Source organism: Pseudomonas sp. MF6394, from assembly GCF_002018845.1.
GTDB classification, from domain to species: domain Bacteria; phylum Pseudomonadota; class Gammaproteobacteria; order Pseudomonadales; family Pseudomonadaceae; genus Aquipseudomonas; species Aquipseudomonas lactis.
Window position 1 is genome coordinate 57,672 of sequence record NZ_MVOJ01000020.1, and the last position, 57,671, is coordinate 115,342.

Genomic DNA, 57,671 nt, shown 5'->3' on the forward strand with positions numbered 1-57,671 from the left:
TTGCGCGCCTCATCTACCCGGGGCGCCTGGGAGGTGGGGCCGATAAACAGGCCGGAGAACAAATAGGACAACGACGGGTGGTTATGCCAGTAGCTGATCAGGCTGCGCAGCAGGTCCGGCCGGCGCAGGAAGGGTGAGTCCTTGGGCGTCGCGCCGCCCAGCACGAAGTGGTTACCGCCACCGGTGCCGGTATGACGCCCGTCAATCATGAACTTCTCGGTGGTCAGGCGGGTTTGCCTGGCCTCTTCGTAGAGGAATTCGGTGCGCTCCACCAACTCGTCCCAGGTGGCGGACGGCTGTACGTTGACCTCGATGACACCAGGGTCTGGCGTGACCCGGAAATTGCTCAGGCGCGTATCCGCTGGCGGCTCGTAACCCTCCATCAGCACCGGGCAATGCAGCTCTTGGGCGGTGGCCTCGATGGCGGTCACCAGTTCCAGATAGTCCTCGACGCGCTCCAGCGGCGGCATAAAGAGATACAGGCGCCCTTCCCGCGCTTCGGCGCACAGCGCGGTACGGGTCAGCCAGTCGGCGGACTCGTCGACCTTGGGCACACGCTCATCACCCGGCGCGGGCTCGCCATGATTTTGCAACTGGGCGCTGGTGGGCAGATCCGGCTGATCCTGGTTAGGGTCGGTCGGATGCACAAACGGATACTCCGCCGCCGTCACCCAGGGCTGCGAAGCGAGCGGCAGGCGATAGCCCAGCGGCGAATCCCCCGGCACCAGGCGGCAATGGTTGTCGCGCAGGTACCAACGCCCACTCTGCCAGCGGTCATTGGCCGCCGTGCGTGCCAGCGGCAGCACCTGGCCGATGACTTTATCCAGGCCCTGGCTGAACACTTTGCGCAGGCGCTCACGCTCCAGGTCGTCGCTCAGGCGCGGGTCCTGGGCAGTGACGTTCTGGGGCAGCGCCCCTTCGCGCCACAGGTAGTAGAAATTGTCCTCGAACGCCGGGAACACAAAGCGCGCCGGCAGTTTGAGGCGCTCGGCGACGCTGGCCAGGAAACGCCCGGCCATCACCCCATCGGCGCCATAGTCCTCTTGCTCATCGGCGATCAGCGCGCTGTTGTGCCAGATCGGCACGCCATCGCGGCGCCAATAGCAGTTGAGCGACCAACGCGGCAATTGCTCGCCGGGGTACCACTTGCCTTGGCCGAAATGCACCAGGCCCTTGGGCGCATAGTGCTGGCGCAGGCGCTGGAACAGCTCGGCCGACAGGCGACGCTTGTCCGGGCCCAGGGCTGCGGTGTTCCACTCGGCACCGTCGGGGTCGTCGATAGAGACGAAGGTTGGCTCGCCGCCCATGGTCAGGCGTACGTCGTCCTTGAGCAGGTCGCCATCGATCTGCCGGCCCAGAGCCTGGATCGCCAGCCATTGTTCTTCGGTATAGGGCTTGGTCACCCGTGGCGCTTCCCAAATGCGCTCCACCGACATCTCGTGGGTGAATTCGCACTCGCACGGCTCCACCAACCCACTGATCGGCGCGGCGGACGATGGATCGGGACTGCAGGCCAAAGGGATATGCCCTTCACCGGCAAACAACCCGGACGTGGCATCCAGGCCAATCCAGCCAGCGCCGGGCAAATACACTTCACACCAGGCGTGCAGGTCGGTGAAGTCCACCTCGGTACCGGACGGGCCATCGAGGGCTTTGACGTCGGCGGTGAGCTGAATCAGATAGCCAGAGACAAATCGCGCCGCCAACCCGAGGTTGCGCAGCAATTGCACCAGTAACCAGGCCGAGTCGCGGCAGGAGCCGGACGCATTTTCCAGCGTGAATTCCGGGGTTTGCACGCCCGGTTCCATGCGAATCAGGTAACCGATATCGGCGGCCAGGCGCTGGTTGAGGCCGACCAGGAAATCCACGGCCGGTAGCGGCGTGCGGTCGATACCCGCCAGGTACGCAGCCAACCTTGGCGTCAGCGGCAAGGTTTCCAGGTACGGCGCCAGCTCGCGCTGCTCATCGGCGGCGTAGCTGAACGGGATATTTTCGGCGTAGGGCTCCAGGAAAAAATCGAACGGATTGAACACCGCCATCTCGGCGACCAGGTCGACTTCGATGCGCAACTCGTCAGTCTTTTCCGGGAACACCAGGCGCGCCAGGTAATTGCCCTGGGGGTCTTGCTGCCAGTTGATGAAATGCTGCTCGGGCAGCACTTTCAGCGCGTAGGACAGTATCCGCGTACGGCTATGCGCCGCCGGGCGTAGCCGCACGATCTGCGGGCCAAGTTCGACAGCACGGTCGTAGCGGTAATGCGTAACGTGGTGCAACGCGACATGAATCGACACGGCGGCCTCCTGCGAGCCAGGGCATAAGCACAACGCGCGCAAGACTTATGCCACAGCAGCAGTCATTGCACTAAAACGTCGGGCTCGGTGCAGTACAGCACCAAAACGGCGCCAACGTTGTGGCTATGGTGCAGGCGCTGCACACATTTGTAGCGCCGGGCTGAGTGCAGGTGGTGAATCTACCCAATCAATGGTGTTTGTGTTGGGCAATCATGGCCTGGCGCAGGCAGCGGACTTCGACCAGTTTCTGGCGCATTTCACGGTGACGTTTGCTGTTGAACAGCAATAGCCCAAGTAATGGAAACACCAGGCTCAAGGCATATACCACCCCGTTCGGTTGATCATTGAGTGTTGGCAATACACTCAGAAAGCATCCCCCCAACAGCAACACTAGCGGCCACATCCATTGGGGACGCCCGCGTGCGATCATGAAATTGCAGTGCACAATGACTAGCGTGAGTGCGATACCCACCAGGAAGGAGTACTTGGCGTTATCTGCCATGGACAGGCTTGGCATATAGCTATCGAAGAACACCGGAACCGCAAACACGAGGGTGAAAATGCAGACAAATATCGCCCCCATAAAGACGGGGAAATACGTCGATAGAAAACTGCGAATGCTAGGCAGCTCGTTCATTGCTCGGCCTCCTCATACAGCCCTATGGCAATTGTGCGCACGTTCCCTGAAACCGCACTACCGGTAAAACCGATGGCTGCGCCCAACGCGTCCTTGATCTGCGTGACCGTTGCATGCTTGACCTCGGTGGGAGTGAACCGCTTAGGTAACTCGCCCGACAACTGCTTTAACTTGATCATCTTGGACGTCAAGCGTGGGTCGTTGATGCTCAGCAGCTCTTTGGTCAACTTGGCGCGCTCCTGTCGATTCAGGCCCCTGAGCACCTCTCTCACACTTTTCCCGGTAGAGGCCTTATTCAGCCGCACCAGCTTGACCGTTGCCAATGCCGATGAACAAGGAGCTGCCCATAAGTGTTCTTCCTTGAAATTGAGAGTGCCCCCGACCGGCCCCATCGCAGCATAGGTATCTACACAACTTTGTGGGTTGTAACAGCAGACGGTAACCACGATGCGAAGCGAGTCGCTCTTGATCTTGATCTGCTTTTGATCTTAGGCGCCCCGTCAAACCACGCTGGCCGGAATTCGACAGGGATTTGGGGGGTAAACCGGCAGGGATGCCGGTTTAGCCGCCCCGCGCCATGGATGGCGCGTGGCGGCGGCCCCCCAAATCACTGGCGGATTACGGGCACACCGAGCCTAAGCGAGGTGCCGAGTGGTGGGGCAAGAGCGTTTTGCTTACTTTTGCGCTGTTCAAAAGTGAGCCGCTGTCAGAGCGGAACCCTAGGTGGCCGTTACCGCAGGAATGGATATGTACTCGGTATGACTGTGTAGACTGTCAGGCCGTCTTCGCAGGCAAGCCAGCTCCCACACTTGAAATGCATTCCCCTGTGGGAGCTGGCTTGCCTGCGATAGCAATCTGATGGGCGCCACCCTAACAAACAGGCCACCTACCGCCAATAAACCTACCTAATCAACGGGCCTTGCGTTGCGCAATCGCCGCCCGACGCAGGTGACGTATTTCGAGTAATCGCTGGCGCATTTCACGATGGCGCTTGCTGTTGAGCAGCAACAAACCCAGCAGCGGAAACAACACCGCCGAGCCGTACACCAGGGTATTGAGGCCGTATTGAATCATCGGCAAGACGAACAGCAGGCAACACACCAGGTAGCCCGCCACCAGCCGGGTCGCCCAGGGGTACCCGCGTGCAATCATCACATTGCCAAACACCAGCACCGCTACAAACATCAGGATTGCAGCCCCGGAATAGTTGGCCTTGAGCGCCGGTTCAACCCCGCGCAAATAGGTCACGCCCGCCGTGGAGACCGCCACTGAGCCGGAAAAAATCGCCATGAAGATGGTGCCCATGAACACCGGAAAATAACGCGCAAGGAAACTGCGCCTATCGGGAAACCCCTTCATTCCGTCAGTTCCTCATACAGGCCAATGGCAAGCGTCGACGCCGAGCCGACGTGACCGGTTCGATAGCTGCCCCAAATACCCAACATGCCGCCCAAGGCGTCCTTGAGCTGGGTGAGCGTGGCATGGCGGATTTCCGTGGAGCTGTAGCGCTTGGGCAACGTGCCGGCGCGCTGCTGCAACTTGAGCAACTTGGGGGTCAGGCTCGGGTCTTTGAGGCTGAGCAATTCCTGGGTCAACTTCTTGCGCTCCTGGCGATTCAAGCCCTTGAGCAGCTCATACCAGCTCTTGCCCAAGGCGGCGGCCTTTTTAGCCTTGAGCAGCCTTAATGTGGTGAAGGCGCCCGTTCCGATACCGACCAACGATGCGGCATCGAGAATCGGTGACACCGCGCCGTACCACTGCGCGTCGTCCATGCGGTCGTTGGCCTCCGGGTCAAGGATCTCGTTATAGGTACGGGCCACGCCAAACCCGCACTGAGCGCTGCTGGCCAGCGCGGCCGTGACGCCAATACCCACCACAAAAGCACTGGCGCCGGCGGTGAAGGGGACGGCGACGCTGCCACTGAACACCACAATCCAGCCGATCACCGCTGCGCCACAGGAAAGGCCCATGTCAAAAGCCTCCTTCTGGAGGCGCCCTTCACGGGGGTCGGTCTTCACCTGCTCGACAAACTGCGCCGGCGAGATGTACTTCTGCGCCTCGCGCAAAATGATGCGCTTGGGCTTGATACTGCAGATGGGCTTGAATTCGCGCAGGGTGATTACGTTGAAGTCGGCGTCGATGTACACCACGCCAGCACCGACGATGCTGGGGTCGGCGTCGATGACGGCGAACAGCCGTGGCAGGTTGATCTGGCTTTCAATGCGCTGGCGCGCCATGAATTGTGAGCGGTTGGAGTCCATGCCGATGTTGAGCAAGGGGTTGCCCATAAGTGTTCTTCCTTGAAATTGAGAGTGCCCAGACCAGCCTCATCGCAGGCAAGCCAGCTCCCACACTTGAAATGCATTCCCCTGTGGGAGCTGGCTTGCCTGCGATAGCAATCTAATGGGCGCCACCTTACCAAACAGACTCACCACCGACCAGAAAGCAAAACGCCAGCACGAGGCTGGCGTTTTGCATTTCAGGCGTCGATCAACGCGGCACTACCGGCTTGCGCGTAGGCTTGCCGCCCTTGCCCTTGGCCGCATCACTGCGCTCTTTGGCCGCCTGCTTGTTGCGCGCCTGGGCCGCAGCCTTGGCTTGTTCGCGCTTGTCCCACGGGTTGCTGCCGTCGCTGCCACGGGGTGGCAGGCCGGTGTGCTGGGTGAGGATCTTGGTGGTGGTTTCCTTGGCGACCTTATGGCTGCCGGCCGGCGTCGAGTTCTTGCGCCGGGCACTCTGGTAGCTGTCAGTGGACGGCTGGTGCAGCGGGATCAACTGGTCCTTGCCCGACCCGATCAGGTCGGCACGGCCCATGCGGGTCAATGCTTCACGCAGCATCGGCCAGCCCTTCGGGTCGTGGTAACGCAGGAACGCCTTGTGCAGGCGGCGCTGCTCCTCGCTCTTGACGATGGTCACCGCGTCGCTCTTGTAGGTGACCTTGCGCAGCGGGTTCTTGCCCGAGTGGTACATCGCCGTGGCGGTGGCCATCGGCGACGGGTAGAACGCCTGCACCTGGTCGGCGCGAAAGCCATTGCCCTTGAGCCACAGGGCCAGGTTCATCATGTCTTCATCGGTGGTGCCGGGGTGGGCAGCGATGAAGTACGGGATCAGGTACTGCTCCTTGCCCGCTTCCTTGGTGTACTTCTCGAACATGCGCTTGAACTTGTCATAGCTGCCAATGCCCGGCTTCATCATCTGGTTGAGCGGACCTTCCTCGGTATGTTCCGGGGCGATCTTGAGGTAGCCACCGACGTGGTGGGTGACCAGCTCTTTGACGTATTCCGGCGACTCGACGGCCAGGTCGTAGCGCAAGCCAGAAGCGATCAGGATCTTCTTCACACCCGGCAACGCACGAGCACTGCGGTACAGCTGGATCAACGACGAGTGGTCGGTGTTCAGATTCGGGCAGATGCCAGGGAACACGCATGATGGCTTACGGCAAGCGGATTCGATCTCCGGGCTCTTGCAGGCAATGCGGTACATGTTGGCGGTCGGGCCGCCGAGGTCGGAGATCACGCCGGTGAAGCCCGGCACTTTGTCGCGGATCTCTTCGATTTCGCGAATGATCGACTCTTCGGACCGGTTCTGGATGATGCGGCCTTCGTGCTCGGTAATCGAGCAGAAGGTGCAGCCGCCGAAGCAGCCACGCATGATGTTCACCGAGAAACGGATCATGTCGTAGGCCGGGATCTTCTCCTTGCCATACGCCGGGTGCGGTACGCGGGCGTAGGGCATGCCGAACACGTAGTCCATTTCTTCGGTGGTCATGGGAATGGGCGGCGGGTTGAACCACACGTCCACTTCACCGTGCTTCTGCACCAGGGCGCGGGCGTTGCCTGGGTTGGTTTCCAGGTGCAACACGCGGTTGGCGTGGGCATAGAGCACCGCGTCGCCGCGGACTTTTTCCACCGAGGGCAGGCGGATCACGGTTTTGTCACGGGTCATGCGCGGGCTGGCCAGGATCTGCACAACCTTGGCTTCTTCCGGGTCATCCACCGGGCCTTTCTCTTGCTCGATGGCGCAGGCCTGGGTGTCCTGGGTATTCACGTACGGGTTGATGATCTTGTCGATCTTGCCCGGACGGTCGATACGCGTGGAGTCCACTTCGTACCAGCCGGCTGGCGTATCACGGCGGATGAACGCGGTACCGCGCACATCGGTGATGTCTTCGATCTTGTGGCCCCACGACAGGCGCTGGGCAACCTCGACGATGGCCCGCTCAGCGTTGCCGTACAGCAGGATATCGGCGGTGGCGTCGATCAGGATCGAGTTGCGCACGCGGTCTTGCCAGTAGTCGTAGTGAGCAATCCGACGCAGGGAAGCTTCGATACCGCCGAGTACGATCGGCACGTTCTTATAGGCTTCCTTGCAACGCTGGCTGTACACCAGGCTCGCACGGTCCGGGCGTTTGCCGGCCATACCGCCAGGGGTGTAGGCGTCGTCGGAGCGGATTTTCTTGTCGGCGGTGTAGCGGTTGATCATCGAGTCCATGTTGCCGGCCGCGACGCCGAAGAACAGGTTCGGCTCGCCGAGCTTCATGAAGTCGTCTTTGGACTGCCAGTTCGGTTGCGCGATGATCCCGACGCGAAAGCCCTGGGACTCCAGCAGCCGGCCGATGATCGCCATGCCGAACGAGGGGTGGTCAACATAGGCATCACCGGTGACGATGATGATGTCGCACGAATCCCAGCCAAGCTGATCCATCTCCTCCCTGCTCATCGGCAGGAATGGCGCAGGACCGAAACATTCGGCCCAGTACTTGGGATAGTCAAATAACGGCTTGGCTGTTTGCATGACGGTGACCGGTGTGAAGATGAAAAATCGCGGGCGCGGAATATAGCACAAAATTTGACCAATTCCGACGGCAGTAGTCGGAATTGTGGTGACCCCATCGCAGGCAAGCCAGCTCCCACAGGGGAATGCATTCCAAAGGTGGGAGCTGGCTTGCCTGCGATGAGGCCCTTACAGGTGCTTGAAACTACTCGTCGTCGTCGAAGTTGTAGCTGCCCGGCGCCAGGTTCTCGAAACGCGTGTACTTGCCGATGAACGCCAACCGGATAAACCCGATCGGGCCGTTCCGCTGCTTGCCGATGATGATTTCGGCAATGCCTTTGTGCTCCGTCTCGGGGTGGTACACCTCGTCGCGGTACACGAACATGATCACGTCGGCGTCCTGCTCGATCGCTCCGGATTCCCGCAAGTCGGAGTTCACCGGGCGCTTGTTGGGACGTTGTTCCAGGGAACGGTTGAGCTGGGACAGCGCCACCACCGGGCAGTTGAATTCCTTGGCCAGGGCTTTCAAGGAGCGGGAGATTTCAGAAATCTCGTTGGTACGGTTGTCGCCGCTGGAACCGGGAATCTGCATCAACTGCAGGTAGTCGATCATGATCAGGGCGATGTCGCCATGCTCACGCACCAGGCGCCGGGTGCGTGCGCGCATTTCGGAAGGGCTGATACCGGCGGTGTCATCGATGAACAGCTTGCGGTCGTTGAGCAGGTTGACCGCCGAGGTCAGGCGCGGCCAGTCGTCGTCTTCCAACTGACCGGAACGCACCTTGGTCTGGTCGATACGGCCCAGGGACGAAAGCATACGCATGATCAGCGATTCCCCTGGCATCTCGAGGGAGTACACCAGCACCGCCTTGTCGCTGCGCAACACGGCGTTTTCCACCAGGTTCATCGCGAAGGTGGTCTTACCCATGGACGGACGGCCGGCGACGATGATCAAGTCGGACGGCTGCAGGCCGCTGGTCTTTTCGTCGAGGTCGGTGTAACCGGTGGAAATCCCGGTAATCGCGGCATCGGTGTTGAACAAGGTGTCGATGCGGTCGATGGCCTTGGTCAGCAGGTCGTTGACGCTGACCGGCCCGCCGGTTTTCGGCCGGGCCTCGGCGATCTGGAAGATCTGGCGCTCGGCTTCGTCAAGGATCTCGGCGGCAGTGCGGCCTTCGGGGTTGAAGGCGCTGTCGGCGATTTCGGTGCTGATGCCGATCAACTGGCGCAACGTGGCGCGCTCGCGGACGATCTGGGCGTAGGCCTTGATGTTGGCGACGGACGGCGTATTTTTTGCCAGCTCACCGAGGTAGCCCAGGCCGCCGACTTGGGAGGTCTGGCCTTCCTTGTCCAACTGCTCGGCCAGGGTGACCACGTCGATCGGCGAGTTCTGGTCGGCCAGCTTGGCGATGGCGCGGAAGATCAAGCGGTGGTCATGGCGATAGAAATCACCGTCCGAGACTTGATCCAGCACGCGTTCCCAGGCGTTGTTGTCCAGCATCAAACCACCGAGCACGGCCTGTTCGGCCTCGATGGAATGCGGCGGCACCTTCAGGGCAGCGGTTTGCAGATCGTATTGCTCAGGAGCGGAGATTTCGTTCATGGCCACTTGGAATTTGGGGTGTGTAGAAAAACAAAAGGCACGACCTGTAAACAGGATCGTGCCCGATGTTAACCGGCTGACACGCGAGGTGCCAGTCAGTTAGGTGCGACTTAAGCTGCTACCACGACAACGCGTACGGTGGCTTCAACTTCAGCGTGCAGGTGCACGGCTACGTCGAATTCGCCTACGTTGCGGATGGTGCCGTTCGGCAGACGAACTTCGCTCTTCTGCACTTCAACGCCGGAGGCGGTCAGTGCATCAGCGATGTCGTGGGTGCCGATCGAACCGAACAGCTTGCCTTCGTCACCAGCGGTGGCAGTGATAGTCACTTCCAGCTCAGCCAGTTGGGCAGCGCGAGTTTCGGCCGACGCTTTTTTGTCTGCTGCGGCTTTTTCCAGCTCAGCACGACGCTCTTCAAACGCAGCCAGGTTGGCAGCGGTTGCAGCGGTGGCTTTGCCGTATGGCAGCAGGTAGTTACGACCGTAGCCGGCCTTAACGTTCACTTTGTCGCCCAGGTTGCCCAGGTTGGCGACTTTTTCCAGAAGGATCAGTTGCATGTGAAAATCCTCTAACTTTTAACCTTCACCGTTCGCGTTATCGGCGTCTTTCGACGCCAGACGACCGCGAAAATCAATCAGGCTGTCAACAATGGCCAAGACCACGAGTAACGGATAGATCAGCTGCATGAACAGCAACAGCGTGACGTACAACCCCACCAGCCAAAACTTGGCCAGTCGCTTTTGCGCAGCAAGCCCATGAATCAGGGCCAGCCCGGCAAACACCAGCGGTACGCTGCAAATCGGCGCCAGCAAGGCCATCTGTGGGCCGAAGTTCGGCCCGACAACCATGCACGCCAGCAGCAACATCGCCGGCCCCGCTGGGATTCTGATACTGCGAAACTCGCGACCAAAACCACCCGGGTTGTACAACAACGCCTGCCAATAACGCCCAAGAATCAGGCTCAGCACGCTGACGACCTGCAACAAAGCCGCAATCAGGCCGGTCAGGACCGGAGCAATCAGTGACGCAAACCGCGCTCGCTCATCTACCGACAACTGCTGGTAGAGATCCCCGAGGGCCAACGGCAGGATCTTGACGATCTCCTGCGCCAGCGCCTCGATTTGCGGGCGGAAAGCCGCGCCAAGCATCACTGAGTACACCAACCCCAATGCCACGCTGACCAGCAGCGTACGGACCCAGGACTCACTTGCGCGCAAAACCAACGCAAGGCTCGATGACCCCAGCAGTACCAGAAGTACCCGTGGATCACCCATTTGCAGCCACCAGATCAAGGCCGGCAACAAACCCAGGGCAAGAACGCCAAGGGCGTCCTTCAAACCGCGCCGCAGCAGCACAAGGCAACCTGCGGCAGCACCCAACCAATAAAGCAACGGCAATGCCGCACATCCAGCCACTACCAGAGTGGCCTGCACGCGACCGCGCATGATGAACTCAGCTAAGGCGCGCATGCATTCAATCCCTTACTACTTGTCGACTGCCCGGTCTCAGCGGCCGTGGCTGTCGGTGTAGGCCAGCAGGGCCAGGAAGCGGGCGCGCTTGATAGCGGTGGCCAGCTGACGCTGATAACGTGCTTTGGTACCGGTGATACGGCTTGGAACGATTTTGCCGGTCTCGGATACGTAAGCTTTCAGAGTGTTGAGATCTTTGTAATCGATCTCTTTCACGTCTTCAGCGGTGAAACGGCAGAATTTACGACGACGGAAGAAACGTGCCATTTGATAGGCTCCTTAATAAGGTCCGTGGATTACTCGTCAGCGTTATCGCTGTTGTCGCTGTCTTCAACGCTATCATCAGCGCCTTCTTCAGGACGGTCGCGACGCTCACGGCGCTCACTGCGGTTTTCTTCAGCCTTGAGCATCTCGGATTGGCCGGTAACGGCTTCTTCGCGACGGATGACCAGGTTACGGATCACTGCATCGTTGTAACGGAAGTTGTCTTCCAGCTCGGCCAGGGCCTTGCCAGTGCACTCAACGTTCAGCATCACGTAGTGAGCCTTGTGAACATTGTTGATTGCGTAGGCCAGTTGACGACGGCCCCAATCTTCCAGACGGTGGATTTTGCCGCCGTCTTCTTCGATCAGCTTGGTGTAACGCTCAACCATGCCGCCGACTTGCTCGCTTTGATCCGGGTGGACCAAAAAGATGATTTCGTAATGACGCATGAATGCTCCTTACGGGTTGTAGCCTGCCGCTCAAAAACGGTCAGACAAGGAGTGAATGACACTTATGGATCTTGCCGTAGGGGAGGCACATCGGTGCCTGCCAGGAAGGCAAGGGGCGCAATTGTAGAGAAGGGGGAGAAGCGGCGCAAGGCAATTGGTGATTATTTGAACAACCCCAAGCACCACAAACAAAAAATGTAGGAGCGAGCTTGCTCGCGAAAAACTCACAGACACCGCGTTCATTCAGGAAGCGCGCGTTATCGTTGACGTTTTTCGCGAGCAAGCTCGCTCCTACATCAGGATTGGGACAAGCCCCACATTGCAATTACTTCTTGGGCTTGGCCTTAGCCTTGGCACCACGCTGACGCTGGGCCTCGAACAGGCAAACACCCGTCGCCACCGACACGTTCAGGCTGCTGACGCTACCGGCCATCGGCAGGTGCACCAGGTAATCGCAATGTTCACGGGTCAGGCGACGCATGCCTTTGCCTTCGGCACCCATGATCAGGATGGTAGGGCCGGTGAGGTCCTGGTCATAGATACTGACCTCGGCCTCCCCCGCCGTGCCCACGACCCACAGGCCGCGTTGCTGGAGCTTCTCCAGGGTACGCGCCAGGTTGGTCACGGCCACCAGCGGAATCACTTCCGCCGCGCCGCAGGCGACCTTACGCACCACCGGCGTCAGGGTCGCGGACTTGTCCTTGGGCACGATCACCGCCAGCGCACCGGCAGCATCCGCCGAACGCAGGCAAGCGCCGAGGTTGTGCGGGTCGGTCACGCCGTCCAGCACCAAGAGCAACGGTGCGCCTTCGGTACGGTCGAGCAGCTCGTCGAGCATCGCCTCGCCCCACACCTGGCTCGGGCTGACGTCGGCCACCACGCCCTGGTGAACGCCTTCGACCCACACGTCCATTTCACGACGTTCGGCCTGGCCGATGGCAACCTTGTTTTGCGTAGCCAACTCGACCAGCGCCTGTACGCGCGGCTCGCTGCGACCTTCGGCCAACCACACCTGCTTGACGCGCTTGGGATGGTGACGCAGCAATGCTTCTACGGCGTGTACGCCGTAGATTTTTTCCAGACTCATGACTTGGCCTTAGGTTTGCGCGACCCGCCGCTTTTTGCGGGAGCCGAACCCGCTTTTGGCGGGCCTTTACGGTGTTTACTTGGCTTGCTCGACGGTTTTTCCGCCCCTTGGGACTTTCCCCCAGACGCCGCTTTACCACCGCTTTTGGCTTCGTTGAGCAACTGCTGCTTCAACTCGCGGCTCTTGCGCAGCTCGGCGTTTTTCGCCGCGGCGTCGCTTGGGCGGTAGGCTTCAGGGGCCTTGTCCTTGGCGGAAGAACGACGACCGGCCTTGGCAGGTGCAGGCTCGGCCGTGGTTTTCGCCGCGGCCGTTTTGCCTTTGGACGCAGGCGCTGTGGTTTCACCACGCTTTTTGCGACCCGCAGGCTCAGCCGGTTTGTCAGGCATGCCGAAGTCGATCTTGCGCTCGTCCAGATCAACGCGCATGACCTGCACTTCAACGGTATCGCCCAGGCGGAAGCTGCGACCGGTGCGCTCGCCCGCCAGGCGGTGGTGCACAGGATCGAAGTGGTAATAGTCACCCGGCAAGGCGGTGACGTGCACCAAGCCCTCGACATAGATGTCGGTCAGCTCGACGAACAGGCCAAAACCAGTCACGGCGGTGATCACACCCGGGAACGACTCGCCCACACGATCCTTCATGAACTCGCACTTAAGCCAGTTCACCACGTCGCGGGTGGCTTCGTCGGCGCGGCGCTCGCTCATGGAGCACTGCTCGCCCAGTTGTTCCAGGGCCGCTTCGTCGTACGGATAGATCCGTGCTTTCGGAATGGTCATGGCACCGGCGCGCTTGACGTGCGGGGTGTTCTGCTTGGAATGGATCACGCTGCGGATCGCCCGGTGCGTGAGCAAGTCCGGGTAACGGCGAATCGGCGATGTGAAGTGGGTGTACGCCTCATAATTCAGGCCGAAGTGGCCCTGGTTATCGGCGCTGTACACCGCCTGGCTCAGCGAGCGCAGCATCACGGTCTGGATCACGTGGTAATCCGGGCGGTCCTTGATGCTGGCCAGCAGGGCCTGGTAATCCTTCGGCGTCGGGCCGTCCTTGCCTTTGTGCAGGGACAGGCCGAGTTCGCCGAGGAAGGCACGCAGTTTTTCCAGGCGCTCCGGCGGCGGGCCGTCGTGCACACGGTACAACGCAGGAATCTCGTGCTTCTTGAGGAACTCGGCAGTGGCCACGTTGGCCGCCAGCATGCATTCCTCGATCAGCTTGTGCGCGTCGTTACGGGTGGTCGGGGTGATCGCCGCAATCTTGCGCTCGGAGCCGAAGACAATCCGGGTTTCCTGGGTTTCAAAATCGATCGCGCCACGGGTATGGCGAGCGCCCAGCAACACCTTGTACAGCGAGTAAAGCTGCTTGAGGTGCGGTACCACGCCAGCGTATTCGGTACGCAGGGCCTTGGCTTCGCTGGTCTTCGGTGTTTCCAGGATGGTGCTGACCTTGTTGTAGGTCAGGCGCGCCTGGGAGTGGATCACCGCCTCAAAGAACTGGTAGTCGGTCATTTCGCCGGTTTTGGAGATGGTCATCTCGCACACCATGGCCAAACGGTCGACTTTCGGGTTCAGGGAGCACAGGCCGTTGGACAACTGCTCAGGCAGCATCGGGATCACGCGCTCAGGGAAGTACACGGAGTTGCCGCGCACCTGGGCTTCGTTATCCAGGGCCGAACCGATCTTCACGTAGCTGGAGACGTCGGCAATCGCCACGTACAACTTCCAACCGCCAGAGAACAGGCGCAGCTTGCCTGGCTTGGCTTCGCAGTAGACCGCATCGTCGAAGTCGCGGGCATCTTCGCCGTCAATAGTGACGAACGGCAGATGGCGTAGGTCGATGCGTTTTTCTTTGTCTTTCTCTTCGACTTCCGGCTTGAGCTTGGCGGCTTCTTTGAGCACAGCCTCAGGCCAGACGTGAGGAATATCGTAGGTGCGCAAGGCAACGTCGATTTCCATGCCCGGCGCCATGTAGTTGCCGACCACTTCAACGATATCGCCCTGGGGCTGGAAGCGCGCAGTAGGCCAGTGGGTGATTTTCACCTCGACGAACTGGCCGACCTTGGCTGCGCCATTGCGGCCCGGGGTGATCAGCACTTCCTGCTGGACCTTCGGGTTATCCGGCACTACGAAGCCGATGCCGCCTTCTTCGAAGTAACGGCCGACGATGGACTCGTGGGCACGGGACACCACTTCGACGATCACGCCTTCGCGGCGGCCACGGCGATCCAGGCCAGAAACCCGCGCCAGGGCACGGTCGCCATCGAACACCAGGCGCATTTGCGCCGGGCTCATGAACAGGTCGTCGCTGCCGTCGTCCGGGATCAGGAAGCCGAAGCCATCACGGTGGCCGGCAATGCGACCCAGGATCAGGTCCAGCTTGTCGACCGGCGCATAAGTGCCACGACGGGTGTAGATCAACTGAGCATCGCGCTCCATCGCACGCAAACGGCGGCGCAGGGCTTCGAGCTGGTCTTCGGTGGTCAGACCGAATTCTTCAACCAGCTGCTCGCGGCTAGCAGGCGAACCACGATCGGCGAGGTGCGCCAGGATCAGTTCGCGGCTAGGAATAGGGTTTTCATATTTTTCCGCTTCACGAGCGGCCTCGGGATCGAGGGACTGCCAATCGGCCATTAGAGAGTTTTCACCTTGTCTATATGCGGGTTAGTTTGGCATACGCGTATTGAAACGGGAAATTTCAGGTATCAACAAGCGTTTAAAAGCTCTTTGCGACCCCCGGCGCGCACCTTGCACGACCACTGGCGAAATTTTCCAGGCTTTTTTCATGGCAGGGGTTTACAGCTCAAATATCGCTCCGTATAGTGCGCGCCATCGACGACGGCAACGTTGTTGATGCTGCCCAGGTGGTGAAATTGGTAGACACGCCAGCTTCAGGTGCTGGTGATCGCAAGGTCGTGGAAGTTCGAGTCTTCTCCTGGGCACCAAATTCAGATCAAACCCGCGAAAGCGGGTTTTTTCGTTTAAGGCCTTTGATTTTTAACGGAAAAATTGATTTATATTTTTCGAATCAGGGGTTTACAGATCAAAAGCCCCGCCGTATAGTTCGCCCCATCAACAGCGGCAACGTTGTTAGATAATGCCCAGGTGGTGAAATTGGTAGACACGCCAGCTTCAGGTGCTGGTGATCGCAAGGTCGTGGAAGTTCGAGTCTTCTCCTGGGCACCAAATTCAGATCAAACCCGCGAAAGCGGGTTTTTTCGTTTCCGGGGTTTGAAAACTTCCCCAGTGATTCCCCCCCTCATCCGCACTTGAGAAGATTTATCGTTTATCCTTGCAATGATTTGTTGCATATAAGCGAGGAACCCTTCGGATGATGATCCGTGACAACCGACTCAAGACATCCCTTCTGCGCGGCCTGACCCTCACCCTACTCAGCCTGACCCTGCTCTCGCCCGCCGCCCATTCTGCCGACAAGGTCTCCCTGACCTTATACAACGGCCAACACAAAGAAGTCGGCGATGAACTCGCCAAGGCCTTCGAAGCCAAGACCGGCATTCATGTCAACGTGCGCAAAGGCAGCAGCAACCAGTTGGCCAGCCAGGTCGTCGAAGAAGGTGAGCGCTCCCCTGCCGACGTCATCTACACCGAAGAATCACCACCCCTGAACAAGCTCGGCGAACAAGGCCTGTTGGCAAAAATCGATGCCAGCACCCTCGATGTGCTGCCCAAGGATTACGTGGGCAAAAACGGCGACTGGATGGGCGTGACTGCACGCACCCGCGTCGTAGCCTTCAACCCGAAACTGATTGCTGAAAAAGACTTGCCCAAATCGGTGCTGGATTTCGCTGGCCCCGAGTGGCAAGGCAAGGTTGGCTTCGTGCCCACCAGCGGCGCGTTCCAGGAACAAGCCGTGGCGATCATCAAGCTGCACGGTCGCGAAGCCGCCGAAGAGTGGCTGACCGGCCTGCGCGCCTTCGGCAAGGTGTACAGCAACAACATGGTCGCCCTCAAGGCCGTGGAAAACGGCGAAGTGGCCACCGTGTTGGTGAACAACTACTACTGGTTTGCCCTTAAAAAGGAAAAAACCAACCTGGACTCCCAACTGCATTACTTCACCGATGGCGATGCCGGCGGCCTGATCACCGTGTCCTCCGCCGCCGCACTCAAATCCAGCAAGCATCCCAAAGAAGCTCAGCAATTGCTGGCATTCATGGCCAGCGAAGAAGGCCAGCGCGTGATCACCAACACGTCGGCTGAGTACCCGCTGCGCAAGGGCATGGAATCGAACCGGGGCCTCAAGCCATTTAGCGAGTTGCAGCCGCCGAAAGTGACCCCCGCAGACCTGGGTAACGCCGAAGAAGCCCTGGAACTGGAACGTGACGTTGGCCTGAACTGATGAACCCATCGCTTTCCGTCGCGGGGTTCACCCCCCTTCGCAAACGCCCGTCGATCTGGCTGCTGCTGCCCGTGCTGTTGCTGGTTGGCCTGAGCCTGTTGCCGCTCGTCTATGTCGGGCTCAAAACCTGGCAGGCGGGCTGGACGGAGGCGGTGCATCTACTGTGGCGGCCTTATGTGTTCGGGCTGCTGCGCAACACCCTGGCGCTGATGGTCGGCGTGACGCTGGCCTGCGGCGTGATCGGCCTGTCCCTGGCCTGGCTGCTGGAACGCAGCAACCTGCCAGGCCGGCGCCTCTGGGGCGTGATTCTTTGTCTGCCGTTTGCGGTGCCGGCGTTCGTCAGCAGTTTTACCTGGGTGTCGTTGAGCGCCCAGTTCGAGGGGCTCGGCGGCGCGATCCTGGTGATGAGCCTGTCCAAATACCCGCTGGTGTTTCTACCGGTGGCGGCAACGCTGCGCAATCTTGACCCTTCCCTGGAAGAGTCGGCCCGCACGCTGGGGCTCAACCGCTGGGGTGTGTTCTTTCGCATCACCTTGCCGCTGCTGTGGCCATCGCTGCTGGCTGGCTCACTATTGATCGCACTGCACATGCTGGTTGAATTCGGCGCGCTGTCGATCATCGGTTTGCAGACCTTCACCACTGCGATCTATCAGCAGTTCGAACTGGAATTCAGCAATGCCAATGCGGCGATGCTCTCGGCAGTGCTGCTGCTGATGTGCCTGACGCTGCTGTGGCTGGAGCTGCGCGTACGCGGCAAAGGCCGGCATGTGCGCATCGGCCAGGGCGCGGCGCGACACGCCGAGCAGGTTCGGCTGGGCAAGTGGGCGCCATTGGGCCAGGTGTATTGCCTGGCGCTGGCGATCATCGGCAGTGGTATCCCATTGGGCATGCTCGGGTATTGGCTGGCAGTCGGTTCGTCGGCAGCGTTTCCGATGGCCGAGATCGGTGAGGCGCTGCTGTCTTCTCTGGCGCTCTCGCTGGGCGGCGCCGCACTGTGCCTGGTACTGGCCGTGCCGGTGGGGTTGCTGGTGGTGCGCTACAAAGGGCAACTGGCGATCTGGGCTGAACGTTTGCCGTACTTACTGCATGCCCTGCCCGGCCTGGTGATTGCGTTGACCCTGGTGTATTTCGCTCTGCATTACGTGCCAGCGCTGTACCAGACCTCGGCGTTATTGCTGATTGCTTATGCGCTGCTGTTTTTGCCGTTGGCACAGGCGCCGATTCGTACAGCGCTGAACAAGGCGGCACCACAGCTGGAAGAGGCTGCGCGCACATTAGGCGCATCGTCGCTCAGTGCGTTTTGCAGAGTCACCCTGCCGATCATATTCCCGGCATTGGGTGCGGCGTTTGCGTTGGTGTTCCTGGATGCGATGAAGGAACTGACGGCCACGCTGCTGCTGAGCCCGACCGGGTTGAATACCTTGGCGACGGCCGTCTGGGCGCATACCTCGAATGTGGAATTTGCAGCGGCGGCGCCGTATGCAGCGTTGTTGATTCTGGTGTCGGGGTTGCCGGTGTATCTGCTTACGACGCGGATGTATTTGAGCCGCTGAAACCGCTTTCGCGAGCAAGCCCGCTCCCACATTTGGAATGCATTTCAAACTGTGGGAGCGGGCTTGCTCGCGAAGGGGCCCTCCCTGGCAACCTCAAGCCCTGAACTGCCCCAAACTCGCCTTCAACTGCGCCGCCAACCCATCCAGCACCTTGCCACTGGCCGTCGTCTCCACCACCGCCTGCGCCGCACGCTCGGCCTGGGCATGGATCACCTCCACGCGCCCACGCACCGCATGCGCGCCCTGGGCCTGATGCTCAGCCGCGCGCGTCGCCAGGCCAATCGCCGCATGCACCTGCTCCACCGAAGCCTGTACCGTCTGCTGCAAGCGCACGCTGTCGCGCAGCACCAGCAGCCCCTCATTGGCCTGACGCCCGGCCTTGCCGATGGTCTCCACCGCCTCACGCGCGCCCTGTTGCAACGCGACGATATGCGCCTGAATATCGCCCGTGGAGCTTTGAGTCTTGCTGGCCAGCGCCCTCACTTCGTCCGCCACCACCGCAAAGCCACGCCCAGTCTCGCCAGCCCGTGCCGCTTCGATGGCCGCGTTGAGGGCGAGCAGGTTGGTTTGCTCGGCGATGCCGTGAATCACGGTCAACACCACTTCAATCTGTTCGCTTTGCTGCGCCAGCCGTTCGATCACCTGGGAACCGGCCTGCACTTGCCCCGCCAACGCCTCGATCAAGCTGCCGACTTCGGCCGAGGTCCGTGAGTTTTCATCCGCGGCCTGGCGAATATCCACCACCTGCTGCAAAGCCGCCTGCATGGCGTGGCTTTCGGCTTGGGCCTCGTCGGCCATTTGCGACAAGGCGCGCAAACTCTCGGCCACTTCATCACGCTGCAAGCCCGCCGCCGCATCGGCGCCGGCATTGCGCAACGTCATGGCGCCGATTTCCACGCCGGTACGCTGGGCCACGTCGCCCGCCTCCCGCACGATGGGCTGCAACTTATCGACAAAGCGATTGACCGCCGAGGCCATATCGCCGATTTCGTCCTTGCTGTTGATCTGCACGCGCTTGGTGAGGTCGCCCTCGCCGGCCGCCAAGTCATCCATCGCGGCAATCAGCAGCTTCAGGCGATTGACCACGCGCCGGCCCAGCACGATAGCGATCAGCAGCAACACCCCAAGCCCCACCAGTGCCAGGCCCATGCCGATGCGCCAGCGCAGGGTGCCCGCCGCGTCTTGCACGGCGCTGGCGGTGTTGGCCGTCATTTGCGTGGCAGTGGCTTGCGCCGATTGCAGCCGGGCGCCCATGGCGCTGGCGCTGTCAGCTGCGGCGCCCTTGAGGCTGTCGCCCACCAGTTGGTCACCGCTGGCGATCAGCGCGGCAAAGCGCTTATCCAAGGCTTGCAGGTCGGCCTCAACCGCTGCGGTCGACACACCCATGCGCACCTTGCCGATTTCCACACCGTTGGGGCTGATAGAGGCTTCGACGTAATACACGGACGGGTCTGTCTTGGCCGCGTCCAGCACCTTATCCAGGGCGCGCTCCCCTGCGCCCTTTGCCAGCAGGGCCTGGTTGATCGGGTTTTCGCGGTTCAGGTATCGGGTCAGGTGCTCGCCTGCGGCGTCGTCGTACACCACGAACAGCACATTGGGGTTGCGCTGGGCCCGGCGGGCAAACTCTGAAAGGGTCGGTACGTCACTGTCCCACATGGCACGGGGCGCGACCGACGCTAGCAGTTGCGCCATGTCATTGGCGGAGTCCTGCAGGTCTTTTTCCAACGTCGCACGCAATTGCTTTTGCTCTTCCTGCAAGCGCGTGGAAAGCCCTGCTGTCAGTCGCTGGCGCGTGCTGGCGGACAGGCTGTCCAGACTGGAGGTGACTTCCTTTCCAGCCTGAGCCAGTTCGCCAGACAACTTCTGGCTATCAATGCCCAAGCGATTGCCCAAATCGGCTTCCAGCGCCGTCACCGTGCTCCGCGTCAGCGCGACGGCCACCAACACTTGCACCAAAAGAGCGATACCAAGGGTAACGAACACCGGCCGCAATAGACGGCTTTGTAACAACGAGAGAACGGCAGACACTGGAAATCCCTCCACCACGGGTGCCACTAATTTGATAGCACCTCGAAAGAGGGAAACACAGCAAGGGTCGTGCCGCTTGCCGGGCAGAAACGACAAAGGGCTCCCTAAGGAGCCCTTTGCCTGTTACATCAACAGCTTATTACGCGAACGGGTGACGCAGAACGATGGTCTCGTTGCGGTCCGGGCCCGTCGAAATAATGTCGATCGGTGCGCCAATCAGCGCTTCGACGCGCTTGATGTAAGCACGAGCGTTGGCTGGCAGCTCTTCCAGGGTCTTGGCGCCCACGGTCGATTCAGTCCAGCCCGGCACTTCTTCGTACACAGGCTGCAGGCCCACGTAGCTGTCAGCGTCGGTCGGAGCAACGTCGTTACCTTCAGCATCTTTGTAGCCGGTGCAGATGTTGATGGTTTCCAGGCCGTCGAGTACGTCCAGCTTGGTCAGGCAGATGCCCGAGATGCTGTTCACATCGATAGCGCGACGCAGGATTACGGCATCGAACCAGCCGCAACGACGAGCACGGCCAGTGGTGGCGCCGAATTCGTGGCCTTGCTTGGCCAGGTGCGCACCGACGTCGTCGAACAGCTCAGTCGGGAACGGGCCCGAACCTACGCGAGTGGTGTAGGCCTTGGTGATACCCAGGATGTAGTCCAGGAACATCGGACCAACGCCAGAACCGGTCGCAACGCCGCCAGCGGTGGTGTTGGAGCTGGTCACGTACGGGTAAGTACCGTGGTCGATGTCCAGCAACGAACCCTGGGCGCCTTCGAACATGATGTCCTTGCCAGCGCGACGCAGGTCGTGCAGCTCGGCCGTCACGTCCAGCATCAGCGGCTTGAGCAGCTCAGCGTATTCCTTGCACTCGGCCAGGGTCTTTTCAAACTCGATGGCTGGCTCTTTGTAGTAACCCACCAGCATGAAGTTGTGGTAATCCACCAGTTCACGCAGTTTGTCTTCAAAGCGCGGCATGTTGAGCAGGTCGCCCACACGCAGGCCACGACGTGCAACCTTGTCTTCGTAGGCCGGGCCGATGCCGCGACCGGTGGTGCCGATCTTCAGCTCGCCACGCGCCTTTTCACGGGCCTGGTCCAGCGCAACGTGGAAGGACAGGATCAGCGGGCAGGACGGGCTGATACGCAGGCGCTCGCGCACCGGTACGCCTTTCTCTTCCAGCTTGGTGATCTCGCGCAGCAGGGCGTCAGGTGCGACCACCACGCCGTTGCCGATCAGGCACTGCACGCCTTCGCGCAGGACACCCGACGGGATCAGGTGCAAGACGGTTTTTTCGCCATCGATGACCAGGGTGTGACCAGCGTTGTGGCCACCTTGGTAGCGCACTACGGCGGCAGCATGTTCGGTCAGCAGATCAACGATCTTGCCTTTGCCCTCATCACCCCATTGGGTGCCCAGGACTACGACATTCTTACCCATAACACTTGTCCTCATTCGCGCAAACTTGGTGCCGGCGATGGCCGGCAGGAAAACTCAAGAAGCCAGTGGCGATACTTGCCAAAGCCCGTTCTGCTGAATCAATTGCCGGTCGCAGTCCGCTTCACGGGCGGCGGCCAATGGCTGCCCAGGCAAGGCCTGGACTACACGCTGACCCTCACGGCGTAACTGGCAAACCTGCTGCCAGAGCGCTGCGTCCGTACTGTCGGGCATCCAGATGCCACCAGACGGCAGCTCGACCTCAGCACGCCCCAGGGTCACCAGGGTTTTCAAATCGGTGGAAAAACCAGTGGCCGGACGCGCACGACCGAAGTCGGCGCCGATATCGTCATAGCGACCACCTTGGGCGATGGCCTGGCCAACACCCGGAACGAACACCGCGAACACCACACCGGTGTGGTAGTGGTAGCCGCGCAATTCACCCAGATCAAAATACAGCGGCAGCTCCGGGAACCGTGCCGACAAGCGCTCGGCAATCGCCAGCACGTCATCCAGTGCCGCCAAGACCGGCGCCGGCGCATTGGCCAGGCGTTCACGCGCAGCCGCCAGCACTTCACGCCCGCCGCACAGGTCTACCAGCGCCCGCAGCATGCCAGCCAGCTCAGCAGGCACACCCTCGGTGAGGGCGATCACTTCATCGATCGCCTTGCGCTGCAGGGCATCGAACAACTGTTGCTCCACTTCACCGGACAACCCGGCAGCGCGCGCCAGGCCACGGTAGATACCAACGTGGCCCAGGTCCATGTGCACATCCGGCACATCTGCCAGTTGCAGCATGGCCAGCATCAGGCTGATCACTTCAACATCGCTGCTCGGGCTGGCATCGCCGTACAACTCGGCGCCCAACTGGATCGGGCTACGGGAAGACGACAACGCACGTGGCTGGGCATGCAGTACGCTGCCGGCATAGCACAGGCGGCTCGGGCCTTCGCGACGCAGGGTGTGCGCATCGATGCGCGCCACTTGCGGCGTGATGTCGGCACGGAACCCCATTTGCCGGCCCGATTGCGGGTCGATGACCTTGAAGGTGCGCAGATCCAGGTCCTGGCCCGCGCCGGTCAGCAGGGATTCCAAGTACTCGATATGGGGAGTCACGACAAACTCGTAACCCCAGCTCTGGAACAGATCCAACACCTGGCGACGCGCTACTTCAATGCGCGCAGCTTCTGGTGGCAGTACTTCTTCGATGCCATCTGGCAGCAGCCAGCGGTCTACCGTTGCCATTACGCCATTCCCCTTTGATCCGGGCGGCCAGCCCTCGGCCGAGCCTTGAGTGAAGCAGAAAATACCCGCCCCTTGCATAAACCACGCGCAAGAGCGACGTGACGAACGGCCTGCAAACGGCCTCGTCGGGCACTTTCCTCGAAAAACCTGTCACGCCTGCCGAATCAAACATGCAGACGCAAAAAAGCCGGGAATTTCCCGGCTGCCGCATCATACACCCGTTTTCTGAAAGGATCACCCCGCCAGGCATTTTAGCCGCCCGACGGAGTGCGCCTTACAGAATCACGGGCTGGTTACTTGGACTTTTCCAGGTAGCGGAAGAAGTCGCTGCTTGGGTCCAGCACCAGTACGTCGGTTTTGTTCGCGAAGCTTTCACGGTAGGCGCGCAGGCTACGGTAGAACGCGTAGAACTCCTGGTCCTGGCCGTAGGCCTTGGCGTAGATCGCCGCGGCTTGAGCATCGCCATCACCACGCGCCTCTTCAGACTCACGGTAGGCTTCTGCCAGCAGTACACGACGCTGACGGTCGGCATCGGCACGGATACCTTCAGCCAACTCGTTACCCTTGGCGCGGTGCTCACGAGCCTCACGCTCACGCTCGGTGCTCATACGCTCGAACACGCTGCGGTTCACTTCCTTGGGCAGGTCAATGGCCTTGACGCGGACGTCGACCACTTCGATACCCAATTCTTTTTCCGCCATGGTGTTCAGCGAACGGGTGATGTCAGCCATCAGCGCATCACGTTCACCGGATACCACCTCATGCAGGGTGCGCTTACCAAACTGGTCACGCAGGCCCGATTCCAGACGACGGGACAAACGCTCGTCGGCAATCTGCTTGAGGCCGGAAGTCGCCGTGTAGAAGCGCTCGGCATCCTTGACGCGCCACTTGGCGTAGGCGTCGACCATCACGGCTTTCTTTTCCAGGGTCAGGAAGCGCTGTGTCGGTGCATCCAGGGTCATCAGGCGGGCGTCGAACTTGCGCACCTGGTTGACGTAGGGGACTTTCACATGCAGGCCCGGCTGGACATCTGCCTGGACCACGCGACCGAATTGCAGCAGCACCGCACGCTCGGTCTGAGCGACGATGTAGAAGCAGTTCCAGGCAGCGATGACCACGACGACGCCCACAATCAGGGCGGTCAGCGATTTATTGCTCATCAACGGCTCTCCCTGGTACGTGTTTGCTGTTGCAGCAAGTCAGCGGCCGCACGGGCGCTCGCTTCGTTGGCAGCGGCATTCGAACCGGTGGACGGTGCACTGGCGCCGCTACGACCACCTTCGATCATCTTGTCCAGCGGCAGGTACAGCAGGTTGTTCTGCCCACCTTTGCTGCCGGTCACGAGAACCTTGCTGGTGTTGCTGAAGACTTCCTGCATGGTGTCCAGGTACAGACGCTCGCGGGTCACTTCAGGTGCCTTGCGGTATTCGGCAACCAGCTTGGTGAAACGATCTGCCTCACCCTTGGCGCGGGAGACCACTTCGTCGCGGTAACCGTTGGCATCTTCAAGGATGCGCTGGGCCTGACCACGGGCTTCCGGCACAACGCCGTTGGCATAGGTTTCAGCCTGGTTGCGCGAACGCTGCTCGTCTTCACGGGCACGGATCACGTCATCAAAGGCTTCCTGCACTTCACGCGGTGCCGCTGCGCTCTGTACGTTCACTTGGGTAACGGTGATACCGGTACGGTAAGTGTCGAGGAAGCGTTGCAGACGCTCCTTGATTTCGCTGGCCATCAACTCACGACCTTCGGTGAGCACCTGGTCCATGGCGGTGGAACCCACCACGTGGCGCAGGGCACTTTCGGTTGCGTGTTGCAGGCTGATTTCCGGCTGATCAACGTTCAGCACGAAGTCTTGCAGGTTGCTGATCTTGTACTGCACGGTCAGCGGCACTTCGACGATGTTCTCGTCTTCGGTCAGCATCTGGCCCTGCTTGGTGTACGCACGCTCACGCGTCACGTTCTCCATGTACTTCTTGTCGATCGGCGGGAAATAGATATTCAGGCCCGGACCGACAGTCTCGTAGTACTTGCCGAAGCGCAGCACCACGGCTTGCTCCTGCTCGTCCACCACGTACACGGCGCTGTAGAGCCATACGGCCGCCAGCACGACAAGCCCCAGGCCCAGCAGGCCATAGCCACCGCCCTTGCTTGTGCGACCGCCGTCGTCACCACCACGTTTTTTCCCACCACCGAACAACCCATTCAGGCTTTCCTGCAGCTTTCGGAAGGCCTCGTCGAGATCCGGTGGCCCCTTGCGGTCGCCATTATTGCGGCGCTTACCACCCCAAGGATCCTGATTATTCGAGTTGCCACCCGGCTCATTCCAAGCCATAGCGCTCTCCATCTGATAAAGCAAAGACGCACCCACGGCGCGCCGACCAATGCTACAGAATGCCTGCTACTGCGGCACAACCGCTTTCTCAGGCTTTTATTGCAAAGTGTGTTGTTCGATGAACTCTGCCGGTACAACACCCTCTCGGCTGACCAGCCGATTGAGTTCCGAGCGTGGCAATCGAACGGCCAGCAAGCTGACACCTTCTTCGTCGTGTTCTTCTTTCTGTACCGCGCCCAACTCGAAAAACTGTGCACGCAGTCGAGCAAAACGCTGCGGCAAGCGCAAGGTGCCGACGAACAAATCGCTGCCGAGCAATTCGGCAATGGCTTGTTCCAACAGCTCCAGACCGCTGCCATCTCGCGCCGACAGCCAGACCCGCTGGGGCTTGCCATTCTCGTCGCGCTGGATCTGTGGCTCAACGCCTTCAAGCAAATCGAGTTTGTTATAGACCTCGAGGATCGGCAAGTCCTGGGCACCAATCTCGCCCAGTACCACCATCACCTGTTCAATCTGCAACATGCGATCCGGTTCGGCCGCATCGATCACGTGCAAGAGCAGGTCGGAATTGCTCGACTCTTCGAGCGTAGACCGAAATGCCTCCACCAGCTTGTGGGGCAGGTGACGAATGAAACCCACGGTGTCGGCCAGCACAATCGGCCCCAGGTCGTCGATGTCCAGACGGCGCAGGGTCGGGTCGAGGGTGGCGAACAGTTGGTCGGCCGCGTACACATCCGACTTGGTCACGTTATTGAACAGCGTGGATTTACCGGCGTTGGTGTAGCCCACCAACGACACCGTAGGGATATCCGCACGGGAACGGCCACGTCGCGACTGCTCGCGCTGGCTGCGTACTTTTTCCAGGCGGCCCTTGATCTGGCGCAGGCGAACCCGCAGCAGACGCCGGTCGGTTTCCAACTGGGTTTCACCCGGGCCACGCATGCCGATACCGCCACCCTGACGCTCAAGGTGAGTCCAGCCGCGAACCAGGCGCGTGCTCATGTGGTCAAGCTGGGCCAGTTCAACCTGGAGCTTGCCTTCATGGGTGCGGGCGCGTTGGGCGAAAATATCGAGAATCAGACCGGTACGGTCGATCACGCGACACTCGAAAACACGTTCGAGGTTACGTTCCTGACTGGGCGTGAGGGTGTGATTGAAGATCACCAGATCGGCTTCTTCGGCATGAACCAGGTCGCGCAGTTCCTCGACCTTGCCGCTGCCAATCAGGTATTTGGCGGTTGGCCGATGACGCGGCACGTTAAAAAACGCAACGGTCTCGGCGCCGGCCGAATTTGCCAACTCCTGAAACTCCTGCGGATCTTCGCGCGCCTCAGGGTCCTGTCCATCCAAGTGAACGAGGATTACTCGCTCACCACCACCGTGGCGCTCAAAGAACAAAGGAGACTCCTATCAGGCGTTACCTGGCTCAGCGTCACCCTGTTCATCACCTGCTGCGCTAGGCAGACGGATTGGACGAACTGGAACGACTGTCGAGATAGCGTGCTTGTAAACCATCTGGCTGACGGTGTTTTTCAGCAGGATAACGAATTGGTCGAACGACTCGATCGTACCTTGCAGTTTGATGCCGTTGACCAGATAGATGGAAACCCCAACTTTCTCTTTACGTAAAGTATTCAAGTAAGGGTCTTGTAGCGAATGCCCTTTTGACATGTGCCGCACTCCTTTAAGGATCAATAATAAAAAATCGGAAAATAGATAGCTTATGGCCGTCACACCCCCAAGGATAGACGGCAATTGCAAGGACTCAGCTCAATATGGAGACCGTTCCCAAGTATTTCAAGGCGCGTGACAGATTGTCGCTGTCCAGGCTGTCCAACCAGTGCAACTCGCTCCAGCTGCGCAGCCAGGTGAACTGGCGCTTCGCCAATTGGCGCGTGGCGATGATGCCGCGCTCCTGCATTTCGGCTGACGTCAGCTTGCCATCCAGATGATCCCAGACTTGGCGGTAGCCTACAGCACGTATCGAAGGCAGCCCTGCATGCAGGTCACCTCTTGAACGCAATGCTACGACCTCGTCCACAAACCCCTGTTCCAACATTAGTGTGAATCTTTGTGCAATTCGTTCATGCAACACCTGGCGGTTTGCCGGAGCGATGGCCAGATTCGCCACAGTATAGGGCAATTGTGACTGTCCAGATGCGCCTGCGTCAGCACTTTGCGCACTTTGTTTCAGCCGATGTTCAGTCATGGTCTGGCCGCTGACACGCCAGACTTCCAGAGCGCGGGTGAGCCGCTGGGGGTCATTGGGGTGAATACGTGCCGCAGACACCGGATCTACCGCCGCCAACTGGTCGTGCAGGGCCTGCCAGCCAAGGCGCGCAGCCTCTTCTTCGAGTTCGGCGCGCACCTGGGCATCGGCAGGCGGCATATCGGCCAGGCCTTCCTGCAACGCCTTGTAGTAGAGCATGGTGCCGCCCACCAGCAGCGGGATATTGCCGCGCGCGGTGATCTCGGCCATGGCTGCCAGGGCGTCGGTGCGAAAATCCGCCGCCGAATAGCTCTGCGCCGGGTCAATGATGTCGATCAACTGGTGCGGATATTGGGCCAATAGCGCTTTCGACGGTTTGGCGGTGCCGATATCCATGTCCCGGTAAACCAGGGCAGAGTCGACACTGATCAGCTCGCAGGGCAGCACCTTGGTCAGCTCGATGGCCAGGTCGGTCTTACCGGCGGCCGTGGGGCCCATCAGGAAGATGGCGGGGGGCAAGGCGCTCATCAGCGGCCGCGCAAGAACAGTTTGTCCAGATCGTCCAGGCCCATCTGGGTCCAGGTCGGTCGGCCATGGTTGCATTGACCGCTGCGCTCGGTGTTTTCCATGTCGCGCAGCAGGCCGTTCATTTCCGGCAGGGCCAGGCGGCGGTTGGCGCGGATAGCGCCGTGGCAGGCCATGGTGCCAAGCAATTCGTTGATATGCGCCTGGATACGGTCACTGGTGCCGTACTCCATCAGGTCTGCCAGTACGTCGGCCACCAGGCGGTTGGCCTCGGCCTGCTTGAGCAGCGCGGGAATCTGGCGGATCGCCAGGGTTTCCGGGCCCAGGCGTTGCAGTTCGAAGCCCAGCTTCTGGAACACACTGTGATGTTCTTCTGCGCAGTCGGCTTCACGCTGGCTCACCGCCAAGGATTCAGGCACCAGCAGCGGCTGGCCGCTGAGGCCTTCGCTGGCCATGGCGATCTTCAGGCGCTCGTACATGATCCGCTCATGGGCGGCGTGCATGTCCACCAGCACCAGGCCATGGGCGTTTTCGGCGAGGATATAAATGCCTTTGAGCTGCGCCAGGGCATAGCCCAGCGGCGGAATATCACCACCGCCTTCGGGCAACGCCACAGCAGCACCCGGTTCGGCACCCGGCAGCGGCGCGAAAAACTCACGGTACGCCGCCTGGGCCTCGGCCACCGGCACCGTCGATTGCGGACGCGGGGTGTATTGATACTGATAACCCGCACCGGCACCCGAGTTTGGCGCGGTGTAGGCTGGCTGCGCCTGCGGCGATTGCAGCAGGTTGGCCGCCAGGCTCATCTCACCCTGGGGACCGAACTCGCCGGCTTCCGGACCGCTCGGGCGTACCACCGCTGTGACAATCGGCGCGGACAGTTGATCATCCGGACGCACGTCGCCCAAGGCGCGGTGCAGCGTGCCATAGAGGAAGTCATGCACCATGCGCCCGTCACGGAAGCGCACTTCGTGCTTGGTCGGGTGCACATTGACGTCGACCACCGAAGGGTCAACCTCAAAGAACAGCACAAAGGTGGGATGGCGCCCATTGAACAGCACATCGCGATAAGCCTGGCGTACCGCGTGGGCCACCAGCTTGTCGCGTACCGCCCGGCCGTTTACAAAGAAATACTGCAAGTCGGCCTGGCTGCGGGAGAACGTCGGCAACCCGACCCAGCCCCACAGCCTCAAGCCATTACGCTCGATCTCAATCGGCAGCGCCTGTTCCAGGAACCCGCTGCCACACACCGCCGCCACCCGCCGAGCACGCGCGGCGTCGTCGTTGGCTTCGTGCAGGCTGAGGATGGTCTTGCCATTGTGGCGCAAGTGAAAGGCCACATCGAAACGTGCCAAGGCCCGGCGTTTGATGACTTCTTGCAGGTGATCGAATTCGGTTTTCTCGGCCTTGAGGAACTTGCGCCGCGCCGGGGTATTGAAGAACAGGTCGCGCACTTCCACCGAGGTGCCCACCGGATGCGCCGCAGGCTGGACCCGAGGCGCCATGTCGCGGCCTTCGGTTTCCACTTGCCAGGCTTGCTCGGCGCTGCGGGTGCGGGAGGTCAGGGTCAGGCGGGCCACGGAGCTGATGGAGGCCAGGGCCTCACCGCGAAAGCCCAGGCTCATGACCCGTTCCAAGTCTTCCAGGTCGCGGATCTTGCTGGTGGCGTGACGGGCCAGGGCCAGGGGCAGGTCATCCGAAGAGATGCCGCTGCCATCGTCACGAACCCGCAGCAGCTTGACGCCGCCCTGCTCCACATCGACATCGATGCGTTTGGCACCGGAGTCGATGCTGTTTTCCAGCAATTCCTTGATCACCGACGCCGGGCGCTCAACCACCTCACCCGCGGCGATCTGGTTGGCAAGGCGCGGGCTGAGCAATTCAATGCGCGAGCCGCTGTTCAAGGTGGATTCGCTCATTACTGCGCCGCCAATGAAGTGCCGGGGATGGTCAACACCTGGCCGATCTTCAACTCATCGGTTTTCAGGTTATTGGCGCTGCGCAACGCTGCAGGCGTGACCTGGAAACGCACGGCCAGCATGGCAACGGTATCACCGGGTTGCACACGATGGTCACGCGGGCCCTGGGCGATTTTGCCGGAGTCGCGCAGCCAGGCGATATAAGTGCCCGGCGGCGGGTTCTGCTGGAAGAACTGGCGCACGCCGGCGCTGATCGAGCGCGCCAACGCTTGCTGGTGGCTGGCGCTGGCCAGTTTCGACGCTTCGTTGGCGTTGGAGATAAACCCGGTTTCCACCAGGATCGACGGAATATCCGGCGACTTCAACACCATGAACCCGGCTTGTTCCACCCGCTGTTTATGCAGCGACGTCACGCGGCCGATATTGCTCAGCACTTTCTGCCCGACGTTCAGGCTGGAGGTCAGCGAGGCGGTCATCGACAGGTCGAGCAGCACACCGGCAAGCATCTTGTCCTTGTCATCGAGGGAGACGTTGCCGGCCCCGCCGATCAAGTCGGAACGGTTTTCACTGTCGGCCAGCCAGCGGGCGGTTTCGGACGTGGCGCCGCGATCCGACAGGGCAAATACCGAGGCGCCAAACGCAGCGGTTGAAGGCGCGGCGTCGGCGTGAATGGACACGAACAGGTCCGCGCCCTTCTTACGGGCAATTTCGGTACGGCCACGCAACGGAATGAAGTAGTCACCGGTGCGGGTCAGTTCGGCGCGGTAGCCTTTCATGCCATTGACCTGGCGCTGCAGCTCGCGAGCGATGGCGAGCACCACGTCTTTCTCATGCTGGCCGCGTGAGCCGGAAGCCCCCGGGTCTTCGCCACCGTGGCCGGCATCGATCACCACGATGATGTCGCGCTTGCCGGCCGGTGCGGGCGGTGGCGGTGGCAGCTTGACCTGGGGTTGCGAAGGGTTGACCGGCACCGCAGGCACCGTCGCCACGCTCGGCGTTGGCGCAGGCGGCGGTGCGGCGTCGGCGGGGTTGTCGAACAGGTCAACCACCAGGCGGTTGCCGTACTGGGCGTTGGGGGCCAGGGAGAAGCTTTTGGGGGTCACGGCCTTTTTCAGGTCGATGACCACACGCAGGTCGGTCGGCGTACGTTGAGCCGAGCGCATGGCAGTAATGGGTGTGTTGGCGGTGGAGACTTTCAGCGGCGCGGCCAGGCTGGCACCGTTGATGTCGATCACCAGGCGATCAGGCGCCGTCAAGGTAAAGACGCTGTGCTGGACCGGGCCAGACAGGTCGAACACCAGTCGCGTGTTATCCGGCGCTCGCCACAGGCGAACACTTTTCACCTGTGAAGCAGCCAGAGCATTGACAGTCATTGCCGCAAGCAACACCCCCACGACAGCAACCAACGCGCGAAAGCGCATACCTAACCCCACCAATTATTTGAATTCCAATGCCAGAGCAGCACACCACGACTCAGCGCGTGGGCTCTGGGGCAACAACTTCAGCTGACGTCCGTGCTCATGCGGCGTAATGGTAATGGTCAGGTCCGGCTTTGGCAAAAAGCCTGTGCCTTTATTTGGCCACTCGATCAGGCATAACGCATCCTCGTCGAAGTAATCACGGATGCCCATGAACTCCAGCTCTTCCGGATCGACCAGGCGATAGAGGTCGAAGTGGAAGGCGCGCACATCCCCGATCTCGTAGGGCTCGACCAACGTGAACGTCGGGCTTTTTACCGCGCCGGTATGGCCCAGGCCGCGAATAATTCCCCGGGACAGGGTGGTTTTACCTGCGCCCAGGTCGCCCTCGAGAAAGATCAACCCGGCCCCTTGCGTGACCTGCGAAATACGCTGACCCAACGCGACCATGGCCTCTTCATCTGCCAGGAAAAGAATTACTTCAGGCACGGCGACTGCTCCTCCAGCAATTGACGAATGGCGGGGATCAGGTCGCTGGCAGCCAAGCCGCGACCAAAACTGCCCTGGCGGTCTCCGGCGGTCGCGTGCAACCACACGGCCAGGCAGCTCGCTTCGTACGCGGGCATACCCTGAGCCAATAGTGCGCCGACCAGGCCGGCCAGCACATCGCCGAGCCCCGCCGTAGCCATCGCCGGGTGGCCTTGATCACACCGCGACACACGCCCATCAGGGCTGGCAATCAAACTGCCAGCACCCTTGAGGATAGCCACTGCATTGAATTTCTGACTCAACGCGCGCGCCACCTTAAGGCGATCTGCCTGAACCTCGGCTGTCGATAACCCCAACAAGCGCGCAGCTTCGCCCGGATGAGGGGTAATCACACAGTGGGCCGGCAGCTCGACGCTGCCAGTGGCCAGTTGGTTGAGCGCGTCGGCATCCCACACCTGCGGCTGGCTGGCATTGGCCGCGACCGACAACAGGCTCTTGCCCCAGGCGGCATCGCCCAGGCCTGGGCCAATGACGATCACCGAGATTTTTTCCAGCAGGCCCATCAACTGGTTGGCCGAGCTCATGCCGACGGCCATGACCTCCGGCAGCCGAGCCAGAGCGGCCGGCACATGCTCCGGCCGCGTCGCCAGCGAGACCATGCCGGCTCCGCTGCGCAGGGCACTTTCGCTGCTCAGCAGCGCCGCGCCGCCAAAGCCACGGTCACCACCGATGACCAGCAGGTGGCCGAACTGGCCCTTATGGGCGTCCGGGGAACGCGCAGCCAGTTGCGGCAAATGGCCGGGCAACAACAGCTGAACGTCGGTAATTGGGTGTTTTGTCTGAGGCATGCGTCTTCAAGCTCCGATGTCTGGCAGAATTATACGCATCTAACCTGTGGTTTCCCGTGTCTCATGCCTGCTATTACCTCCGATCTGCCCGCCCTCGCCCAATCGATCAAAGACTGGGGACGCGAGCTGGGCTTTCAACAAGTGGGCATCAGCGGCCTCGACCTGGCTGAGCATGAACAGCACCTGCAACGCTGGCTCGACGCGGGTTACCACGGCGAAATGGAATACATGGGCGCCCACGGCAGCAAACGCTCGCACCCGGACGAGCTGGTGCCCGGCACCTTGCGCGTGGTGTCACTGCGCATGGACTACCTGCCCGGCGACACCCAGATGGCGCAATTGCTGGCCCAACCAGAAAAAGCCTACATCTCGCGCTACGCCCTGGGCCGCGATTACCACAAGCTGATCCGCAAGCGCGTGCAGCAACTGGCCGACCGTATCCAGGCGCAGATCGGGCCGTTCGGCTTTCGCGCCTTCGTCGACAGCGCGCCCGTCCTGGAAAAAGCCATCGCCGAACAAGCGGGCCTGGGCTGGATCGGTAAAAACACCTTGGTTCTCAACCGCAAGGCCGGCAGTTATTTCTTCCTGAGCGAACTGTTTGTCGATTTACCGTTGCCGGTCGACCCACCCCACGCCACCGAACACTGCGGCCGCTGCACGGCGTGCCTGGACGTCTGCCCCACCAACGCCTTCGTCGGCCCTTACGTGCTGGACGCGCGACGCTGCATTTCGTACCTGACCATCGAACTCAAGAGCGCCATCCCCGAAGACCTGCGTCCACTGATCGGCAACCGCGTGTTTGGCTGCGATGACTGTCAGATCGTTTGCCCGTGGAATCGTTTCGCCCGACCCACCGCCGAAAGCGATTTCAAGCCACGGCACAATCTGGATAACGCGGAACTGGCCGAATTGTTTATGTGGGACGAGGATAAATTTCTCAGCAGCACCGAAGGCTCAGCCTTGCGCCGCGCCGGTTACGAACGCTGGTTACGCAACCTGGCGGTGGGCCTGGGCAATGCACCCTCCAGCATTCCGGTGCTGGAAGCGCTCAAGGCGCGGCGGGACTACCCGTCGGAGTTGGTGCGCGAACACGTGGAATGGGCGCTGGAGCAACACGCTGCGCGTTAGTGAACGTCGTCGTTGTAGACGAACTTGGGCATTTCCCAGTGAAAACGGATCGCCAGCAGGCGTAACAGGAAGCCACTGAACAGCGTCAGCAGAATCGCTTGCTCGCTGGGCAGCTCCAGGTACAGGCACAGCAGGTAGAACCACGCGGCCAGGAAAGACACGCTGGCATATAGCTCGCGGCGGAAGATCAGCGGGATGTCGTTACAGAAGATATCCCGCAGGATGCCGCCGAATACCCCGGTGATGACCCCGCTGACCGACGCCACCAACATGCCGTGGCCCATCTCCAAGGCGGTCATGCAGCCGATCAGAGTGAACGCCACCAACCCCACCGCATCCAGCGCCAGGAACAGCGAGCGCAGGTGGCGCATCAAGGGTGCGATAAAGATCGTCACCAATGCCGCAACGGAGGTCAGCACCAAATATTCCGGGTGTTTAACCCAGGTCAGCGGGTAGTGGCCGAGCAACACATCGCGCACCGAACCGCCGCCCAAGGCGGTCACGCAAGCGATCAGCACCACGCCAAACCAGTCCATGCCACGCCGACCCGCGGACAGGGCGCCAGTCATGGCTTCGGCGGTGATGGCGACGAGGTAGAGCATCAGCAACATGATGGCGATCCTGACAGAGAGGCCGGCAGTCTAATCATTTGCCGAGGGCACCAAAAGGGGGCACTTAGCGATAAACCGCGTCGCCTGCATCGCAGGCAAGCCAGCTCCCACACTTTGGATTTGCGAATGCAGTCAAATGTGGGAGCTGGCTTGCCTGCGATGGCGCCTCCAATGCCGCCGCAGAATCAAGCCTTGATGAAATGCTTGCGGTAATGCTGCAACTCGGCAATCGACTCGCGAATATCATCCAGCGCCAAGTGCGTGCTGCCTTTATGGAAGCTGTCTTTGACTTCAGGCGCCCAGCGCGCAGCCAGTTCCTTCAAGGTCGACACGTCGAGGTTGCGGTAGTGGAAGTAACTTTCCAGCCCCTTCATGTGCGTATAAAGGAAGCGACGGTCCTGGCAGATGCTGTTGCCGCAGATCGGCGATTTGCCCTTGGGCACCCACTGTTCCAGAAAGGCGATGGTTTGGGCTTCGGCTTCGGCCATGCTGATGTGGCTGTCGCGCACGCGCTGGGTCAGCCCGGAGTTACCGTGGGTGCGGGTGTTCCACTCGTCCATGGTGGCGAGTACGGCGTCGCTGTGGTGGATGGCGATCACCGGGCCTTCGGCCAAGGTATTGAGGTTGCTGTCGGTGACAATGGTCGCCATCTCGATGATGACGTCGGTGTCGGGGTTCAGACCGGTCATTTCCAGATCGATCCAAATCAGGTTCTGTGGGTTTTGCATGGCTTGATTCTCTTGGCACCTTGGCGTAGCCGGGCAGTTTAGCAGGCGGGGGCGTGCTAGACTCGCGACCGTTTTACCCAACTTTTGCATTATCGACACGGAACACCAATGGCCAAACGCCAGCTCAACCGTCGCCAAAACTGGCGCATCGAAAAGATTCAAGGTGAACGCGCCGCCCGCGCCGCCAAACGTGAATCCTCCGCCGTGGAAGCGCTCGAGGGCGGCGACCTGGGCCCCGAACAAACGGGCCTGGTGATCGCGCACTTTGGTGTGCAGGTCGAAGTCGAGGCGCTCGAAGGCGAACTCGCAGGCCAGGTATTCCGTTGTCACTTGCGCGCCAACCTGCCTGCGCTGGTCACCGGCGACAAGGTGGTGTGGCGTGCCGGCAACCAGGGCATCGGCGTCATCGTCGCCCAGTGGCCGCGCAGCACCGAACTGCGCCGCCCCGACAGCCGTGGCCAGCTCAAGCCGGTGGCGGCCAACGTCGACATGATCGTGATCGTGTTCGCGCCAATGCCCGAGCCCCATGCCAACCTGATCGACCGTTACCTGGTCGCGGCTGAGCATGCTGGTATCCGCCCGTTGCTGCTGCTGAACAAATTCGACCTGATCGACGAGCAGAACGCCCCGGCGCTCAATGCGTTGCTGGCGGTCTACCGCACCCTGGGCTACCCGGTGCTGGAAGTGTCGGCTCACCACGGCAACGGCATGGAACAGCTGCAGCAGCAGCTGGACGGGCGGATCAGCGTGTTCGTCGGCCAGTCAGGCGTGGGCAAGTCGTCGCTGGTCAACAGTCTGTTGCCGGAAGTCGAAACCCGCGTGGGCCCCCTGTCGGAACTGTCCGGCCAGGGCACCCACACCACCACCACCGCGCGGTTGTTCCACTTCCCGGGCGGCGGCGAGTTGATCGACTCACCGGGTATTCGTGAATTTGGCTTGGGCCACGTCAGCCGCAGCGATGTGGAAGCGGGCTTCATCGAGTTCAACGACCTGATCGGCACCTGCCGCTTCCGTGACTGCAAACACGACCGCGAGCCGGGTTGTGCGTTGCTCAAGGCACTGGAAGATGGGCGCGTGCAGCAGCAGCGGATGAACAGCTATCGGTCGATTATTGCGAGCTTGCCTGAGAGCAGTTATTGACGGTCTATTTCTTGATACACATAAACCGGGGGGCTGAAAGCCCTAGCCCATTGATTTAACAGGAGCAGGCATCAAGAATTCGAGCCAACTGGGTGGCTGATACGCACAAGCCAGCTTGTATTCGGATTTCCTGATGCTCATAATTGCTCCGTCACCAGCGAAAGCTGGCAGGAGTCTGGATCCTTTTCGGAGTTGATCCAGCGGCGCAGAAGGGGCGAAGCAAGCTCCGCTGCGTGTCGAATGAAGCCGCCTTCGGGCGGCTTTGCTTTTTGTGGGGAATTAACATTTGGCTCTCTACTATCACCCCAAACAAGGCGACGTTTTGCTGTGTGACTTCACCCGAGGCTTTGTCGCCCCGGAAATGCTGAAGATCCGCAAAGTCGTCGTGATATCTCCTACCTCGACCCACAGTCGCAAGCTCTGCACCGTGGTGCCAATCTCCTCTACTGCACCAGCGACCCAATACGACTGGCACCATTTGCTACGCACCAATCCACTTCAGTCCGATGGTTATAAAGAGCTATGGGTGAAGTGCGACATGATTTATACCGTCAGCTTTGAGCGCCTCGACAAGTTGCATAGAAAGACTCGCACCAAAGGTCGGGAGTACTTCGTCCCGCGCCTGTGCGCCGACGACATGCGAGGCGTAGTCAGTGGTGTCAAAGCATACCTCCCACTTTGAACACACATGAAAACGCCCCGAATGATCGGGGCGTTTACGTTTCCAGCGCATAGATCAATTATGACCCCGGTGCAGGCGCCGTAGGATCCTTGACGCCCCCATCATCAAACAGGTTCAGCTTCTGGCGCAGCTCATGGGCTGGCAACGGTTCCTGCTCCGGCGGTAGCGCGTTCGGGTCGGCCGGCACTTCGCCTGGCGCACCGTCGCCCTGGGTCGGTGCCGGTGGCGGTGGTTGATCGCCCTCAATCGCACGCTGGGCTTTTTTGGTCAGCACCACGATGTCGATACGGCGGTTGACCGGGTTGAACGGGTCTTTGGGATCAAACAGCTGCGAGGAGGCAAAGCCCACCACGCGCGCCACTTGCGGGTCCGGGTAGCTGCCGGCTATCAGCGCACGCCGGGCGGCATTGGCGCGGTTGGCCGAGAGTTCCCAGTTGCCGAAATCGCCCTGGCCCGCGTAGGGCTTGGCGTCGGTATGCCCGCTGATGCTGATCTTGTTCGGCACCGCCTTGATGGTGTCAGCCATGGCCAGCAGGATGTCTTCAAAGTACGGCTTCAAGCGCGCACTGCCAGAGTCGAACATCGGCCGGTTGGCCGCATCGGTAATCTGGATGCGCAGCCCCTCGGGGGTGATCTCGAAGGAAATCTGGTCCTTGAACTTCAGCAACTGTGGGTTTTCTTCAACCTTGTTCTGCAATTCCTGCAGCAACAGTTCCAGGCGCTCCTGTTCGACCTGCTCAGCCATGGACTCGACAGTGTCGCGCTCAATCGGAATTTTTTCCTGGGGCGACTCCGTTTGCACTTCGGGGTTGATGGTGCGCTCTGGCGCCAGTTCCGGCGAGCCGCCCAGGTCAATGACAAACGGCGTGCCGCTTTCCGAAAAGCCAATCGGGTCTTTGAAGTAGCCGGCGATGGCGATCTTCTGTTCTGGCGTAGCGGTGGACATCAGCCACAGCACCAGGAAGAACGCCATCATCGCCGTGGCAAAGTCGGCGAAGGCGATTTTCCAGGCGCCGCCATGGTGCCCCGCAGCGAAGCGCTTGACGCGCTTGATGATGATCGGCTGGTTGTTTTCCATGGCTTAGCGACCGCGAACCGCTTGTTCCAGCTCGGAGAAACTCGGGCGATGTTTCGGGTACAGCACCTTGCGCCCAAACTCCACGGCCAGCGACGGCGGCATGCCCGAGGCCGATGCCACCAGGCACGCCTTGATCGCTTCGTAGAGGTTGATCTCTTCCTTGGCATCGTGGGCCAGGGAAGTGGCGAGCGGGCCGAAGAAACCATAGGCGGCGAGAATACCGAAGAAGGTCCCCACCAGCGCCGCACCTACGTGCATGCCGATGGCCGCCTGATCGCCCTCGCCCAGGGACGCCATGGTCACCACGATACCCAGTACCGCCGCGACAATACCGAAACCGGGCATCCCGTCGGCGATGCCGGTCACGGCGTGGGAAGGATGCTCCAGCTCTTCCTTGAGGCTGAACAGTTCCATGTCGAACAGGCCTTCCAGTTCGTGGGGTGCCATGTTGCCGGAGGACATGATGCGCAGGTAATCACAGATATACGCGGTCATGCGCTCGTCTTTGAGCACGGCCGGGTACTTGGCAAAAATCGGGCTGGCTGCGGCGTCTTCGATATCACCCTCGATCGCCATCATGCCTTCGCGGCGGCTCTTGTTGAGGATCTCGTAGATCAGCCCCAGCACTTCCAGATAAAACGTGTGGGAGAAGCGCGAGCTGAACATGCCCAGGGACTTCTTGACCACGTGCATGGTCATATAGCCTGGGTTGGCCTGCAAAAATGCGCCGAACGCGGCACCGCCAATAATCAGCACTTCGAAAGGCTGGATCAGTGCGGCGATTTTACCGTGGGAGAGGACGTACCCTCCGAGCACACTTGCGATGACGACAATGATGCCGATAATTTTAGCCATAGGAGAGGGGTACTTGCGCCGTCGGGTTCATGGACATAGGGGGTGTTGCACAAAACTCTTGTTCTACTTATCGGCAAAACTGCGCCAGACTATAGCCCGTTAAGGCGAAAAGCCAATTCGGCCCGTTCCGGGCGTGTAGAACGCAAGTGATGATCGCGCCCCAATCATGGCAATTGAAACGACAGTCCCAACGAACCGCCCCACCACCCTCGCCGCTTGGATCAAGTGCCTGGACGACGTGCTGCTGCCCGTGCCCCAGGCCAGTCATGAGCGCGTATGCAAAGCCATTCGCGATAGCCGCAGTTCATTGCGAGATATTGCGGAGCTGATGCACAACAGCCCGGCCCTGGTGTTGAGTGTGATGCGCGAAGCCAACAGCCAAGCCCACGGCAGCCTGGCCGAACCTGCGGAAAACCTTGAAGTCGCGCTTAACCGCCTGGGCCTCAAACGTGCCGAGGAGTTGTTGGCGCGCCTGCCTTCGGTACCCGTCCGGGAAATTCCCGTGGCCTTGCGTCAACTGTTGCTGATCAGCCAGCACGCATCCCAGCAAGCCAACGGTTTGTTCGGCAGTCGCCTGGCGCGACTGTGGCAGGACATCCACTGGGGCAGCCTGCTGTTTCTGTCGCCGCTGTGGCCGATGGCCGTCGCCTACCCCAAGCTTTTGGAAGAATGGGAATTGCGGGTGATCCATAAAGGCCAATCGGCGCGCCAGGTCGAGCAACAGCTGTTCGGCGTGCGCTTGCTCGACCTGTGCCTGGGCCTGACCGAAGCCTGGCACCTGCCGATCTGGGTTTCACAGGGCTACAAGTTGCTGCTGGCCGAGCAACGCCTGCTGGTCAAGGCGCTGCACATTGCCCGTCAAGACGATGCCCTGCGCCACCAGCAATTGCTCGATGCCGAGCCCAACCTGCGGCGCTGGCTGAACCAGCCGGCCAACACCGTGTTGCTGGCCAATGGCCTGGCGATGTCGGCCCAGGAATCCTGGACCTGCCCGCACACCGAGCGCTGGCAATACCTGACGGCGCTGTACCTGCAAACGCCATTGAGCGATGTGCAACAGCAAGCCCACCAGCAAGCGGTGACCAGCGCGCGCACCACCTTGATGCCCGACCTCTGGCACCCCGCGCTGTCGCTGATCTGGCCGTGGCATGTGCAGAAGGTCCATCGCGGCTTGTTGCCTGCACCGCCTCCGACTGCCGAAGCCTTGGCCGTGTGGCGCACGCGTTGCACCGAGTTGCTGGTGGAACCGAGCCGCTTTGCCAACGCCATGCACCTGACCACTTGCGCCAAGGAAGCCCTGGTGGCCAGTGGCATGCAGCGGGTACTGATATTCATGGCCGATCGCGCCTTGAGCACCTTGCGTGTGCACCAGGCCGACGGCCTGCCCAAGGACGCGGCTCACCTGAGCCTGGATGTGGTCAACAGCACGTTGCTGCAACGCCTGCTGGAAAAGTCCGCCCAGGTACGCCTGAACCCCGACAACCATGCGCAGTTTTCCGCCTTGCTGCCACCGATCCTGCGTCGCCTGTTTGTCGGCGAGCACCTGCTGTTGCGCTCACTGAGCTGCAACGGCCGGGTGGTCATGCTGATCGTGGCGGACCAGGGCGGCGGGCCGTTCTCGGAAACCACCGTGCAAGCGTTCGGCAAAACCGCCCAATGCATCGAGAAAGCCCTGCACAGCTTTACCAACCGCAGCGCCTGATGCTTGCGCTACAATCACCGGCCTTTATCGCCAACATTTGTGCCCAGGAGACCTCGCATGCCTGACTTCTCTGGCTTGCCGCTGGTGATCGAATCCGCCGACCTGTCGAGTCGCCTCGATTCCAAGCACTTGATACTGGTGGACCTCACCAGTGCTGCCCGCTACGCCGAAGGGCATATCCCCGGCGCGCATTTCGTTGACCCCAAGCGCACCCAACTGGGCCAGCCGCCCGCACCCGGCCTGCTGCCGAGCAAGGCCGACCTGGAAAAACTGTTCGGTGAACTGGGCCACACCCCGGACGCCACCTATGTGGTCTATGACGACGAAGGCGGCGGTTGGGCCGGGCGCTTTATCTGGATGCTCGACGTGATCGGCCACCAGAAATATCACTACCTCGACGGTGGCCTGCTGGTATGGCTGGATGAAGGTCACGCGCTTTCCACCGATGTGCCCCCAGCAGCCGGCGGCCCGGTCAGCCTTACGCTGCACGACGGCCCTACCGCCACCCGTGAATACCTGCAAAGCCGTCTCGGCGCGGCCGACCTGGGGATCTGGGACGCTCGTGGCCCGCTGGAGTATTCCGGCGAGAAAGTGCTCGCAGCCAAGGGCGGCCACATTCCCGGCGCGGTGAACTTCGAATGGACCGCCGGCATGGACAAGGCACGCAACCTGCGTATCCGCCGTGACATGCCGCAGATCCTCGAAGACCTCGGGCTGACCAAAGACAAAGAAATCATCACCCACTGCCAGACTCACCACCGCTCTGGCTTCACCTACCTGGTGGCCAAGGCGCTCGGTTATCCGCGAGTCAAAGGTTATGCCGGTTCCTGGGGCGAATGGGGCAACCACCCCGACACCCCCGTTGAGATTTAAGGTTTAAGGACAGTTATGAAAAAGCAGTTGTTTATCCTCAGCCAGTACTTGCTGCCGCATCACTTGCTGTCGCGCCTGGCCGGCTGTATCGCCGAGTGCCGCGTGCGCTGGTTCAAAAACGCCTTCACTGCCTGGTTCGCCAAGCGCTACCAGGTGGACATGTCCCAGGCCCTGGTGGAAGACCTGAGCGCCTACGAGCACTTCAACGCCTTCTTCACCCGCGCGTTGAAAGACGGCGCCCGCCCGTTGGAACCAACCCCAGGCGCAGTCCTGAGCCCTGCCGATGGCGCGGTCAGCCAACTGGGCCCGATCGAACATGGCCGCATCTTCCAGGCCAAAGGCCACAGCTTCAGCGTGCTGGAACTGCTCGGTGGCGATGCGGCAATGGCTGCGCCGTTCATGGGCGGCGAGTTCGCAACTATTTACCTGTCGCCCAAGGACTACCACCGGGTGCACATGCCATTGGCCGGTACCCTGCGCGAGATGGTGTATGTGCCAGGGCGAATTTTCTCGGTCAACCAGACCACCGCCGAAAACGTGCCGGAGTTGTTCGCCCGTAACGAGCGCGCTGTCTGCTTGTTCGACACCGAACGCGGCCCGATGGCCGTGGTGTTGGTGGGTGCGATGATCGTCGCGTCGATTGAAACCGTGTGGGCCGGCTTGGTGACGCCGCCCAAGCGCGAGCTGAAAACCTTCCGCTACGACGAAGCGGCTCGCGCGCCGATTCATCTGGAAAAAGGTGCGGAACTGGGTCGTTTCAAACTGGGATCGACCGCCATCGTGCTGTTCGGGCCGGACCAGGTGAAGTGGGCTGAAGAACTGGCAGCGGGTACGCCGGTGCAGATGGGCCAGGGTATCGCCTTGCCTAAAGCCTGATCGACACAACCCCTGTAGGAGCGAGCTTGCTCGCGAAGCACTCAAGAGCACCGCGGGCATCCAGAATGCCTGGGTAATCGTTGACGATTTTCGCGAGCAAGCTCGCTCCTACAGGGGGTTGAGTGGCGCCCTAGAGCTGACCGTCGCGGTCACGCAAGCCCAGCAGGTACAGCACGCCATCCAACCCCAAGGTCGAAATCGCCTGCTTGGCCGATTGCTTGACCAACGGCTTGGCACGGAACGCCACGCCCAACCCGGCAATCGCCAGCATCGGCAAGTCATTGGCGCCGTCGCCGACCGCAATGGTCTGCTCCAGACGTAAGCCTTCCTTGTGCGCCAATTCCTTGAGCAGGTCGGCCTTGCGTTGCGCGTCGACAATCGGCTCCACCGCCACGCCAGTCACTTTGCCATCCACCACTTCCAGCTCGTTGGCGAATACATAGTCAATGCCCAGCTTGGCCTGCAACTGCTTGGCGAAATAAGTGAAGCCGCCGGACAGGATGGCGGTCTTGTAGCCCAGGCGCTTGAGTTCGGCGAACAGGGTTTCGGCGCCTTCAGTCAGGCGCAGCGACGCGCCGATCGAATCCAGCACGCCCACGTCCAGGCCCTTGAGCAACGCCAGACGTTCCTTGAAGCTGGCACGAAAATCCAGCTCGCCGGCCATCGCCCGCTCAGTAATCTCAGACACTTGCTCGCCCACACCGGCCGCCTTGGCCAGCTCGTCGATGACCTCGGCTTCGATCAAGGTGGAGTCCATGTCGAACACCGCCAGGCGGCGGTTGCGACGGAACAGGGAGTCTTCCTGGAAGGCGATATCGACATTCAGTTCCTGGGCCACGCTCAGGAAGTCGGCGCGCAGCGCTTGCGCGTCAGCCGGTTCGCCGCGTACGGAGAACTCGATGCAGCCCTTGCCCTTGTCGGCCGGAGTGTCTAATGGCATGCGACCCGACAGACGGTCGATATGGTCGATATTCAATCCGTACTGCGCGGTAATGGAGCTGACGCGCTGCAACTGTTCAGCCGTTACCTTGCGGGTCAACAGGGTGACGATATGGCGCTTTTTGCCCTGGCCTTCGACCCAGTGTTGGTAATCGGCTTCGGACACCGGGGTGAAACGTACCTGTTGATCGAGCTTATACGCCGTAAACAGGATGTCCTTGAGTACCGAGGAGGCCTGTTCGGTGCTGGGGATTTCCACCAGGATGCCGAACGACAAGGTGTCGTGGATCACCGCCTGGCCGATGTCGAGAATGTTCACACCACCCTGGGCCAGGACGCCGGTAATGGCTGCGGTGAGACCCGGTCGGTCTTCACCCGTGATGTTGATCAGGACAATTTCGCGCAAAGCGCACCCCCAGGCTGGAAAAAAACCGCATTCTACCCACTTTCAGTGACCATCGGGCACAGCCAGCGCTTTGCCGGCCATGGGCCTGTCGCTATACTGCGCGTCAACTTCACGGACCAAGAGCCGAGCGCAAGTGAACCGGCCCACGCCAGTAAAAACCGATAACTTCTTCCTGCTGATCTTCCGGGCACTGCGCCATCGCCGTGTACCGATTGCATTGCGCATCGCCAGCCATAACGTGATCCTGGTCGCTCTGGCCCTGGTGATCTACGCCTGCGTGATGGGTTTGCAGTTCAAGCAGGCCATGCACGAGCAGGCTGATGCCCTGGGCGCGAGCCTGACAACCCAGACCGCCACTTCGGCGACTGAGTTGCTGGTGTCCAACGACATCCTCAGCCTCAACGTGCTGCTCAACAACCTGACCAAGAACCCGCTGGTGGCCCACGCCGCTATCTATAGCGTGGACAACCGGATCATGGCCGAGGCCGGACAGCGCCCGAAAAACGGCCTGCTCGGTGAGGCCGAAGGCCTGTACCAGAGCAATATTACGTTCCAGGACGTGAAGGCCGGCCAACTGCGTATCAGCCTTGATATGCAACAGTTCCAGCAGCCGATGACCATCAGCCTGCAGAGCATGGGCATCCTGAGCGCGATCCTGCTGGCTTTGGCCCTGGCCTTGAGCCTGCGCCTGGGCCGGCATATCTCCACGCCGTTGATGCAACTGCGCATCTGGCTGCGGGATATCGACGAACACACCCCGGCTACCGATCGCCAGGACGAAATCGGCGACCTCGCGCGCCAGCTCCACGCCAGCTTTGCCCCGGAGCCCAAAGCGCCTGAAGTCGAGCCCGAGCCTGAGTACGACGACGCCGAGGACTACACCGACGAGCCTGAGTTTGAAGTGCGCGACCTGCGCGACCCAGGCTTCGACGACAGCGCCCCGGTGGCCGGCCTCAAGCCTGCACCGCGCCATGTGATCAAGGCCGAGGAAGACGAGCTGGACGACGAAGACCCGTTCGCCGACCTGCGCGACACCTCGGCAGCCGCCCCGGTCGCCGCACCGAAACCGGTTGTGGTCAAGAACGCCGAGCCGCAGCACAGCGCCGTACTCGCCGTGCAACTGGGTGCCCAGGAGCAACTGCGCCGCCTGCCCCGTGCCCGTCTGACCGAACTGCTCGAACGCTACCGCGACTGCCTCGACCAGGCTGCTTCGCTCTATCAGAGCGAACTGCATACCCTGAACGATGGCAGCACGCTGATGCTGTTCCACAGCGAAGACAGCGGCGAAGACTACCTGACCAACGCCATCTGCTGCGGCGAGCTGTTGCGCGCGCTGGGCCACGCCCTGCAGATCGAAGTGGCCGACAGCGGCATTACCCTGCAACTGCAGTTGGGCCTAACCGTGGGTGACGACCTGTTTGGCATGAGCCAGATCGACCTGCTGCTCACTGAAATCGCCCAGGATGCCCTGGCCCTGTCCCAGCACAGCCGCAACCTGTTGCTGGTGGAGCGCAAGATCAGCGAAGACACACTGATCCGCCAACGCGCACGTATCCGCCCGATTGCCAGCCCTGAGGGGGCCAGCTGTGTGGAGCGGTTGATGGAGCCGTATCCGTCGATGCTGGAACGGCAGTTGGCGCGGATGCATGAGACCCGTAAGCCCTGAGGCATAGCGTTATACCTACTGTGGAGCTGGGCTTATGTGGGAGCGGGCTTGCTCGCGAAAGCGGCGTGTCAGTCAGCTGATGTGCCCCTGACACACCTCATTCGCGAGCAAGCCCGCTCCTACACAAGCTCGCTCCTACATTTGGTTTGTGGTATTCGCAGCCCAATAAAAAGGCCCGCTTATTCAGCGGGCCTTTTGTTTGTGCGCGATTCAGATCAGAACCTGAACACTTCCAAGTCCGTGCGAATCGGCGTGGCCATCGGCATCTTCGGTTTTTCCGGGGCCGCAGGCTTGGCCTGGGCCGGGGCTTGCTTACGCGGCTGCGCTTCGGCAATCGGCGGCTGGTTGGCCAATGGCTTGAGCGCCACCGACAACTGCTGAGCCAAATGCTGCAACAGCACACCCTGGGCCTGGACCTGGGACGCGGTGGTGCCTGCATGTTCTTCCTGCAGGTGCACAATGCGGTTGTCCCGCACTTGCCCGCGACGGTCGATCAGGCGCCACTGTGCATCCAGGATCGCCGGTTGCGACTTGCCGGAGTCCAGCCGCGTGATGGTCAGCAATACCTGTACATCCGGGGTGAACCCGGAGGGTCCCGGTGCCAAGACCACACGCTGGCTGTCCAGCTGGCCGGCGACCTGACGCAACATCAACTGATTGATATCCGACGACAGGCTACCGGCCCAACGACCATCTGTGGAACCTTGCAGGCTGCCGTCGTTCTGACGTTGAAGCAGGGTTTCGCGTTGCAGGTAGTCGGCAACGACTACCGGCCCCAGCAATACTGCCATGCCAGCGGTTTGAGCTGGCTGAGCCGGACTTCCGCTGTCCAGCTGGTACAGCGACACCGGTTGGTGTGTGCTGCAACCCGCCAACCCCAAAAGGCCAGCGAGCATCAAAAATAGAGGAAGGCGTGGAGCAGTCATCATCCCATCCAAGTGGCTGCCACAAGGCGAACCACAATGTAATACTAAAAATAACCTGAACACGCTCGGCCACGCCGGCGCTGGAAAGGCCATATCATCCGTGAATATGCGCCATGACTCCAGCGCGAAAGCATCGATCTACGCGTTAAATCGTAGATCGAGGCCTCTAGTACCGCTTAAACCGGCGTTTCGACCAGCAAGGCATCCACTCGCTGGAAGCCTCGTGGCAGTTTGTTACCTCGCCGGCCACGCTCACCCTTGTAGTGTTCAAGGTCGTCAGGGCGCAATGACAACGTGCGCTTGCCGGCCTGGAGTACCAGGGTAGAGCCTTCCGGGACCACGGCGATATCAGTCACATACTCCTCGCGACTGGCCACCCGGTCACCGGGAATCCCGATAATCTTGTTGCCCTTGCCCTTGCCCAACTGCGGCAAGTCGCTGATCTTGAACACCAGCAGACGCCCTTCAGTGGTCACCGACGCCAGCCAGTTGCTTTCACGATCTTCCACCGGCCTTGGCAGAATCACCTTGGCGTTGTTCGGCAAGCTCAACAGCGCCTTGCCTGCCTTGTTCTTGGCCTGCAGGTCTTCACCCTTGACCACGAAACCGTAACCGGCATCGGAAGCGATGACATACAGCGAATCATCGTCCGGCAGCAGTACGCACTCGAAATTCGCCCCCGGTGGCGGCGTGAGGCGCCCGGTCAACGGCTCGCCCTGCCCCCGTGCAGATGGCAGGGTATGGGCCGGCACCGAATAACTGCGCCCGGTCGAGTCGATAAACACCGCGAACTGATTGGAACGCCCGGCGGCAGCGGTCTTGAAACCATCACCGGCTTTGTACGAAAGGCCGGTGGCGTCAATATCATGCCCTTTGGCGGAGCGAACCCAACCCTTTTCCGACAGAACGACGGTAATTTTCTCGTTGGGCAACAGCTCGGTTTCGGTCAGAGCTTTCGCTTCAGCGCGCTCGACGATAGGCGAGCGACGGTCATCGCCATAGGTTTCGGCATCTTTGATCAGTTCGCTGCGCACCAGCTTCTTGAGCTTGGCTTCGCTGCCCAGCAAGGCTTGCAGCTTGGCTTGTTCCTTGAGCAGCGCATCCTGCTCGTCGCGCAGCTTCATTTCTTCCAAGCGTGCCAACTGGCGCAAGCGGGTGTCGAGGATGTAGTCCGCCTGGATTTCGCTCAGCTCGAAACGCGCGATCAGCTCGGCCTTCGGGTGCTCGGCGGTACGGATGATATGGATCACTTCATCCAGGTTGAGGTAGGCGATCAGCAAGCCGTCCAACAGGTGCAAGCGGCGCTCAACCTTGTCGAGGCGGAATTGCAGGCGGCGGCGCACGGTCTGTACGCGGAACTCCAGCCATTCCACCAGCAGATTGCGCAGGTTCTTGAGCTGCGGCTTACCGTCCAGGCCGATGATGTTGACGTTGACCCGGTAGCTGGACTCCAGGTCGGTGCTGGCAAACAAGTGCTGCATCAGCACTTCATGATCCACCCGGCTGTTGGTCGGGATGATCACGATGCGGCACGGGTTCTCGTGGTCGGACTCGTCACGCAGGTCGGCCACTTGCGGCAATTTCGACGGCTTGGCCTGCATCAACGCGGCGATCTGCTCCAGCACCTTGGCACCTGATACCTGGTGCGGCAGCGCGGTCACAATAATGTCGCCGTCTTCGATGTGGTACACGGCGCGCATACGCACCGAGCCCTTGCCGGTTTCGTACATCTTCAGCAGGTCGGCGCGCGGCGTGATGATTTCTGCTTCGGTCGGGTAATCCGGGCCCTGGATATGCTCGCAGAGCTGCTCGACCGTAGCCTTGGGCTCATCGAGCAAGCGCACGCAGGCGGTGGCGACTTCGCGCAGGTTGTGCGGCGGCACGTCGGTGGCCATGCCGACTGCAATACCGGTGGTGCCATTGAGCAGGATGTTCGGCAAACGCGCCGGCAACACCAGGGGTTCGTCGAGGGTGCCGTCAAAGTTCGGCCCCCAGTCGGCCGTGCCCTGGCCCAGCTCGCTGAGCAGCACTTCGGAATAACGCGACAGCCGCGCCTCGGTGTAACGCATGGCGGCAAAGGATTTGGGGTCATCCGGTGCACCCCAGTTACCCTGGCCGTCCACCAGGGTATAGCGGTAGCTGAACGGCTGGGCCATCAACACCATGGCTTCATAGCACGCCGAATCGCCGTGGGGGTGAAATTTACCCAGCACGTCACCGACGGTACGCGCCGACTTCTTGTGCTTGGAATCGGCGTCCAGGCCCAACTCACTCATGGCGTAGATGATGCGCCGTTGCACGGGCTTCAGGCCGTCGCCGATATGCGGCAAGGCACGGTCCATGATCACGTACATGGAGTAGTTGAGGTAGGCATTTTCGGTGAATTCAGCCAGCGACCGGCGTTCTACGCCATCTAAACTGTCTGCGAGGATGTCACTCATGCGGGCCTCATCATGGGGTAAGGCGCAGTGGAACTGCCGCTGCGCTGATTCAATTCAAAAAAATCTCGATTCATGGCTGGGCACTCCAGCCGCCGTCCGGGGCGGCGAAACGATAGACCATCGGACGCTTTTCACCATCGGCACGCGGGCCGAAATTGTTATCGATGCCGACCCAGGCACCGTCGGCATCCACCAACAGGGCTTCAGCCAGGCCATACGACTGTGGGTAACGTCGCTGCGGTGTCAGGGCTTCGTCGGCAAACGACCAGCACAGCTCAACCTTGGCCGTGAGCGGGTCGCGTCGGCAGATCTGGAACGCATTGCGCTCCAGGGTAAACAGCTTGCCGTTGAACAGCGACAAGTCGGCAAAGTCCTTGGACACGGCCTTGGCGTTGGGGAACTGCGCCGGCTGCACTTCCTGGCCGGCCTCGCTCAACAATACACAACGGCCATCGCAATCCCATACGCTCTGCCCACGCTTGATCGAGACCAGGCCACGACGTTCGCGCTCGGCAGCCAGCCAGATCTGATTGCCTTCCGGGTTTACCGCCAGGCCTTCGAACAAAGCATTAAAGTGCAGCAACATGCCACTGGCTCTGGCTTCGCGCACCATCCCCGGCGCGATTTTCAACCATTCGGGCGCGCCCGCCGCCGGCACCTGCAGCACCGCGGCATGGGCTTCGCTGACAATGTAGCGATTGCCTGCGGCATCACAGCTGATGCCTTCAAAGTCCAGGTCACCGCCGCGTATGAACGAAGCGGCCTTGGTACGCGAACGCAAGCCCCAAGGCAGGCCGGACTCAGGCACGGGCGGCACGTCGATCTTTATTGCCTCGGCGCTCCAGGTCGGCGCACGGGTATCCAGGCGGTAGATCTGGTCGTCATCGCGGTCCGAAACCGTCCACAGCTCGTTGCCACACAACGCCAGGCCCGACAGGTTCCCACCGCGCATGCCGTCCACCGGATGTTCCGAGACCAGCTTGAGCTCTGCCACGCTGGCGGCAGCCACCTGGGCGACCGCCAACCCACTCAACATCAGGATCGCCAGGGCGACGCCTGTGCGCATCAGCCCAGCACCTCGGCCAGGTTGCCTTTGGATTCCAGCCAGGTCTTGCGGTCGCCGGCGCGTTTCTTCGCCAGCAGCATGTCCATCATTTCCGAGGTGGCGGCGAAGTCTTCCAGGGTCAACTGCACCAGGCGCCGGGTGTTCGGGTCCATGGTGGTTTCGCGCAGTTGCGGCGGGTTCATTTCACCCAGGCCCTTGAATCGCGTGACCTGTGGCTTGCCGCGTTTCTTCTCGGCCACCAGGCGGTCGAGGATGCCATCGCGCTCGGCTTCGTCCAGGGCGTAGAAAATTTCCTTGCCCAGGTCGATGCGGTACAGCGGCGGCATGGCGACGTAGACGTGACCGGCATCCACCAACGGGCGGAAATGCTGGACGAACAACGCGCACAGCAAGGTAGCAATGTGCAGGCCGTCGGAGTCGGCGTCGGCGAGGATACAGATCTTGCCGTAGCGCAACTGGCTCATGTCCGCCGCGCCTGGGTCTACCCCGATGGCCACGGCAATGTTGTGTACTTCCTGACTGGCGAGCACTTCGCTGCCATCGACTTCCCAGGTGTTGAGGATCTTGCCGCGCAACGGCAGGATCGCCTGGAATTCCTTGTCCCGCGCTTGTTTGGCGGAACCGCCGGCGGAGTCACCCTCCACCAGGAACAGCTCGGAACGCATCGGGTCTTGCCCGGCGCAATCGGCCAGTTTGCCGGGCAATGCCGGGCCCTGGGTGATGCGCTTGCGCTCGACCTTCTTGCTGGCTTTCAAGCGACGGCCGGCGTTGTTGATCGCCAGCTCCGCCAGGGCCAGGCCCAGCTCTGGATGCTCGTTGAGCCACAGGCTGAAGGCGTCCTTGACCACACCCGAGACAAACGCCGCCGCCTCGCGGGACGACAGGCGCTCTTTGGTCTGGCCGGAAAATTGCGGTTCCTGCATCTTCATCGACAGCACGAACGCGATGCGCTCCCACACGTCTTCCGGCGCCAGCTTCACGCCGCGCGGCAACAGGCTGCGGTATTCGCAGAATTCACGCATGGCATCCAGCAAGCCTTGGCGCAAACCGTTGACATGGGTGCCGCCCTGGGCCGTGGGGATCAGGTTGACGTAGCTTTCCTGCACGCTGTCGCCACCTTCGGGCAACCACAGCAGCGCCCAGTCCACCGCTTCTTTATTACCCGACAGGCTGCCGCAGAACGGCTCGTTGGGCAGGCGTTCGAAGTCGCTGACCGAATCTTCCAGGTAAGAGCGCAGGCCGTCTTCGTAGTGCCACTCGACCTTCTCGCCGGTGCCTTTGTCTTCAAAGCTGACCAGCAGCCCCGGGCACAACACAGCCTTGGCCTTGAGCACGTGCTTGAGGCGACTGATGGAGAATTTGGGCGAATCGAAATACTTGGGGTCCGGCGCAAAGTACACGCTGGTGCCGGTGTTGCGCTTGCCCACGGTGCCGATCACTTCCAGGTCGGTGGCTTTGTAGCCATCGGCGAAGGTCATCTGGTACTCGTTGCCGTCGCGCTTGACCTTGACCCGCACCAGGGTCGACAGCGCGTTGACCACAGAAATACCCACGCCGTGCAAACCGCCGGAGAACTGGTAGTTCTTGTTGGAGAACTTGCCGCCGGCATGCAGCTTGGTAAGGATCAGCTCGACGCCCGGCACACCCTCTTCGGGGTGAATGTCCACCGGCATCCCACGACCGTCGTCGGACACTTCCAGGGAATGGTCGGCGTGAAGGATGACTTGCACCGACTTGGCGTGCCCGGCCAAGGCTTCGTCGACGCTGTTGTCGATGACTTCCTGGGCAAGGTGGTTCGGCCGACTGGTGTCGGTGTACATGCCGGGGCGTTTGCGCACCGGGTCGAGGCCCGAGAGGACTTCGATGGCGTCGGCGTTATAAGAGCTAGCGCTGGGAGTGGCCATGGGGTCTCGTCGTGAGTCGTTCGATTAAAAAGTGACCTGCGATTTTCTACAGTGACGAAAAATCGAAGGATTGAAACTGATCTGCGCCAATACCGGCAAAGCACAACAGTGCCGGCAATTGCTGGGCGAACCCCTGGTAACCATGGTCGCCACCGGCCTGGATGCGCAAGGCACAGGCCCGGTAATACTGTTGGGCCAGGCGATAATCCAGCGTTTCGTCCCCGGTCTGCAACCACACCTGATAACGCCCGGCATCCTGGGGCGCCGGTACTTCCAGCTCGGCCAGCGCCGTGACGTGGTCCTGTGTCAATTCCCAGGTCTCATCGGTGTAGAGGTTCTTCTGGGTGCCCAGGTAACCGTCAAACATCCGATGGGGGCTGACCGCCGGGTTGACCAGCAGCGCCTTGAGGCCATGGCGTTCGGCAAGATGGGTTGCATAGTAGCCGCCGAGTGAGCTGCCGACCAGCAGTGGCCGGTCCAGTTGCGCAATCGCTTGCTCCAATTGAAGAATTGCCTGACGAGGGTGGTGATGCAGCGCCGGCACACGCAACTGGTCGGACAGGCCAAGGGCATCCATCACAGTGGTCAACTGGCTGGCCTTGTTGGAAGCCGGCGCACTGTTGAAACCGTGGATATACAGGATCGAAGCGGACATGCCGGGCTCTCCGTGCTGGGGCCAAAGAGGCGCAGTTTACAGGGAATGCAGGCAGAAGCGGACCCATTGTGGGAGCTGGCTTGCCTGCGATCACCATAGGTATCTACATAACTTTGTGGGCTGTAGCCGCAGACGGTAACCACGATGCGAAGCGAGCCGCTTTTGCTCTTGATCTGCTTTTGATCTTGATCTTAGGCGCCCCGTCAAACCACGCTGGCCGGAATTCGACAGTGATTTGGGGGGTAAACCGGCAGGGATGCCGGTTTAGCCGCCCCGCGCCATGGATGGCGCGTGGCGGCGGCCCCCCAAATCACTGGCGGATTACGGGCACACCGAGCCTAAGCGAGGTGCCGAGTGGTGGGGCAAGAGCCCTTTTGGTTACTTTTGGGGCTCTTTTCCAAAAGTGACCCGCTGTCAGAGCGGAACCCTAAGCGGCCGTTACCGCAGCAATGGATATGTACACCATCCAACTGTGTTGCCTGCCAGGCCGCCTTCGCGAGCAAGCCCGCTCCCACATTTGGAGTGCGGGGTGTCAGGTAGATAGGCGTCGGCTGTCAGGCTGCCATCGCAGGCAAGCCAGCTCCCACATTTTGATCAGTGTTAACAGGTCCTAATAGCCGTTGCTGCCGTAATCGATGGTGAATGCAAAGCCAACCAAACGCTCCACCCCCGTCTCCAACCGTCCGTCGCCATGCAAACGCAACCAGCGATACCCCGGCGCCTGCTCGCTGACCTGAAAGTCCTCACTCCCCGGCGCAAACTGGATACAGGTGGACGGCGAAGCCAGCAGCCGCACACCGTCGCGCTCGCTGTCGATCTCCTGATGCACATGCCCCCACAGCAATGCCTTGGTCTGCGGAAAGCGCTCAAGCACGGCAAACAGCGCTTCGGGGTTGCGCAGACCAATTGGCTCCATCCACGCACAGCCGATAGGCACCGGATGATGGTGGAAACACACCAGGTGATGGCGGCCCGGCGCTTCGCTCAAGGCCTGCGCCAGCAGTTGCAGTTGCCCGTCTTGCAGGTAGCCCGGCACAGACCCAGGTACCGCCGAATCCAGCAGAGTGATACGCCAGTTGCCGATATCCACCACCGGCTCGAGCAAATCACTGTGCATGGCAGCCTGGGCCATGACCTGCGGCTCGTCGTGGTTGCCAGGAATCCAACGCGCCGGAGCGCCAAGGGCGGTGGTCAAATCGCGAAACTGCTGATAGGACTCAAGCGTGCCATCCTGGGACAGATCGCCGGTCGCCAGTATCAGGTCGATGGCCGGCTGTCGCGCGCGCACCAGCTCGACCACCCGCTGCAGGCTTTCACGGGTGTTCATGCCCAGCAGCGTGGCGTCAGGGTCGGCAAACAGATGGCTGTCGGACAACTGCACCAGCAACACGGCATCAGGATTCACGGCGGATACGCTCGGCAAGGCGCTCTCCCTGGTAACGACAGGAATGGATAGTTGGCGCGATTATGCTGGGGCAGGACACAAAGAGGAAACCCAAGGAAGCAGACGCAGTTCACATCTACCGCACCACTTCAAACTCATGGCCCAAGGCCAGGCAGTGGCTGAGCCATTCGCCGAGGAACACATTGAGCTGTGCTTTCTCATCGGGCTGGTGCATGAACACATTCGGGTAAGGATAGATGCTGCGAAAGCGTCGCGCATGCTCGGCGCTGATCACTTCGGCCATACGCGCGTCGTGGTACACCTGCACTTCCAATTGCGGCACCGGCAACCACGGCAGGCTGTGCTCCTGGCGCACCCGCAGGGTGGTGGTGTAGGGGCAGGTGAGAATGACTTCCAGGGTCAGCACGCCGAGCATCTGGTCGCCGTGGGTGACAGCAATGCGCCGCGCCTGGGGAGCGTGGCGCATGTCCGGGAGCAGGCGCATCAGCCGCGCATAGTTGGCCTCGCAGGCCGCTTGCAGCCCGATCAGGTCAACTCGGTAACGTTCCCGTGCCTTTACTGCCATAACCCCCTCACTTCCGCGCGATTAAGCGCAAGCCATTGCAGGGCGATAATGCTGGCTGCGTTGGAAATCTTGCCGTCGCGTACCGCCTGCAAGGCATCTTCGAAGGCCCAGGCGGTGACGCGGATATCTTCTGCTTCTTCTTCCAATCCATGGACCCCTCCCGCGCCCGAGCTGTCGCAACGGCCCAGGTACAGGTGGACAAATTCGGTACTGCCGCCAGGCGAAGGGAAATACTTGGTGATCGGCCACAGCGCGGAGAACGTCAGCCCAGCTTCCTCCTCGGCCTCGCGGTGTGCAACCTCCTCAGGTTGCTCATCCTTGTCAATCAGGCCGGCGACCATCTCCACCAGCCAGGGGTTATCGGCGCGGCCCATGGCGCCGACGCGGAACTGTTCGATCAGCACCACCTCATCGCGCAGCGGGTCGTAGGGCAGTACGCACACCGCGTCATGACGCACGAACACTTCGCGGTTGATCACCCGGCTCATGCCGCCGTCGAACTTCTCGTGGCGCAGTTGCACGCGATCGAGCTTGTAGAAGCCTTTATAGGCATTGTCACGCTGAACAATCTCGATCTTGTTCGGCGTCGACTTCGCGATGTCCGTCATGGTGTCCCTCGTTAAGCTCGTGCAATGGCCGCCATCCTAACGCGCCGACGCCCGTTGATGCAGCCCCTTTCCGGTTGCCGGCAGAGGCGGCGAGCGTCAAACTCACTGCAATCAGTTTAGTGGCGAACTGGCGGCCACGTTGGCAGTCCAAGCGCTACTCTTTTCGCTTTCCATCGATTTACGAAGGACACACATGTCGCTTTTAAAAATCGCCTCCGTGGCCTGTATTGCCTTGACCCTGGGTGCTTGCCAGAGCCTGTTCCAACCTGCCTATCTCAAGCCGCTGGACGTTACCACCGACAAGTCGGAGCAGATCAAGCCCGGCTGTGACAGCCCGACCTGCCCGCTGGTGAACATCGACACCGTGCATTTCCCCGCCGAGCCACAACTGGACAGCCTGGTGGAACAGCGCCTGCTGCAAATGACCCGCACCACGCCTGGCGCCAGTGTACCGGCGAGCCTGAACGCCTACCGGAACACCTTCCTGCGTGAGTCGCCGGACCGCCACGGCATGTACTTGCAAGCCAAGGTACGTGACCAGCATGACGGACTGGTGATCGTTGAAGTGTCAAGCTACCTGGACACCGGTGTCGCCCACGGCGAGCCAGGCCGCGGGTTTATCAACTATTCACGGATTCTGCATAAGGAACTGACCCTGGCCGACATGCTGCTGCCCGGCCAGGAGCAGGCCTTCTGGAATACCGCGAAAGTCGCCCACAACAGTTGGTTGATCAGCACCAAGATGGACCGCGACCCGGAGTTCGTGAAGAACTGGCCGTTCCAGAAAACCCCGAACGTGGCCCTGACCAGCGGCGGCGTGGTGCTCAAGTACAACGTCAGCACCATCGCCCCTTACGCACAGGGGCTGATCGAAATCACCCTGCCCTATACGCGCCTCACCGGTGTGATCAAGCCTGAACTGGTGCCCGCACGCCGTTGATCGGTTGGTGGTTCAAGGGTGTTACTGCAGAGGGAGATTGGGTGTTCGTCGGATCGCTATCGCGGGCAAGCCCGACTCCCACAGGGGACCGGCTGTGAACACAAAATCTGTGTACCACTCGGCCAACTGTGGGAGCCGGGCTTGCCCGCGATGACGGCGGTGCAGACACCGCCGCCTAGGGATCAGACCTTCTTGTAGAGCTGGCTACCTTCCTGCTTGAACCGCTCAGCCTGCTCGGCCAAGCCCTTGGCCACATCCACATCCACCGCATCAATGCGCTGGTTCGCCGCGTACTCACGCACTTCGTGGGTAACTTTCATCGAGCAGAATTTCGGCCCGCACATGGAGCAGAAGTGCGCGACCTTGGCCGACTCCTTGGGCAGCGTCTCGTCGTGGAATGCCCGTGCGGTATCCGGGTCCAGGCCGAGGTTGAACTGGTCTTCCCAGCGGAATTCGAAGCGTGCCTTGCTCAAGGCGTTATCGCGAATCTGCGCGCCAGGGTGGCCTTTGGCAAGGTCGGCCGCGTGGGCCGCGATCTTGTAAGTGATGATCCCGGTCTTCACGTCATCCTTGTTCGGCAGACCCAGGTGTTCCTTGGGCGTGACGTAGCAGAGCATGGCGCAACCGAACCAGCCGATCATCGCCGCACCGATACCCGACGTGATGTGGTCGTAGCCTGGTGCAATGTCGGTGGTCAACGGGCCGAGGGTGTAGAACGGCGCCTCGTCGCAGCACTCCAGTTGCTTGTCCATGTTCTCCTTGATCAGTTGCATCGGCACATGGCCAGGGCCTTCGATCATGGTTTGCACGTCGTGCTTCCAGGCGATCTTGGTCAGCTCGCCCAGGGTTTCCAATTCACCGAATTGCGCAGCGTCGTTGGCATCGGCCACCGACCCCGGACGCAGGCCATCTCCCAGGGAGAAGCTGACGTCATAGGCCTTCATGATTTCGCAGATCTCTTCGAAATGCGTGTAGGCGAAGTTTTCCTTGTGGTGGGCCAGGCACCACTTGGCCATGATCGCGCCGCCACGACTGACGATACCGGTAACGCGGTTGGCGGTCAGCGGCACATAGCGCAGCAACACGCCGGCATGGATTGTGAAATAGTCCACACCTTGCTCGGCCTGTTCGATCAGGGTGTCGCGGAACAGCTCCCAGGTCAGGTCCTCGGCAACGCCGTCGACTTTTTCCAGGGCCTGGTAGATCGGCACGGTGCCGATCGGCACGGGCGAGTTACGGATGATCCACTCGCGGGTTTCATGGATATGCTTGCCAGTGGACAGGTCCATGATGTTGTCCGAGCCCCAGCGAATGCCCCAGGTCATCTTCGCCACTTCTTCTTCAATGGACGAACCCAGGGCGCTGTTGCCGATGTTGCCGTTGATCTTCACCAGGAAGTTACGGCCGATAATCATCGGTTCCAGCTCAGTGTGGTTGATGTTGGCCGGGATGATTGCGCGGCCGCGGGCGATTTCTTCGCGCACGAACTCGGGGGTGATGATTTTCGGAATACTGGCGCCGAAGCTGTGCCCGGCATGTTGTTGCTTGAGCAGGCCGCTGGC

48 protein-coding genes, 2 tRNA genes and 1 pseudogene (2 of these 51 cut by a window edge) are annotated in these 57,671 nt (G+C 60.9%); 12 read left to right on the plus strand and 39 right to left on the minus strand.

All coding sequences use genetic code 11. From position 1 onward, the window contains the following. The 13 genes and pseudogenes from MF6394_RS20030 to rnr form a co-directional block, all read right to left on the minus strand. Positions 1 to 2,291, minus strand: the 5' portion of a protein-coding gene (locus MF6394_RS20030; protein WP_078467380.1) for a transglutaminase family protein. 1,000 nt of this gene lie to the left of the window's left edge; the window shows 2,291 of its 3,291 coding nt (coding positions 1-2,291); it begins with the start codon at positions 2,289 to 2,291; its stop codon lies off the left edge, out of view. A gap of 187 nt (positions 2,292 to 2,478) precedes the next feature. Further along, positions 2,479 to 2,928 carry a hypothetical protein gene (locus MF6394_RS20035; RefSeq protein WP_078467381.1) on the minus strand — a complete coding sequence of 150 codons (450 nt, stop codon included), beginning with the start codon at positions 2,926 to 2,928 and terminating at the stop codon, positions 2,479 to 2,481. Further along, positions 2,925 to 3,260: pseudogene (locus MF6394_RS20040) on the minus strand (NAD synthetase); the annotation flags it as partial. The gene MF6394_RS20035 and the pseudogene MF6394_RS20040, both read right to left, overlap by 4 nt. A 577-nt stretch (positions 3,261 to 3,837) precedes the next feature. Continuing rightward, the gene (locus tag MF6394_RS20050) at positions 3,838 to 4,287 is read right to left on the minus strand and encodes a hypothetical protein (RefSeq protein ID WP_078467383.1); all 450 of its coding nucleotides are present in this window, start codon (positions 4,285 to 4,287) and stop codon (positions 3,838 to 3,840) included. Then, positions 4,284 to 5,216: a hypothetical protein gene (locus MF6394_RS20055; RefSeq protein WP_044271006.1), complete on the minus strand. Its 933-nt coding sequence runs from the start codon at positions 5,214 to 5,216 to the stop codon at positions 4,284 to 4,286. Before MF6394_RS20055 ends, MF6394_RS20050 begins: the two co-directional genes overlap by 4 nt. Before the next feature lie 202 nt (positions 5,217 to 5,418). Next, on the minus strand, positions 5,419 to 7,722 hold the full coding sequence (locus MF6394_RS20060; protein ID WP_003188080.1) for a YgiQ family radical SAM protein: 2,304 nt from the start codon (positions 7,720 to 7,722) through the stop codon (positions 5,419 to 5,421). A 184-nt stretch (positions 7,723 to 7,906) separates the two neighbouring features. Beyond that, positions 7,907 to 9,304 carry a replicative DNA helicase gene (gene dnaB, locus MF6394_RS20065; RefSeq protein WP_003188079.1) on the minus strand — a complete coding sequence of 466 codons (1,398 nt, stop codon included), beginning with the start codon at positions 9,302 to 9,304 and terminating at the stop codon, positions 7,907 to 7,909. A gap of 110 nt (positions 9,305 to 9,414) precedes the next feature. Beyond that, entirely contained in the window at positions 9,415 to 9,861 is a 447-nt protein-coding gene (gene rplI / locus MF6394_RS20070) for a 50S ribosomal protein L9 (RefSeq protein WP_003171376.1), read from the minus strand. An 18-nt stretch (positions 9,862 to 9,879) separates the two neighbouring features. After that, the gene (locus MF6394_RS20075; RefSeq protein WP_078467384.1) at positions 9,880 to 10,773 is read right to left on the minus strand and encodes a hypothetical protein; all 894 of its coding nucleotides are present in this window, start codon (positions 10,771 to 10,773) and stop codon (positions 9,880 to 9,882) included. Positions 10,774 to 10,809: 36 nt separating this feature from the next. Further along, positions 10,810 to 11,040: a 30S ribosomal protein S18 gene (gene rpsR / locus MF6394_RS20080; RefSeq protein ID WP_002551829.1), complete on the minus strand. Its 231-nt coding sequence runs from the start codon at positions 11,038 to 11,040 to the stop codon at positions 10,810 to 10,812. 29 nt (positions 11,041 to 11,069) lie between these two features. After that, the gene (rpsF, locus tag MF6394_RS20085) at positions 11,070 to 11,486 is read right to left on the minus strand and encodes a 30S ribosomal protein S6 (RefSeq protein WP_034134759.1); all 417 of its coding nucleotides are present in this window, start codon (positions 11,484 to 11,486) and stop codon (positions 11,070 to 11,072) included. 325 nt (positions 11,487 to 11,811) lie between these two features. After that, entirely contained in the window at positions 11,812 to 12,573 is a 762-nt protein-coding gene (rlmB, locus tag MF6394_RS20090) for a 23S rRNA (guanosine(2251)-2'-O)-methyltransferase RlmB (protein WP_003188074.1), read from the minus strand. After that, positions 12,570 to 15,197 carry a ribonuclease R gene (gene rnr / locus MF6394_RS20095; protein ID WP_044270999.1) on the minus strand — a complete coding sequence of 876 codons (2,628 nt, stop codon included), beginning with the start codon at positions 15,195 to 15,197 and terminating at the stop codon, positions 12,570 to 12,572. Before rnr ends, rlmB begins: the two co-directional genes overlap by 4 nt. A 224-nt stretch (positions 15,198 to 15,421) precedes the next feature. Between rnr and MF6394_RS20100 the strand changes: the two genes are divergently transcribed. From MF6394_RS20100 to MF6394_RS20115, 4 genes are all read left to right on the plus strand, one after another. Beyond that, a tRNA-Leu gene (locus MF6394_RS20100) sits at positions 15,422 to 15,508 on the plus strand. Between the two features lie 154 nt (positions 15,509 to 15,662). Further along, positions 15,663 to 15,749: transfer RNA gene (locus MF6394_RS20105), tRNA-Leu, on the plus strand. 145 nt (positions 15,750 to 15,894) lie between these two features. Next, entirely contained in the window at positions 15,895 to 16,920 is a 1,026-nt protein-coding gene (locus tag MF6394_RS20110) for an extracellular solute-binding protein (protein WP_003188071.1), read from the plus strand. Beyond that, complete coding sequence (locus MF6394_RS20115; protein ID WP_078467385.1) at positions 16,920 to 18,473, plus strand: ABC transporter permease; 1,554 nt, start codon at positions 16,920 to 16,922, stop codon at positions 18,471 to 18,473. Before MF6394_RS20110 ends, MF6394_RS20115 begins: the two co-directional genes overlap by 1 nt. Before the next feature lie 93 nt (positions 18,474 to 18,566). Here MF6394_RS20115 and MF6394_RS20120 read toward each other — a convergent pair whose 3' ends face one another. From MF6394_RS20120 to MF6394_RS20175, 12 genes are all read right to left on the minus strand, one after another. Further along, on the minus strand, positions 18,567 to 20,501 hold the full coding sequence (locus MF6394_RS20120) for a methyl-accepting chemotaxis protein (protein WP_078467386.1): 1,935 nt from the start codon (positions 20,499 to 20,501) through the stop codon (positions 18,567 to 18,569). Between the two features lie 139 nt (positions 20,502 to 20,640). Next, positions 20,641 to 21,930 (minus strand): adenylosuccinate synthase, encoded by a 1,290-nt coding sequence (locus MF6394_RS20125; RefSeq protein ID WP_003188067.1) that lies wholly within the window; start codon positions 21,928 to 21,930, stop codon positions 20,641 to 20,643. 54 nt (positions 21,931 to 21,984) lie between these two features. Next, on the minus strand, positions 21,985 to 23,172 hold the full coding sequence (locus tag MF6394_RS20130; RefSeq protein WP_044270992.1) for an ATP phosphoribosyltransferase regulatory subunit: 1,188 nt from the start codon (positions 23,170 to 23,172) through the stop codon (positions 21,985 to 21,987). Positions 23,173 to 23,465: 293 nt separating this feature from the next. Further along, complete coding sequence (gene hflC / locus MF6394_RS20135) at positions 23,466 to 24,332, minus strand: protease modulator HflC (protein WP_003188064.1); 867 nt, start codon at positions 24,330 to 24,332, stop codon at positions 23,466 to 23,468. After that, complete coding sequence (gene hflK, locus MF6394_RS20140; protein ID WP_003188062.1) at positions 24,332 to 25,507, minus strand: FtsH protease activity modulator HflK; 1,176 nt, start codon at positions 25,505 to 25,507, stop codon at positions 24,332 to 24,334. The genes hflC and hflK overlap by 1 nt, the downstream gene beginning before the upstream one ends. A gap of 96 nt (positions 25,508 to 25,603) precedes the next feature. Continuing rightward, entirely contained in the window at positions 25,604 to 26,905 is a 1,302-nt protein-coding gene (gene hflX, locus MF6394_RS20145) for a ribosome rescue GTPase HflX (RefSeq protein WP_003188061.1), read from the minus strand. A 12-nt stretch (positions 26,906 to 26,917) separates the two neighbouring features. Further along, positions 26,918 to 27,178, minus strand: coding sequence for an RNA chaperone Hfq (hfq, locus tag MF6394_RS20150; RefSeq protein ID WP_003188059.1), 261 nt, complete (start codon positions 27,176 to 27,178; stop codon positions 26,918 to 26,920). A gap of 94 nt (positions 27,179 to 27,272) precedes the next feature. Then, on the minus strand, positions 27,273 to 28,244 hold the full coding sequence (gene miaA, locus MF6394_RS20155) for a tRNA (adenosine(37)-N6)-dimethylallyltransferase MiaA (RefSeq protein ID WP_044270989.1): 972 nt from the start codon (positions 28,242 to 28,244) through the stop codon (positions 27,273 to 27,275). Continuing rightward, positions 28,244 to 30,160, minus strand: a complete 1,917-nt coding sequence (gene mutL, locus MF6394_RS20160) for a DNA mismatch repair endonuclease MutL (protein ID WP_078467387.1) — start codon at positions 30,158 to 30,160, stop codon at positions 28,244 to 28,246. Before mutL ends, miaA begins: the two co-directional genes overlap by 1 nt. Next, a complete protein-coding gene (locus MF6394_RS20165) occupies positions 30,160 to 31,581 on the minus strand; it encodes an N-acetylmuramoyl-L-alanine amidase (RefSeq protein WP_003188054.1) in 1,422 nt (473 codons plus the stop codon). The genes mutL and MF6394_RS20165 overlap by 1 nt, the downstream gene beginning before the upstream one ends. Positions 31,582 to 31,596: 15 nt before the next feature. Continuing rightward, the gene (gene tsaE, locus MF6394_RS20170; protein ID WP_032893846.1) at positions 31,597 to 32,067 is read right to left on the minus strand and encodes a tRNA (adenosine(37)-N6)-threonylcarbamoyltransferase complex ATPase subunit type 1 TsaE; all 471 of its coding nucleotides are present in this window, start codon (positions 32,065 to 32,067) and stop codon (positions 31,597 to 31,599) included. Beyond that, on the minus strand, positions 32,055 to 32,915 hold the full coding sequence (locus MF6394_RS20175) for an NAD(P)H-hydrate dehydratase (RefSeq protein WP_078467388.1): 861 nt from the start codon (positions 32,913 to 32,915) through the stop codon (positions 32,055 to 32,057). Before MF6394_RS20175 ends, tsaE begins: the two co-directional genes overlap by 13 nt. A 63-nt stretch (positions 32,916 to 32,978) precedes the next feature. On the opposite strand from MF6394_RS20175, the gene queG reads away from it, so the two are divergent. Next, a complete protein-coding gene (gene queG / locus MF6394_RS20180; RefSeq protein WP_078467389.1) occupies positions 32,979 to 34,043 on the plus strand; it encodes a tRNA epoxyqueuosine(34) reductase QueG in 1,065 nt (354 codons plus the stop codon). Here the strand turns inward: queG and MF6394_RS20185 are convergent. Next, positions 34,040 to 34,657, minus strand: a complete 618-nt coding sequence (locus tag MF6394_RS20185) for a trimeric intracellular cation channel family protein (protein WP_169913170.1) — start codon at positions 34,655 to 34,657, stop codon at positions 34,040 to 34,042. The genes queG and MF6394_RS20185 overlap by 4 nt on opposite strands. 182 nt (positions 34,658 to 34,839) lie before the next feature. Next, positions 34,840 to 35,382, minus strand: a complete 543-nt coding sequence (gene orn, locus MF6394_RS20190) for an oligoribonuclease (RefSeq protein ID WP_044270980.1) — start codon at positions 35,380 to 35,382, stop codon at positions 34,840 to 34,842. A 108-nt stretch (positions 35,383 to 35,490) separates the two neighbouring features. On the opposite strand from orn, the gene rsgA reads away from it, so the two are divergent. Both rsgA and MF6394_RS20200 read left to right on the plus strand, forming a co-directional pair. Then, positions 35,491 to 36,522 carry a small ribosomal subunit biogenesis GTPase RsgA gene (rsgA, locus tag MF6394_RS20195; protein ID WP_078467390.1) on the plus strand — a complete coding sequence of 344 codons (1,032 nt, stop codon included), beginning with the start codon at positions 35,491 to 35,493 and terminating at the stop codon, positions 36,520 to 36,522. 286 nt (positions 36,523 to 36,808) lie between these two features. Then, positions 36,809 to 37,204: a type II toxin-antitoxin system PemK/MazF family toxin gene (locus MF6394_RS20200; protein ID WP_044270978.1), complete on the plus strand. Its 396-nt coding sequence runs from the start codon at positions 36,809 to 36,811 to the stop codon at positions 37,202 to 37,204. A gap of 58 nt (positions 37,205 to 37,262) precedes the next feature. On the opposite strand, the gene motB is transcribed toward MF6394_RS20200, so the two are convergent. Both motB and motA read right to left on the minus strand, forming a co-directional pair. After that, positions 37,263 to 38,282, minus strand: coding sequence for a flagellar motor protein MotB (gene motB / locus MF6394_RS20205; protein ID WP_078467391.1), 1,020 nt, complete (start codon positions 38,280 to 38,282; stop codon positions 37,263 to 37,265). A 3-nt stretch (positions 38,283 to 38,285) separates the two neighbouring features. After that, positions 38,286 to 39,137: a flagellar motor stator protein MotA gene (gene motA / locus MF6394_RS20210; RefSeq protein ID WP_003188041.1), complete on the minus strand. Its 852-nt coding sequence runs from the start codon at positions 39,135 to 39,137 to the stop codon at positions 38,286 to 38,288. A 166-nt stretch (positions 39,138 to 39,303) separates the two neighbouring features. Here motA and MF6394_RS20215 point away from each other — a divergent pair, with 166 nt between their 5' ends. Genes MF6394_RS20215 through asd form a run of 3 tightly spaced genes read left to right on the plus strand, consistent with a single transcriptional unit; the run spans position 39,304 to position 42,588 of the window. Then, complete coding sequence (locus MF6394_RS20215; RefSeq protein WP_047712439.1) at positions 39,304 to 40,839, plus strand: HDOD domain-containing protein; 1,536 nt, start codon at positions 39,304 to 39,306, stop codon at positions 40,837 to 40,839. A gap of 57 nt (positions 40,840 to 40,896) precedes the next feature. Beyond that, positions 40,897 to 41,712: a rhodanese-like domain-containing protein gene (locus tag MF6394_RS20220; RefSeq protein WP_044270973.1), complete on the plus strand. Its 816-nt coding sequence runs from the start codon at positions 40,897 to 40,899 to the stop codon at positions 41,710 to 41,712. A gap of 15 nt (positions 41,713 to 41,727) precedes the next feature. Continuing rightward, positions 41,728 to 42,588: an archaetidylserine decarboxylase gene (gene asd, locus MF6394_RS20225; RefSeq protein WP_078467392.1), complete on the plus strand. Its 861-nt coding sequence runs from the start codon at positions 41,728 to 41,730 to the stop codon at positions 42,586 to 42,588. A 130-nt stretch (positions 42,589 to 42,718) separates the two neighbouring features. On the opposite strand, the gene serB is transcribed toward asd, so the two are convergent. After that, positions 42,719 to 43,933, minus strand: a complete 1,215-nt coding sequence (gene serB / locus MF6394_RS20230; protein ID WP_003188034.1) for a phosphoserine phosphatase SerB — start codon at positions 43,931 to 43,933, stop codon at positions 42,719 to 42,721. A gap of 133 nt (positions 43,934 to 44,066) precedes the next feature. Here serB and MF6394_RS20235 point away from each other — a divergent pair, with 133 nt between their 5' ends. Then, positions 44,067 to 45,599, plus strand: coding sequence for a HAMP domain-containing protein (locus MF6394_RS20235; protein ID WP_044270970.1), 1,533 nt, complete (start codon positions 44,067 to 44,069; stop codon positions 45,597 to 45,599). 215 nt (positions 45,600 to 45,814) lie between these two features. Here MF6394_RS20235 and MF6394_RS20240 read toward each other — a convergent pair whose 3' ends face one another. The 8 genes from MF6394_RS20240 to MF6394_RS20280 all read right to left on the minus strand — a co-directional run bounded on the left by MF6394_RS20240 (position 45,815) and on the right by MF6394_RS20280 (position 55,169). Continuing rightward, positions 45,815 to 46,528: a PqiC family protein gene (locus MF6394_RS20240; RefSeq protein WP_032873461.1), complete on the minus strand. Its 714-nt coding sequence runs from the start codon at positions 46,526 to 46,528 to the stop codon at positions 45,815 to 45,817. 173 nt (positions 46,529 to 46,701) lie between these two features. After that, complete coding sequence (gene parC / locus MF6394_RS20245) at positions 46,702 to 48,966, minus strand: DNA topoisomerase IV subunit A (RefSeq protein ID WP_020301636.1); 2,265 nt, start codon at positions 48,964 to 48,966, stop codon at positions 46,702 to 46,704. Between the two features lie 70 nt (positions 48,967 to 49,036). Beyond that, positions 49,037 to 50,032 (minus strand): esterase-like activity of phytase family protein, encoded by a 996-nt coding sequence (locus MF6394_RS20250; protein ID WP_078467393.1) that lies wholly within the window; start codon positions 50,030 to 50,032, stop codon positions 49,037 to 49,039. Continuing rightward, positions 50,032 to 51,936: a DNA topoisomerase IV subunit B gene (parE, locus tag MF6394_RS20255; RefSeq protein WP_003188026.1), complete on the minus strand. Its 1,905-nt coding sequence runs from the start codon at positions 51,934 to 51,936 to the stop codon at positions 50,032 to 50,034. The genes MF6394_RS20250 and parE overlap by 1 nt, the downstream gene beginning before the upstream one ends. Before the next feature lie 46 nt (positions 51,937 to 51,982). Then, a complete protein-coding gene (locus tag MF6394_RS20260) occupies positions 51,983 to 52,591 on the minus strand; it encodes a YqiA/YcfP family alpha/beta fold hydrolase (protein WP_069557928.1) in 609 nt (202 codons plus the stop codon). A 610-nt stretch (positions 52,592 to 53,201) separates the two neighbouring features. After that, a complete protein-coding gene (gene cpdA / locus MF6394_RS20270) occupies positions 53,202 to 54,014 on the minus strand; it encodes a 3',5'-cyclic-AMP phosphodiesterase (RefSeq protein WP_078467394.1) in 813 nt (270 codons plus the stop codon). A gap of 97 nt (positions 54,015 to 54,111) precedes the next feature. Then, positions 54,112 to 54,561 (minus strand): DUF1249 domain-containing protein, encoded by a 450-nt coding sequence (locus MF6394_RS20275; RefSeq protein WP_003188022.1) that lies wholly within the window; start codon positions 54,559 to 54,561, stop codon positions 54,112 to 54,114. Beyond that, positions 54,552 to 55,169: an NUDIX domain-containing protein gene (locus MF6394_RS20280; protein WP_032893869.1), complete on the minus strand. Its 618-nt coding sequence runs from the start codon at positions 55,167 to 55,169 to the stop codon at positions 54,552 to 54,554. The genes MF6394_RS20275 and MF6394_RS20280 overlap by 10 nt, the downstream gene beginning before the upstream one ends. Positions 55,170 to 55,362: 193 nt before the next feature. Between MF6394_RS20280 and MF6394_RS20285 the strand changes: the two genes are divergently transcribed. Beyond that, positions 55,363 to 56,109: an RsiV family protein gene (locus MF6394_RS20285; RefSeq protein WP_078467395.1), complete on the plus strand. Its 747-nt coding sequence runs from the start codon at positions 55,363 to 55,365 to the stop codon at positions 56,107 to 56,109. Between the two features lie 182 nt (positions 56,110 to 56,291). Here the strand turns inward: MF6394_RS20285 and thiC are convergent, their stop codons facing one another. Continuing rightward, positions 56,292 to 57,671: the 3' portion of a phosphomethylpyrimidine synthase ThiC gene (thiC, locus tag MF6394_RS20290; RefSeq protein ID WP_044270955.1), read on the minus strand. It continues 525 nt past the right edge of the window; the window shows 1,380 of its 1,905 coding nt (coding positions 526-1,905); its start codon lies beyond the right edge, outside the window — the gene reads right to left on this strand; it ends in the stop codon at positions 56,292 to 56,294.

Coding starts and splice junctions, on each gene's coding strand:
- miaA (WP_044270989.1), bottom strand. CDS start 28,244: ATGAGCGCCTTGCCCCCCGCCATCTTCCTGATGGGCCCCACGGCCGCC.
- rpsF (WP_034134759.1), bottom strand. CDS start 11,486: ATGCGTCATTACGAAATCATCTTTTTGGTCCACCCGGATCAAAGCGAG.
- parE (WP_003188026.1), bottom strand. CDS start 51,936: ATGGCCACTCCCAGCGCTAGCTCTTATAACGCCGACGCCATCGAAGTC.
- MF6394_RS20130 (WP_044270992.1), bottom strand. CDS start 23,172: ATGGCAACGGTAGACCGCTGGCTGCTGCCAGATGGCATCGAAGAAGTA.
- hflC (WP_003188064.1), bottom strand. CDS start 24,332: ATGAGCAATAAATCGCTGACCGCCCTGATTGTGGGCGTCGTCGTGGTC.
- MF6394_RS20240 (WP_032873461.1), bottom strand. CDS start 46,528: ATGATGACTGCTCCACGCCTTCCTCTATTTTTGATGCTCGCTGGCCTT.
- MF6394_RS20175 (WP_078467388.1), bottom strand. CDS start 32,915: ATGCCTCAGACAAAACACCCAATTACCGACGTTCAGCTGTTGTTGCCC.
- mutL (WP_078467387.1), bottom strand. CDS start 30,160: ATGAGCGAATCCACCTTGAACAGCGGCTCGCGCATTGAATTGCTCAGC.
- MF6394_RS20260 (WP_069557928.1), bottom strand. CDS start 52,591: ATGTCCGCTTCGATCCTGTATATCCACGGTTTCAACAGTGCGCCGGCT.
- motA (WP_003188041.1), bottom strand. CDS start 39,137: ATGGCTAAAATTATCGGCATCATTGTCGTCATCGCAAGTGTGCTCGGA.
- MF6394_RS20250 (WP_078467393.1), bottom strand. CDS start 50,032: ATGCGCACAGGCGTCGCCCTGGCGATCCTGATGTTGAGTGGGTTGGCG.
- hfq (WP_003188059.1), bottom strand. CDS start 27,178: ATGTCAAAAGGGCATTCGCTACAAGACCCTTACTTGAATACTTTACGT.
- MF6394_RS20075 (WP_078467384.1), bottom strand. CDS start 10,773: ATGCGCGCCTTAGCTGAGTTCATCATGCGCGGTCGCGTGCAGGCCACT.
- MF6394_RS20285 (WP_078467395.1), top strand. CDS start 55,363: ATGTCGCTTTTAAAAATCGCCTCCGTGGCCTGTATTGCCTTGACCCTG.
- rnr (WP_044270999.1), bottom strand. CDS start 15,197: ATGGCCGATTGGCAGTCCCTCGATCCCGAGGCCGCTCGTGAAGCGGAA.
- MF6394_RS20050 (WP_078467383.1), bottom strand. CDS start 4,287: ATGAAGGGGTTTCCCGATAGGCGCAGTTTCCTTGCGCGTTATTTTCCG.
- MF6394_RS20220 (WP_044270973.1), top strand. CDS start 40,897: ATGCCTGACTTCTCTGGCTTGCCGCTGGTGATCGAATCCGCCGACCTG.
- orn (WP_044270980.1), bottom strand. CDS start 35,382: ATGCAAAACCCACAGAACCTGATTTGGATCGATCTGGAAATGACCGGT.
- MF6394_RS20275 (WP_003188022.1), bottom strand. CDS start 54,561: ATGGCAGTAAAGGCACGGGAACGTTACCGAGTTGACCTGATCGGGCTG.
- MF6394_RS20215 (WP_047712439.1), top strand. CDS start 39,304: ATGGCAATTGAAACGACAGTCCCAACGAACCGCCCCACCACCCTCGCC.
- MF6394_RS20125 (WP_003188067.1), bottom strand. CDS start 21,930: ATGGGTAAGAATGTCGTAGTCCTGGGCACCCAATGGGGTGATGAGGGC.
- MF6394_RS20055 (WP_044271006.1), bottom strand. CDS start 5,216: ATGGGCAACCCCTTGCTCAACATCGGCATGGACTCCAACCGCTCACAA.
- rlmB (WP_003188074.1), bottom strand. CDS start 12,573: ATGAGTCTGGAAAAAATCTACGGCGTACACGCCGTAGAAGCATTGCTG.
- hflK (WP_003188062.1), bottom strand. CDS start 25,507: ATGGCTTGGAATGAGCCGGGTGGCAACTCGAATAATCAGGATCCTTGG.
- queG (WP_078467389.1), top strand. CDS start 32,979: ATGCCTGCTATTACCTCCGATCTGCCCGCCCTCGCCCAATCGATCAAA.
- rsgA (WP_078467390.1), top strand. CDS start 35,491: ATGGCCAAACGCCAGCTCAACCGTCGCCAAAACTGGCGCATCGAAAAG.
- MF6394_RS20115 (WP_078467385.1), top strand. CDS start 16,920: ATGAACCCATCGCTTTCCGTCGCGGGGTTCACCCCCCTTCGCAAACGC.
- MF6394_RS20060 (WP_003188080.1), bottom strand. CDS start 7,722: ATGCAAACAGCCAAGCCGTTATTTGACTATCCCAAGTACTGGGCCGAA.
- asd (WP_078467392.1), top strand. CDS start 41,728: ATGAAAAAGCAGTTGTTTATCCTCAGCCAGTACTTGCTGCCGCATCAC.
- MF6394_RS20110 (WP_003188071.1), top strand. CDS start 15,895: ATGATGATCCGTGACAACCGACTCAAGACATCCCTTCTGCGCGGCCTG.
- rpsR (WP_002551829.1), bottom strand. CDS start 11,040: ATGGCACGTTTCTTCCGTCGTCGTAAATTCTGCCGTTTCACCGCTGAA.
- MF6394_RS20280 (WP_032893869.1), bottom strand. CDS start 55,169: ATGACGGACATCGCGAAGTCGACGCCGAACAAGATCGAGATTGTTCAG.
- parC (WP_020301636.1), bottom strand. CDS start 48,966: ATGAGTGACATCCTCGCAGACAGTTTAGATGGCGTAGAACGCCGGTCG.
- MF6394_RS20035 (WP_078467381.1), bottom strand. CDS start 2,928: ATGAACGAGCTGCCTAGCATTCGCAGTTTTCTATCGACGTATTTCCCC.
- motB (WP_078467391.1), bottom strand. CDS start 38,282: ATGGAAAACAACCAGCCGATCATCATCAAGCGCGTCAAGCGCTTCGCT.
- dnaB (WP_003188079.1), bottom strand. CDS start 9,304: ATGAACGAAATCTCCGCTCCTGAGCAATACGATCTGCAAACCGCTGCC.
- MF6394_RS20165 (WP_003188054.1), bottom strand. CDS start 31,581: ATGCGCTTTCGCGCGTTGGTTGCTGTCGTGGGGGTGTTGCTTGCGGCA.
- rplI (WP_003171376.1), bottom strand. CDS start 9,861: ATGCAACTGATCCTTCTGGAAAAAGTCGCCAACCTGGGCAACCTGGGC.